Annotated in this window: 66 protein-coding genes and 1 riboswitch; of the genes, 43 read left to right on the top strand and 23 right to left on the bottom strand. The window is 44.8% G+C overall.

Features of this window, described 5'->3' with window-relative positions; genetic code table 11:
* Window positions 1-474 precede the first annotated feature (474 nt).
* From rpsJ to rplQ, 28 genes are all read left to right on the top strand, one after another.
* Window positions 475-786: a 30S ribosomal protein S10 gene (gene rpsJ, locus BCU75_RS06295; protein ID WP_004736761.1), complete on the top strand. Its 312-nt coding sequence runs from the start codon at window positions 475-477 to the stop codon at window positions 784-786.
* 14 nt (window positions 787-800) lie between these two features.
* Entirely contained in the window at window positions 801-1,430 is a 630-nt protein-coding gene (gene rplC, locus BCU75_RS06300) for a 50S ribosomal protein L3 (protein WP_004736763.1), read from the top strand.
* Window positions 1,431-1,446: 16 nt separating this feature from the next.
* Window positions 1,447-2,049, top strand: a complete 603-nt coding sequence (gene rplD, locus BCU75_RS06305) for a 50S ribosomal protein L4 (RefSeq protein ID WP_004736764.1) — start codon at window positions 1,447-1,449, stop codon at window positions 2,047-2,049.
* Window positions 2,046-2,348 (top strand): 50S ribosomal protein L23, encoded by a 303-nt coding sequence (gene rplW / locus BCU75_RS06310; RefSeq protein WP_004736765.1) that lies wholly within the window; start codon window positions 2,046-2,048, stop codon window positions 2,346-2,348. The genes rplD and rplW overlap by 4 nt, the downstream gene beginning before the upstream one ends.
* Before the next feature lie 14 nt (window positions 2,349-2,362).
* Window positions 2,363-3,187, top strand: coding sequence for a 50S ribosomal protein L2 (rplB, locus tag BCU75_RS06315; RefSeq protein WP_017076297.1), 825 nt, complete (start codon window positions 2,363-2,365; stop codon window positions 3,185-3,187).
* A 19-nt stretch (window positions 3,188-3,206) separates the two neighbouring features.
* A complete protein-coding gene (gene rpsS / locus BCU75_RS06320; RefSeq protein WP_004736729.1) occupies window positions 3,207-3,485 on the top strand; it encodes a 30S ribosomal protein S19 in 279 nt (92 codons plus the stop codon).
* Between the two features lie 10 nt (window positions 3,486-3,495).
* Entirely contained in the window at window positions 3,496-3,828 is a 333-nt protein-coding gene (gene rplV / locus BCU75_RS06325; RefSeq protein WP_004736732.1) for a 50S ribosomal protein L22, read from the top strand.
* 18 nt (window positions 3,829-3,846) lie between these two features.
* The gene (gene rpsC / locus BCU75_RS06330) at window positions 3,847-4,545 is read left to right on the top strand and encodes a 30S ribosomal protein S3 (RefSeq protein WP_004736734.1); all 699 of its coding nucleotides are present in this window, start codon (window positions 3,847-3,849) and stop codon (window positions 4,543-4,545) included.
* An 11-nt stretch (window positions 4,546-4,556) separates the two neighbouring features.
* Window positions 4,557-4,967, top strand: coding sequence for a 50S ribosomal protein L16 (rplP, locus tag BCU75_RS06335; protein WP_004736736.1), 411 nt, complete (start codon window positions 4,557-4,559; stop codon window positions 4,965-4,967).
* Window positions 4,967-5,158 carry a 50S ribosomal protein L29 gene (gene rpmC, locus BCU75_RS06340; protein WP_004736737.1) on the top strand — a complete coding sequence of 64 codons (192 nt, stop codon included), beginning with the start codon at window positions 4,967-4,969 and terminating at the stop codon, window positions 5,156-5,158. Before rplP ends, rpmC begins: the two co-directional genes overlap by 1 nt.
* The gene (gene rpsQ, locus BCU75_RS06345) at window positions 5,158-5,412 is read left to right on the top strand and encodes a 30S ribosomal protein S17 (protein ID WP_004736739.1); all 255 of its coding nucleotides are present in this window, start codon (window positions 5,158-5,160) and stop codon (window positions 5,410-5,412) included. Before rpmC ends, rpsQ begins: the two co-directional genes overlap by 1 nt.
* A 162-nt stretch (window positions 5,413-5,574) precedes the next feature.
* Window positions 5,575-5,946, top strand: coding sequence for a 50S ribosomal protein L14 (gene rplN / locus BCU75_RS06350; RefSeq protein WP_004736740.1), 372 nt, complete (start codon window positions 5,575-5,577; stop codon window positions 5,944-5,946).
* A gap of 11 nt (window positions 5,947-5,957) precedes the next feature.
* Window positions 5,958-6,275, top strand: coding sequence for a 50S ribosomal protein L24 (gene rplX / locus BCU75_RS06355; RefSeq protein ID WP_004736742.1), 318 nt, complete (start codon window positions 5,958-5,960; stop codon window positions 6,273-6,275).
* Between the two features lie 24 nt (window positions 6,276-6,299).
* The gene (gene rplE / locus BCU75_RS06360) at window positions 6,300-6,839 is read left to right on the top strand and encodes a 50S ribosomal protein L5 (protein WP_004736744.1); all 540 of its coding nucleotides are present in this window, start codon (window positions 6,300-6,302) and stop codon (window positions 6,837-6,839) included.
* Window positions 6,840-6,855: 16 nt separating this feature from the next.
* A complete protein-coding gene (gene rpsN, locus BCU75_RS06365; RefSeq protein ID WP_004736747.1) occupies window positions 6,856-7,161 on the top strand; it encodes a 30S ribosomal protein S14 in 306 nt (101 codons plus the stop codon).
* 29 nt (window positions 7,162-7,190) lie between these two features.
* On the top strand, window positions 7,191-7,583 hold the full coding sequence (gene rpsH, locus BCU75_RS06370; protein WP_004736749.1) for a 30S ribosomal protein S8: 393 nt from the start codon (window positions 7,191-7,193) through the stop codon (window positions 7,581-7,583).
* Window positions 7,584-7,593: 10 nt separating this feature from the next.
* Window positions 7,594-8,127, top strand: coding sequence for a 50S ribosomal protein L6 (gene rplF, locus BCU75_RS06375; RefSeq protein WP_004736750.1), 534 nt, complete (start codon window positions 7,594-7,596; stop codon window positions 8,125-8,127).
* A 9-nt stretch (window positions 8,128-8,136) separates the two neighbouring features.
* Window positions 8,137-8,490 (top strand): 50S ribosomal protein L18, encoded by a 354-nt coding sequence (gene rplR / locus BCU75_RS06380; protein ID WP_004736752.1) that lies wholly within the window; start codon window positions 8,137-8,139, stop codon window positions 8,488-8,490.
* A 14-nt stretch (window positions 8,491-8,504) separates the two neighbouring features.
* Window positions 8,505-9,005, top strand: coding sequence for a 30S ribosomal protein S5 (gene rpsE / locus BCU75_RS06385; protein WP_004736754.1), 501 nt, complete (start codon window positions 8,505-8,507; stop codon window positions 9,003-9,005).
* Between the two features lie 7 nt (window positions 9,006-9,012).
* Complete coding sequence (rpmD, locus tag BCU75_RS06390; RefSeq protein WP_004736756.1) at window positions 9,013-9,189, top strand: 50S ribosomal protein L30; 177 nt, start codon at window positions 9,013-9,015, stop codon at window positions 9,187-9,189.
* 5 nt (window positions 9,190-9,194) lie between these two features.
* Window positions 9,195-9,629: a 50S ribosomal protein L15 gene (gene rplO, locus BCU75_RS06395; protein WP_004736758.1), complete on the top strand. Its 435-nt coding sequence runs from the start codon at window positions 9,195-9,197 to the stop codon at window positions 9,627-9,629.
* Window positions 9,630-9,649: 20 nt separating this feature from the next.
* Window positions 9,650-10,984, top strand: coding sequence for a preprotein translocase subunit SecY (gene secY, locus BCU75_RS06400; RefSeq protein WP_004736759.1), 1,335 nt, complete (start codon window positions 9,650-9,652; stop codon window positions 10,982-10,984).
* Window positions 10,985-11,025: 41 nt separating this feature from the next.
* Window positions 11,026-11,139: a 50S ribosomal protein L36 gene (gene rpmJ, locus BCU75_RS06405; protein WP_000868186.1), complete on the top strand. Its 114-nt coding sequence runs from the start codon at window positions 11,026-11,028 to the stop codon at window positions 11,137-11,139.
* Window positions 11,140-11,288: 149 nt separating this feature from the next.
* Window positions 11,289-11,645 (top strand): 30S ribosomal protein S13, encoded by a 357-nt coding sequence (rpsM, locus tag BCU75_RS06410; RefSeq protein ID WP_004738779.1) that lies wholly within the window; start codon window positions 11,289-11,291, stop codon window positions 11,643-11,645.
* A gap of 19 nt (window positions 11,646-11,664) precedes the next feature.
* On the top strand, window positions 11,665-12,054 hold the full coding sequence (gene rpsK, locus BCU75_RS06415) for a 30S ribosomal protein S11 (RefSeq protein WP_004738778.1): 390 nt from the start codon (window positions 11,665-11,667) through the stop codon (window positions 12,052-12,054).
* A gap of 31 nt (window positions 12,055-12,085) precedes the next feature.
* Window positions 12,086-12,706 carry a 30S ribosomal protein S4 gene (gene rpsD, locus BCU75_RS06420; RefSeq protein WP_004729814.1) on the top strand — a complete coding sequence of 207 codons (621 nt, stop codon included), beginning with the start codon at window positions 12,086-12,088 and terminating at the stop codon, window positions 12,704-12,706.
* A 22-nt stretch (window positions 12,707-12,728) separates the two neighbouring features.
* Window positions 12,729-13,721, top strand: a complete 993-nt coding sequence (locus BCU75_RS06425) for a DNA-directed RNA polymerase subunit alpha (protein ID WP_004729813.1) — start codon at window positions 12,729-12,731, stop codon at window positions 13,719-13,721.
* Between the two features lie 24 nt (window positions 13,722-13,745).
* Window positions 13,746-14,126, top strand: coding sequence for a 50S ribosomal protein L17 (gene rplQ, locus BCU75_RS06430; RefSeq protein WP_004729812.1), 381 nt, complete (start codon window positions 13,746-13,748; stop codon window positions 14,124-14,126).
* Window positions 14,127-14,415: 289 nt separating this feature from the next.
* On the opposite strand, the gene BCU75_RS06435 is transcribed toward rplQ, so the two are convergent.
* Together BCU75_RS06435 and BCU75_RS06440 are read right to left on the bottom strand one after the other, a co-directional pair.
* Entirely contained in the window at window positions 14,416-14,910 is a 495-nt protein-coding gene (locus tag BCU75_RS06435) for a DUF2780 domain-containing protein (RefSeq protein WP_102473285.1), read from the bottom strand.
* Between the two features lie 134 nt (window positions 14,911-15,044).
* Entirely contained in the window at window positions 15,045-15,665 is a 621-nt protein-coding gene (locus BCU75_RS06440; protein WP_017107729.1) for an FKBP-type peptidyl-prolyl cis-trans isomerase, read from the bottom strand.
* A gap of 213 nt (window positions 15,666-15,878) precedes the next feature.
* On the opposite strand from BCU75_RS06440, the gene BCU75_RS06445 reads away from it, so the two are divergent.
* Window positions 15,879-16,463: a LysM-like peptidoglycan-binding domain-containing protein gene (locus BCU75_RS06445; protein ID WP_102473286.1), complete on the top strand. Its 585-nt coding sequence runs from the start codon at window positions 15,879-15,881 to the stop codon at window positions 16,461-16,463.
* 59 nt (window positions 16,464-16,522) lie between these two features.
* Here BCU75_RS06445 and BCU75_RS06450 read toward each other — a convergent pair whose 3' ends face one another.
* From BCU75_RS06450 to BCU75_RS06500, 11 genes are all read right to left on the bottom strand, one after another.
* Entirely contained in the window at window positions 16,523-17,371 is an 849-nt protein-coding gene (locus tag BCU75_RS06450) for a DMT family transporter (RefSeq protein WP_102473287.1), read from the bottom strand.
* Entirely contained in the window at window positions 17,371-17,823 is a 453-nt protein-coding gene (locus tag BCU75_RS06455) for a GNAT family N-acetyltransferase (protein WP_102473288.1), read from the bottom strand. Before BCU75_RS06455 ends, BCU75_RS06450 begins: the two co-directional genes overlap by 1 nt.
* Before the next feature lie 57 nt (window positions 17,824-17,880).
* Entirely contained in the window at window positions 17,881-18,447 is a 567-nt protein-coding gene (locus BCU75_RS06460; RefSeq protein ID WP_004735262.1) for a Crp/Fnr family transcriptional regulator, read from the bottom strand.
* A 71-nt stretch (window positions 18,448-18,518) separates the two neighbouring features.
* Window positions 18,519-20,273: a lysophospholipid acyltransferase family protein gene (locus BCU75_RS06465; protein ID WP_102473289.1), complete on the bottom strand. Its 1,755-nt coding sequence runs from the start codon at window positions 20,271-20,273 to the stop codon at window positions 18,519-18,521.
* A 12-nt stretch (window positions 20,274-20,285) separates the two neighbouring features.
* A complete protein-coding gene (locus tag BCU75_RS06470; protein ID WP_102464331.1) occupies window positions 20,286-20,729 on the bottom strand; it encodes a hypothetical protein in 444 nt (147 codons plus the stop codon).
* A gap of 10 nt (window positions 20,730-20,739) precedes the next feature.
* On the bottom strand, window positions 20,740-21,177 hold the full coding sequence (locus BCU75_RS06475; protein ID WP_102473290.1) for a YHS domain-containing (seleno)protein: 438 nt from the start codon (window positions 21,175-21,177) through the stop codon (window positions 20,740-20,742).
* 12 nt (window positions 21,178-21,189) lie between these two features.
* Entirely contained in the window at window positions 21,190-21,939 is a 750-nt protein-coding gene (locus BCU75_RS06480) for an NRDE family protein (RefSeq protein WP_102473291.1), read from the bottom strand.
* A 2-nt stretch (window positions 21,940-21,941) separates the two neighbouring features.
* A complete protein-coding gene (locus BCU75_RS06485; RefSeq protein ID WP_102473292.1) occupies window positions 21,942-22,484 on the bottom strand; it encodes a hypothetical protein in 543 nt (180 codons plus the stop codon).
* Between the two features lie 19 nt (window positions 22,485-22,503).
* Window positions 22,504-23,637, bottom strand: coding sequence for an ATP-grasp domain-containing protein (locus BCU75_RS06490; protein ID WP_102473293.1), 1,134 nt, complete (start codon window positions 23,635-23,637; stop codon window positions 22,504-22,506).
* On the bottom strand, window positions 23,634-24,221 hold the full coding sequence (locus tag BCU75_RS06495) for a DedA family protein (RefSeq protein ID WP_102473294.1): 588 nt from the start codon (window positions 24,219-24,221) through the stop codon (window positions 23,634-23,636). The genes BCU75_RS06490 and BCU75_RS06495 overlap by 4 nt, the downstream gene beginning before the upstream one ends.
* 283 nt (window positions 24,222-24,504) lie before the next feature.
* Window positions 24,505-26,481: a bifunctional 2',3'-cyclic-nucleotide 2'-phosphodiesterase/3'-nucleotidase gene (locus BCU75_RS06500; protein WP_102473295.1), complete on the bottom strand. Its 1,977-nt coding sequence runs from the start codon at window positions 26,479-26,481 to the stop codon at window positions 24,505-24,507.
* A 413-nt stretch (window positions 26,482-26,894) separates the two neighbouring features.
* Between BCU75_RS06500 and cysD the strand changes: the two genes are divergently transcribed.
* From cysD to cysC, 4 genes are all read left to right on the top strand, one after another.
* On the top strand, window positions 26,895-27,839 hold the full coding sequence (gene cysD / locus BCU75_RS06505; protein WP_277868901.1) for a sulfate adenylyltransferase subunit CysD: 945 nt from the start codon (window positions 26,895-26,897) through the stop codon (window positions 27,837-27,839).
* A gap of 18 nt (window positions 27,840-27,857) precedes the next feature.
* The gene (gene cysN / locus BCU75_RS06510; protein ID WP_017083766.1) at window positions 27,858-29,288 is read left to right on the top strand and encodes a sulfate adenylyltransferase subunit CysN; all 1,431 of its coding nucleotides are present in this window, start codon (window positions 27,858-27,860) and stop codon (window positions 29,286-29,288) included.
* Between the two features lie 65 nt (window positions 29,289-29,353).
* Window positions 29,354-31,078, top strand: coding sequence for an SLC13 family permease (locus tag BCU75_RS06515; RefSeq protein ID WP_017080873.1), 1,725 nt, complete (start codon window positions 29,354-29,356; stop codon window positions 31,076-31,078).
* Between the two features lie 24 nt (window positions 31,079-31,102).
* Window positions 31,103-31,723 carry an adenylyl-sulfate kinase gene (gene cysC, locus BCU75_RS06520; protein ID WP_019825496.1) on the top strand — a complete coding sequence of 207 codons (621 nt, stop codon included), beginning with the start codon at window positions 31,103-31,105 and terminating at the stop codon, window positions 31,721-31,723.
* A gap of 159 nt (window positions 31,724-31,882) precedes the next feature.
* On the opposite strand, the gene BCU75_RS06525 is transcribed toward cysC, so the two are convergent.
* The 7 genes from BCU75_RS06525 to BCU75_RS06555 form a co-directional block, all read right to left on the bottom strand.
* Entirely contained in the window at window positions 31,883-32,791 is a 909-nt protein-coding gene (locus BCU75_RS06525) for a TIGR03899 family protein (protein ID WP_102473297.1), read from the bottom strand.
* A 431-nt stretch (window positions 32,792-33,222) separates the two neighbouring features.
* Entirely contained in the window at window positions 33,223-33,738 is a 516-nt protein-coding gene (locus BCU75_RS06530) for a DUF3299 domain-containing protein (RefSeq protein ID WP_076678343.1), read from the bottom strand.
* A 14-nt stretch (window positions 33,739-33,752) separates the two neighbouring features.
* Entirely contained in the window at window positions 33,753-35,012 is a 1,260-nt protein-coding gene (locus BCU75_RS06535; protein WP_102473298.1) for an ABC transporter permease, read from the bottom strand.
* Window positions 35,009-35,725 (bottom strand): ABC transporter ATP-binding protein, encoded by a 717-nt coding sequence (locus BCU75_RS06540; protein WP_076678345.1) that lies wholly within the window; start codon window positions 35,723-35,725, stop codon window positions 35,009-35,011. The genes BCU75_RS06535 and BCU75_RS06540 overlap by 4 nt, the downstream gene beginning before the upstream one ends.
* Before the next feature lie 139 nt (window positions 35,726-35,864).
* Window positions 35,865-36,602, bottom strand: a complete 738-nt coding sequence (zrgA, locus tag BCU75_RS06545) for a zinc uptake protein ZrgA (RefSeq protein WP_102473299.1) — start codon at window positions 36,600-36,602, stop codon at window positions 35,865-35,867.
* 41 nt (window positions 36,603-36,643) lie between these two features.
* Window positions 36,644-36,934 carry a DUF2607 family protein gene (locus BCU75_RS06550; protein WP_102466658.1) on the bottom strand — a complete coding sequence of 97 codons (291 nt, stop codon included), beginning with the start codon at window positions 36,932-36,934 and terminating at the stop codon, window positions 36,644-36,646.
* Between the two features lie 90 nt (window positions 36,935-37,024).
* Window positions 37,025-37,576 carry a YtfJ family protein gene (locus tag BCU75_RS06555; protein ID WP_076675886.1) on the bottom strand — a complete coding sequence of 184 codons (552 nt, stop codon included), beginning with the start codon at window positions 37,574-37,576 and terminating at the stop codon, window positions 37,025-37,027.
* A gap of 252 nt (window positions 37,577-37,828) precedes the next feature.
* On the opposite strand from BCU75_RS06555, the gene BCU75_RS06560 reads away from it, so the two are divergent.
* Entirely contained in the window at window positions 37,829-38,029 is a 201-nt protein-coding gene (locus tag BCU75_RS06560; protein WP_004735283.1) for a DUF1107 family protein, read from the top strand.
* A 111-nt stretch (window positions 38,030-38,140) separates the two neighbouring features.
* Here the strand turns inward: BCU75_RS06560 and msrA are convergent, their stop codons facing one another.
* Window positions 38,141-38,770, bottom strand: a complete 630-nt coding sequence (gene msrA / locus BCU75_RS06565; protein WP_102473300.1) for a peptide-methionine (S)-S-oxide reductase MsrA — start codon at window positions 38,768-38,770, stop codon at window positions 38,141-38,143.
* A gap of 195 nt (window positions 38,771-38,965) precedes the next feature.
* Between msrA and tamA the strand changes: the two genes are divergently transcribed.
* From tamA to BCU75_RS06580, 3 genes are all read left to right on the top strand, one after another.
* On the top strand, window positions 38,966-40,678 hold the full coding sequence (gene tamA, locus BCU75_RS06570; protein ID WP_102473301.1) for an autotransporter assembly complex protein TamA: 1,713 nt from the start codon (window positions 38,966-38,968) through the stop codon (window positions 40,676-40,678).
* Window positions 40,675-44,433, top strand: a complete 3,759-nt coding sequence (tamB, locus tag BCU75_RS06575) for an autotransporter assembly complex protein TamB (RefSeq protein ID WP_102473302.1) — start codon at window positions 40,675-40,677, stop codon at window positions 44,431-44,433. Before tamA ends, tamB begins: the two co-directional genes overlap by 4 nt.
* 94 nt (window positions 44,434-44,527) lie before the next feature.
* Window positions 44,528-44,881, top strand: coding sequence for a gamma-glutamylcyclotransferase family protein (locus BCU75_RS06580; RefSeq protein WP_076675881.1), 354 nt, complete (start codon window positions 44,528-44,530; stop codon window positions 44,879-44,881).
* Window positions 44,882-44,971: 90 nt separating this feature from the next.
* On the opposite strand, the gene fbp is transcribed toward BCU75_RS06580, so the two are convergent.
* Complete coding sequence (gene fbp / locus BCU75_RS06585) at window positions 44,972-45,982, bottom strand: class 1 fructose-bisphosphatase (protein ID WP_065207457.1); 1,011 nt, start codon at window positions 45,980-45,982, stop codon at window positions 44,972-44,974.
* Between the two features lie 270 nt (window positions 45,983-46,252).
* Between fbp and mpl the strand changes: the two genes are divergently transcribed.
* The 5 genes from mpl (at window position 46,253) to thiQ (ending at window position 51,896) form a co-directional block, all read left to right on the top strand.
* On the top strand, window positions 46,253-47,611 hold the full coding sequence (gene mpl / locus BCU75_RS06590) for a UDP-N-acetylmuramate:L-alanyl-gamma-D-glutamyl-meso-diaminopimelate ligase (protein ID WP_102473303.1): 1,359 nt from the start codon (window positions 46,253-46,255) through the stop codon (window positions 47,609-47,611).
* A 38-nt stretch (window positions 47,612-47,649) separates the two neighbouring features.
* Window positions 47,650-48,273, top strand: a complete 624-nt coding sequence (locus tag BCU75_RS06595; RefSeq protein WP_016787846.1) for a flavin prenyltransferase UbiX — start codon at window positions 47,650-47,652, stop codon at window positions 48,271-48,273.
* A gap of 43 nt (window positions 48,274-48,316) precedes the next feature.
* Window positions 48,317-48,436: riboswitch (TPP riboswitch) on the top strand.
* A 53-nt stretch (window positions 48,437-48,489) separates the two neighbouring features.
* On the top strand, window positions 48,490-49,482 hold the full coding sequence (gene thiB, locus BCU75_RS06600; RefSeq protein ID WP_102473304.1) for a thiamine ABC transporter substrate binding subunit: 993 nt from the start codon (window positions 48,490-48,492) through the stop codon (window positions 49,480-49,482).
* A 96-nt stretch (window positions 49,483-49,578) separates the two neighbouring features.
* The gene (gene thiP, locus BCU75_RS06605) at window positions 49,579-51,192 is read left to right on the top strand and encodes a thiamine/thiamine pyrophosphate ABC transporter permease ThiP (RefSeq protein ID WP_198593401.1); all 1,614 of its coding nucleotides are present in this window, start codon (window positions 49,579-49,581) and stop codon (window positions 51,190-51,192) included.
* The gene (gene thiQ, locus BCU75_RS06610; protein ID WP_102473305.1) at window positions 51,192-51,896 is read left to right on the top strand and encodes a thiamine ABC transporter ATP-binding protein; all 705 of its coding nucleotides are present in this window, start codon (window positions 51,192-51,194) and stop codon (window positions 51,894-51,896) included. Before thiP ends, thiQ begins: the two co-directional genes overlap by 1 nt.
* A gap of 113 nt (window positions 51,897-52,009) precedes the next feature.
* On the opposite strand, the gene yjgA is transcribed toward thiQ, so the two are convergent.
* A complete protein-coding gene (gene yjgA, locus BCU75_RS06615; RefSeq protein ID WP_017083748.1) occupies window positions 52,010-52,534 on the bottom strand; it encodes a ribosome biogenesis factor YjgA in 525 nt (174 codons plus the stop codon).
* A 118-nt stretch (window positions 52,535-52,652) separates the two neighbouring features.
* On the opposite strand from yjgA, the gene pmbA reads away from it, so the two are divergent.
* A complete protein-coding gene (pmbA, locus tag BCU75_RS06620) occupies window positions 52,653-53,996 on the top strand; it encodes a metalloprotease PmbA (protein ID WP_102444453.1) in 1,344 nt (447 codons plus the stop codon).
* Window positions 53,997-54,065 lie beyond the last annotated feature (69 nt).

Consider the following 54,065-nt stretch of genomic DNA (forward strand, 5'->3'; position numbering starts at 1 on the left):
TGGTGTTGTAGCTAAAATCTTCGCTTAATAGCATTTAGATTTTTGCACACTCTTCATTAGAAGAGTACGCATCTGAAAAGGGAAGCTTCGGCTTCCCTTTTGTTATTTATAGAGAAACATTCTTTTACTGCGCGATACTCCACACCTCTCAAAGTCCCTTTTTCAATATATTCCGATTATTTTCCCAGCACTACTTGCATACTAAAGTGTGATCTGTATAATGCATCGCACTGGCTAACGCCGGTTTGTGAACCAATGAGCACTGAGGAGTAGGTCTTACCTAGTAATGTATACTCAGCTTATGTTCGCGGTTAATAAAAATAGTAAACTTCGTGTTTACTTCAAAAGTTAACTGACAATGCGTCCTGATTTTGGATGCTACGGTTTCACATAAATCAATCGGCATTCTCTCGTTATTTCGAGCTTGAGTGGCGATATTGTTTGTGTAATTATTAATAATTGGAGCTCTGTCTCATGCAGAACCAACGTATTCGTATCCGCCTTAAAGCGTTTGATTACAAGCTAATCGATGCTTCAACTGCGGAAATCGTTGAAACAGCAAAACGTACTGGCGCACAGGTTCGTGGTCCTATTCCACTTCCTACTCGTAAAGAGCGTTTCACTGTTCTTACCTCTCCACACGTCAACAAAGATGCACGTGACCAGTACGAAATTCGTACTCACAAGCGTTTGATCGACATCGTTGAGCCAACAGATAAAACTGTTGATGCTCTAATGCGTCTTGATCTTGCAGCTGGCGTTGATGTTCAAATCAGCCTAGGTTAAGGGAGATAAGAATAATGATTGGTCTAGTCGGACGTAAAGTGGGTATGACCCGCGTATTTACTGAAGAAGGCGTTTCTATCCCAGTAACTGTTGTTGAGGTTGAAGCGAACCGTATTTCTCAAGTTAAAACTCTTGAGACAGACGGCTACGCAGCAATCCAAGTAACTACTGGTGCTAAGAAAGCTAACCGTGTAACTAAACCTGAAGCTGGTCACTTCGCGAAAGCGGGTGTAGAAGCAGGTCGCGGTCTTTGGGAATTCCGTTTAGAAAACGGCGAAGAGTTTGAAGTTGGCGCTGAGCTAAACGTAGAACTTTTCAACGAAATTAAAAAAGTAGACGTTACTGGTACATCTAAAGGTAAAGGCTTCCAAGGCGCTATCAAGCGTTGGAATTTCTCTACTCAAGATATGACTCACGGTAACTCTTTGTCTCACCGCGCACCGGGTTCAATTGGCCAATGTCAAACTCCAGGCCGCGTGTTTAAAGGCAAGAAAATGGCAGGTCACATGGGAGCTGAGCGTGTAACGACTCAAAACCTAGAGATCGTACGTGTTGACGCTGAGCGCAATCTACTCCTTATTAAAGGTGCAGTACCAGGCTCAACAGGCGGTAACGTGATCGTAAAACCTGCTGTTAAAGCATAACGTCTAGGAGTAAGTAATGGAATTGATGGTTAAAGGTGCTGATGCACTAACTGTTTCCGAGACTACTTTCGGACGTGACTTTAACGAAGCTCTAGTACACCAAGTAGTTGTTGCATATGCAGCAGGTGCTCGTCAAGGTACTCGTGCTCAAAAGACTCGTTCTGAAGTATCAGGCGGCGGTGCTAAGCCATGGCGCCAAAAAGGTACTGGCCGTGCACGTGCTGGTACAATTCGTAGCCCAATCTGGCGTACAGGTGGTGTTACTTTTGCTGCGAAACCACAAGATCACAGCCAAAAAGTAAACAAAAAAATGTACCGCGGTGCTATGAAGAGCATTCTGTCTGAGTTGATTCGTCAAGAGCGTCTAATCGTTGTTGATAACTTCTCTGTAGAAGCACCAAAAACAAAAGAACTTGTAGCTAAGCTTAAAGAGCTTGAGCTAAACGACGTTCTGATTGTGACTGGCGAAGTAGATGAAAATCTATTCTTAGCTGCTCGTAACCTATACAAAGTAGATGCACGTGATGTTGCTGGTGTTGATCCAGTATCACTAATCGCTTTCGACAAGGTTCTGATGACTGCTGACGCAGTTAAGCAAGTTGAGGAGATGCTAGCATGATCACTGAAGAGCGTATCTTAAAAGTTCTACGTGCTCCGCACATCTCTGAAAAAGCAACTATGGCAGCTGAGAAAGCGAACACTATCGTTTTCAAAGTAGCTAAAGATGCAACTAAGAAAGAGATCAAAGCAGCTGTAGAAAAGCTATTTGAAGTTGAAGTTAAGTCTGTAAATACTCTTGTATTAAAGGGTAAGACCAAACGTCAAGGTATGCGTGAAGGCCGTCGTTCAGACGTTAAGAAAGCCTACGTTACTTTGAAAGAAGGTCAAGATCTTGACTTCGTTGGCGGCGCGGAATAACAGGAGTAGTAAAAATGGCTATTGTTAAATGTAAGCCGACTTCCCCTGGTCGTCGTCACGTCGTTAAAGTTGTTAACGCTGACCTGCACAAGGGTAAGCCATACGCACCACTTTTAGAGAAAAACTCTAAAAACGGTGGTCGTAACAACAACGGTCGTATTACAGTACGTCACATCGGTGGTGGTCATAAGCACCATTACCGTCTGATTGACTTCAAACGTACTAAAGATGGCATCCCAGCGAAAGTTGAGCGTCTAGAATACGATCCAAACCGTAGTGCTAACATCGCTCTAGTTCTGTACGCAGACGGTGAGCGTCGTTACATCATTGCACCTAAAGGTGTTAACGCAGGCGACCAGATTCAATCTGGCGTAGATGCTGCAATCAAAGCAGGTAACACTCTGCCGATGCGCAACATCCCAGTAGGTTCTACTGTACACTGTGTTGAACTTAAGCCTGGTAAAGGTGCACAACTAGCTCGTTCGGCTGGTGCTTATGCTCAAATCATCGCTCGCGATGGTGCATACGTAACTATCCGTCTACGTTCTGGTGAAATGCGCAAAGTACTTTCTGAAGGTCGTGCAACGATCGGTGAAGTTGGTAACTCTGAGCATATGCTACGTGAACTTGGTAAAGCTGGTGCTTCACGCTGGCGCGGCGTACGTCCAACCGTACGTGGTGTAGTAATGAACCCGGTGGATCACCCACATGGTGGTGGTGAAGGCCGCACATCTGGTGGTCGTCACCCAGTATCTCCTTGGGGCGTTCCTACTAAGGGCTTCAAGACTCGTAAGAATAAGCGCACTGACAAGTACATCGTACGTCGTCGCACTAAATAATTTATAAAGAGGAATCGCCATGCCACGTTCTCTCAAGAAAGGTCCTTTTATTGACCTACACTTGCTGAAGAAGGTAGAGAAAGCGGTGGAAAGCGGAGACAAAAAGCCTATTAAGACTTGGTCCCGTCGCTCAATGATCATCCCAACAATGATTGGTTTGACCATCGCTGTCCATAATGGTCGTCAGCACGTCCCTGTTTTCGTTACCGAAGAAATGATCGGTCACAAACTAGGCGAATTTGCACCAACTCGTACTTATCGCGGTCATGCTGCAGATAAGAAAGCTAAGAAGAAATAAGGAGTAGATGATGGAAGCTTTAGCTAAACATAACTTTGCTCGTATTTCTCCACAGAAAGCTCGCTTAGTTGCAGACCAAATTCGCGGTAAGTCGGTAGACCAGGCTCTAGAAATTCTAACTTTCAGCAACAAAAAAGCTGCTGTTTTAGTTAAGAAAGTTCTTGAGTCAGCTATCGCTAACGCGGAACATAACGAAGGTGCAGATATCGACGATCTAAATGTCGCTAAAATCTTCGTAGATGAGGGCCCTATCATGAAGCGTATTATGCCTCGTGCTAAAGGCCGTGCGGATCGTATCTTGAAGCGTTCAAGCCACATCACTATTGTTGTAGCAGATCGCTAAAGACTAGGAGAGTAAGCAATGGGTCAGAAAGTACATCCTAATGGTATTCGTCTTGGCATCGTCAAGCCTTGGAATGCTACATGGTTTGCTAATACCAACGAATTCGCTGACAACCTAGACGGCGACTTCAAGGTACGTCAGTTCCTTACCAAGGAACTACAAAAAGCATCATTATCTCGTATCGTTATCGAGCGTCCAGCGAAGAGCATCCGTGTGACTATTCACACAGCTCGTCCTGGCGTTGTTATCGGTAAGAAAGGTGAAGACGTAGAGAAGCTACGCGCAGCTGTAGCTAAAATCGCAGGTGTACCAGCGCAAATTAACATCGCTGAAGTACGTAAGCCTGAGCTAGATGGTCAGCTTGTAGCTGATAGCATCGCGTCTCAACTAGAGCGTCGTGTTATGTTCCGTCGTGCAATGAAGCGTGCGGTACAAAATGCTATGCGTCTAGGCGCTAAAGGCATCAAAGTACAAGTAGGCGGCCGTCTTGGCGGTGCTGAAATCGCACGTTCAGAGTGGTACCGTGAAGGCCGTGTGCCTCTACACACTCTACGTGCAGACATTGATTACGCAACTTCTTCGGCTCACACTCAATACGGTGTGATCGGCATTAAAGTTTGGATCTTCAAAGGTGAGATTCTAGGCGGTATGCCAGCTGCTAACGCAGTAGAGCCAAAAGGCGATAAGCCTAAGAAGCAGCGTAAAGGCCGTAAGTAAGGAGTCGAACGATGCTACAACCAAAACGTACTAAGTTCCGCAAGGTTATGACTGGTCGTAACCGTGGTCTAGCTAAAGGTACTGAAGTAAGCTTCGGCGAATTCGGTCTTAAAGCTGTTGGCCGTGGTCGTCTGACTGCACGTCAAATCGAAGCGGCACGTCGTGCTATGACACGTCACATTAAGCGTCAAGGTCAAATCTGGATCCGTGTTTTCCCAGACAAACCAATTACTGAAAAGCCTCTTGAAGTTCGTCAAGGTAAAGGTAAAGGTTCAGTTGCGTACTGGGTTGCTCAAATCCAACCAGGCAAAGTTATGTACGAGATGAATGGCGTACCTGAAGAGTTGGCACGTGAAGCGTTCCGCCTAGCGGCGCGTAAACTGCCTGTTAAAACTACTTTTGTAACTAAGCAGGTGATGTGATGAAAGCACAAGATCTACGCGAAAAGAACGTTGAAGAGCTTAACGCTGAGCTATTGAATTTGCTACGTGAACAGTTCAACTTGCGCATGCAAGCTGCAACTGGTCAACTTCAGCAAACTCATACTCTAAAAGCTGTACGCCGTGACATCGCACGTGTGAAAACTGTTTTGACTGAAAAGGCAGGCGCATAATGAGCGAAACTAACCGCATCCAGCAAGGCCGTGTAGTAAGTGACAAGATGGACAAGTCTATCGTTGTTGCTATTGAGCGTACTGTAAAACACCCAATTTACGGTAAGTTCATCAAACGCACGACTAAAGTACACGCACACGACGAAGACAACACTTGTGGCCTAGGCGACAAAGTTGAAATCGCTGAGTGTCGTCCTCTGTCTAAGACTAAGTCTTGGACATTGGTTAAAGTTCTAGAAAAAGCGAAGATTTAATCTTTGTGATTCTATAACTTATAAGCGGCTCCAAATTATTTTTTGGAGCCGCTTGTTTTTTGTCTACCCAATTTAAAAAAAGGGTGGTACAATTCGCGTCCCTTTTAAAGAGGCAGCCCGACCCGAGAGGGTCTAGTTTTAATATTTAGCGGAGCACTAACAATGATCCAGATGCAAAGTACACTTGACGCAGCAGATAACTCTGGCGCGCGCAAGGTAATGTGTATTAAGGTTCTGGGTGGCTCTCACCGCCGTTATGCACATATCGGTGACGTCATCAAGGTTACAGTGAAGGAAGCGATTCCTCGCGGTAAAGTAAAGAAAGGTGATGTTCTGAAGGCGGTAGTAGTGCGCACCCGTAAAGGCGTTCGTCGCCCAGACGGTTCTGTCATTCGCTTCGACAGTAATGCTTGTGTATTGTTAAATGACACTACTGAGCAACCAGTCGGCACACGTATCTTTGGTCCTGTGACTCGTGAACTTCGTAACGCGAAATTCATGAAGATTGTATCACTTGCACCTGAAGTTCTGTAAGGAGCGGCAACATGGCAGCTAAAATCCGTCGTAATGACGAAGTAATCATTCTTGCTGGTAAAGATAAAGGCAAGAAAGGTAAAGTAACTAAGGTTCTGACAACTGGTAAAGTTGTTGTTGAAGGCATCAATCTTGTTAAAAAACACCAAAAGCCGGTTCCGGCTCTAGGTCAACAAGGTGGCATCGTTGAACAAGAAGCAGCTATTGATGCTTCTAACGTTGCAGTCTTTAACGCGGCTACTGGTAAAGCAGACCGTATCGGTTTCCGTATCGAAGATGGCAAGAAAGTTCGTTTCTTCAAATCTAACGGCGAAACTGTTTCTAACTAATTAGAAGTAATTTGGAGTTCTACTATGGCGAAACTGCATGATTACTACAAGTCGTCTGTAGTCGCTGAGCTTACCAAAGAGTTCAGCTACACAAGCGTCATGCAAGTCCCTAGGATTGAGAAAATCACCCTAAACATGGGCGTTGGTGAAGCAATCAACGATAAGAAACTGCTAGAAAACGCAGCATCTGATATGGCAACGATCTCTGGTCAAAAGCCTCTTATCACGAAAGCGCGTAAATCTGTAGCTGGTTTCAAAATTCGTGAAGGCTACCCAATTGGTTGTAAAGTAACCTTGCGTGGTGAGCGCATGTGGGAATTTTTAGAGCGTTTAATCTCTATCGCACTTCCACGTGTACGTGATTTCCGTGGTGTTAGCGCTAAGTCTTTTGACGGACGCGGTAACTACAGCATGGGCGTTCGCGAGCAAATCATCTTTCCGGAAATCGACTACGATAAAGTCGATCGTGTCCGCGGTCTTGATATTACTATCACGACATCTGCGGGATCCGATGAGGAAGGCCGAGCTCTGCTGGCTGCCTTTAACTTCCCATTCCGTAAGTAAGGGTAGGGTTACTGTTATGGCTAAACAATCAATGAAAGCACGTGAAGCTAAACGTGCAAAACTAGTAGTTAAGTTCGCTGAAAAGCGTTCTGCGCTAAAAGTTATCATTAGCGATGTAAACGCATCTGAAGAAGATCGTTGGAATGCGGTTCTTAAACTGCAATCTCTTCCACGTGATTCAAGTGCATCACGTCAGCGCAACCGTTGCAACCAAACTGGTCGTCCACACGGTTACCTACGTAAATTCGGTCTAAGCCGCATTAAGGTTCGTGAAGCTTGCATGAAAGGCGAGATTCCGGGTCTTCGTAAGGCTAGCTGGTAATTGCCACTTAATCATTTGGAGTAAATCTTATGAGCATGCAAGATCCGATTTCGGATATGCTGACCCGAGTTCGTAACGGTCAGGCAGCAAATAAAGTTGCTGTAAAAATGCCTTCTTCAAAGCTTAAAGTTGCAATTGCTGCATTACTTAAAGCTGAAGGTTACATCGTAGACTTCGCTGTTGACAGCGAAGTAAAACCTGAGCTAGAAGTTACTCTTAAGTACTTCCAAGCTAAACCTGTAATCGAGCAAATCAAGCGTGTATCACGTCCTGGTCTAAGAGTTTATAAAAATAAAGACTCTTTACCTACAGTGATGGGTGGTCTTGGTATTGCAGTTGTTTCTACTTCCAAGGGTCTGATGTCTGACCGTGCTGCTCGCAAAGCAGGTCTTGGCGGTGAAATCATCTGTTACGTAGCTTAAGGAGTAGATTATGTCTCGTGTTGCTAAAGCACCTGTCGCTATTCCAGCTGGCGTAGAGGTGAAACTAAACGGCCAAGAAGTTACTGTAAAAGGTAGCAAAGGTGAGCTTACTCGCGTTCTTAACAGCGCCGTAGTTATTGCACAGGAAGAAAACAACCTAACTTTCGGTCCGAAAGAAGGTGTTACTAACGCATGGGCACAGGCTGGTACAGCTCGCGCTCTAGTTAATAACATGGTTGTGGGTGTTACTCAGGGCTTCGTTAAGAAGTTAACTCTTAAAGGTGTTGGTTACCGTGCTGCTATCAAAGGCAACTCTGTAGGTCTAACACTAGGCTTTTCTCACCCAGTAGAGCACGCTCTACCTGAAGGTATTAAAGCTGAGTGCCCTAGCCAAACTGAGATCATTATTACTGGTTGCGATAAGCAAGTAGTAGGTCAAGTTGCGGCTGACATTCGTTCTTACCGTGCTCCTGAACCTTATAAAGGTAAAGGTGTTCGTTACGCAGATGAAAATGTGCGTACTAAAGAAGCTAAGAAGAAGTAAGGTATCACTATGGATAAGAAAGCATCTCGCATCCGTCGTGCTACACGTGCACGTCGTAAGATTGCAGAACTTGGCGCAACTCGCTTGGTAGTACACCGTACTCCTCGCCATGTTTACGCTCAAGTTATCTCGGCAAACGGCTCTGAGGTTATCGCAGCTGCTTCTACTGTAGAAAAAGCGATCCGTGAGCAAGTTAAGAACACTAGTAACGTTGATGCAGCTAAAGCAGTTGGTAAAGCTGTTGCTGAGCGCGCTCTTGAAAAAGGCGTAGCTACAGTTGCATTTGATCGTTCTGGTTTCCAATACCACGGTCGAGTAGCGGCGCTAGCAGATTCTGCTCGCGAAGCTGGTCTGAAATTCTAAGGTAGGGTTGGAAGATGGCTAAAGAACAACAACAAGCTAATGATTTGCAAGAAAAGCTGATCGCTGTTAACCGTGTATCTAAGACGGTTAAAGGTGGTCGAATCATGAGCTTCACTGCACTAACAGTAGTTGGTGACGGTAATGGTCGCGTAGGTTTCGGTTACGGCAAAGCTCGTGAAGTACCTGCTGCGATTCAAAAAGCAATGGAAAAAGCGCGTCGTAACATGGTTACTGTTGCGCTTAACGAAGGCACTCTTCACCACCCGGTGAAAGGTCGTCATTCGGGCTCTAAAGTTTACATGCAGCCAGCTGCTGAAGGTACAGGTGTTATTGCCGGTGGTGCAATGCGTGCCGTACTTGAAGTTGCAGGCGTACATAACGTACTTTCTAAAGCATACGGTTCAACGAACCCTATCAACGTTGTTCGCGCAACGATTGGTGCTCTAGTAGACGTTAAGTCACCAGAAATGGTTGCTGCTAAACGTGGTCTAACTGTTGAATCTATTTCGGAGTAAGAACACGATGGCAACTATTAAAGTAACTCAAACTAAAAGCTCAATTGGTCGCCTACCTAAGCACAAAGCGTGTCTTAAAGGTCTAGGTCTTCGTCGCATCAACCATACAGTAGAACTTGAAGATACACCGTGCGTACGCGGTATGATCAACAAGGTTTACTACATGGTTAAGATTGAGGAGTAATCAGAATGCGTTTGAATACTCTATCACCGGCTGCTGGCTCTAAACCTTCTAAGAAGCGTGTAGGTCGTGGTATCGGTTCTGGCCTTGGTAAAACAGGTGGCCGCGGTCACAAAGGTCAAAAGTCACGTTCTGGCGGCTCTGTTCGTCCAGGTTTTGAAGGCGGTCAAATGCCTCTAAAACAACGTCTACCTAAATTCGGTTTCACTTCTCGTAAGAGTCTAGTGTCTGCTGAAGTTCGTCTAGCTGAGCTAGCGAAAGTAACAGGTGACGTAGTTGATCTTAACAGCCTTAAAGCTGCTAACGTTATCACTAAGAACATCGAGTTTGTTAAGATCGTTCTTTCTGGTGACCTAAGTAAAGCTGTGACTGTTAAAGGTCTACGCGTGACTAAAGGCGCTAAAGCTGCAATCGAAGCTGCAGGCGGTAAAATCGAGGAATAATCTCGAGGAACGAGGTACAGATGGCTAAGAAACCAGGAAAAGATTTTCGTAGTGCTCAGAGCGGCTTAAGTGAACTAAAGTCGCGCTTATTATTCGTAATTGGTGCACTTTTAGTATTCCGAGCCGGCTCTTTTGTGCCGATCCCTGGTATTGACGCAGCTGTACTTGCCGATTTGTTCGATCAGCAAAAAGGTACCATCGTAGAAATGTTTAACATGTTCTCCGGTGGTGCTCTTGAGCGTGCATCTATATTAGCATTGGGTATCATGCCGTACATTTCGGCATCGATCGTAGTCCAATTGCTAACTGTAGTTCATCCAGCGTTAGCGGAACTCAAGAAAGAGGGTGAAGCAGGCCGTCGTAAGATAAGCCAATATACACGCTACGGCACGCTTGTACTTGCAACATTCCAAGCTATTGGTATCGCAACAGGCTTACCAAACATGGTCGACAATCTGGTTGTTATCAACCAAACCATGTTTACGCTTATTGCTACCGTGAGTTTAGTAACTGGTACCATGTTTTTGATGTGGTTAGGTGAACAAATCACTGAGCGAGGAATTGGTAATGGTATTTCCATTCTGATTTTTGCAGGTATTGTTGCTGGATTGCCTTCTGCAATCGGTCAAACAATCGAGCAAGCGCGTCAAGGTGAATTGCATGTGCTTCTTCTGTTGTTTATCGCGGTATTGTCTTTTGCTGTAATTTACTTCGTGGTTTTCATGGAGCGTGGTCAACGTCGTATCGTCGTTAACTATGCGAAGCGTCAACAAGGTCGTAAAGTGTTTGCAGCACAAAGTTCTCATTTGCCACTTAAGATTAATATGGCAGGTGTTATACCAGCGATATTTGCATCAAGTATTATTTTGTTCCCAGGAACATTAGCGCAATGGTTTGGTCAAAATGGTGAAAGCAGCGCGTTCGGTTGGTTAACTGACGTGTCATTAGCTCTTAGCCCAGGTCAACCGTTGTATGTAATGCTTTATGCAGCAGCTATAATCTTCTTCTGTTTCTTCTATACAGCGTTGGTGTTTAACCCACGTGAAACAGCTGATAACTTGAAGAAGTCTGGTGCATTCGTACCCGGTATCCGCCCAGGTGAGCAGACAGCGAAATATATCGATAAAGTGATGACTAGACTAACCCTTGCAGGCGCTCTATACATTACTTTTATATGTCTGATTCCTGAGTTCATGATGGTCGCGTGGAACGTTCGTTTCTACTTTGGCGGCACTTCCCTACTAATCGTAGTGGTTGTTATCATGGATTTCATGGCACAGGTACAGACTCATCTGATGTCACAACAGTATGATTCTGTGTTAAAGAAAGCGAATCTGAAAGGTTACGGCCGTTAATTCGGTAGTAATTATTTCGATTCCATTTACGGAGTTTAGCAATGAAAGTTCGTGCTTCCGTTAAAAAAATCTGCCGTAACTGTAAAGTTATCAAGCGTAACGGTGTCGTTCGCGTGATTTGCAGTGAGCCAAAGCATAAGCAACGCCAAGGCTAATCAGCAGAAATTTTTACTTGAAATACTAGGTAGAGTCGAGTATATTCCTCGGCCTACCTTTTGCGTGCAAAAGAAGTAGTATGCCGCAGCGTATCCATAACGGGCTTTGCTGCGGATAATTCTTTTATGAACCCCCTTAGGAGTGAATAATGGCCCGTATAGCCGGCATTAACATTCCTGATCATAAGCATTCTGTAATTGCACTTACTGCAATCTACGGTATTGGCAAAACTCGCTCTCAAGCTATTCTAGCTGAAGTGGGTATTGCTGAAGATGCTAAGATCAGTGAACTAACTGAAGAGCAGATCGATCAACTGCGTGATGGTGTAGCTAAATACACTGTAGAAGGTGATCTACGTCGTGAAGTATCGATGAACATCAAGCGTCTTATGGACCTTGGCTGTTACCGCGGTCTTCGTCATCGTCGCAGTCTACCACTACGTGGACAGCGTACTAAAACCAACGCTCGCACCCGTAAGGGTCCGCGCAAGCCGATCAAGAAATAGTCGGATAAGGTAGAGTACAATGGCAAAACAACCAACTCGCGCGCGTAAGCGCGTACGCAAGCAAGTAGCTGATGGCGTAGCGCACATTCATGCTTCTTTCAACAACACAATCGTAACTATCACTGACCGCCAAGGCAACGCTCTTGCATGGGCTACAGCAGGTGGTTCAGGTTTCCGTGGTTCTCGTAAATCTACTCCGTTCGCAGCACAAGTTGCAGCTGAGCGTTGTGGTGAAATGGCTAAAGAATATGGCCTAAAGAACTTGGAAGTTATGGTTAAGGGTCCAGGTCCAGGTCGCGAATCTACTGTTCGTGCACTGAACGCTGCTGGTTTCCGTATCACTAACATTGTTGATGCGACACCAATCCCTCATAACGGTTGTCGTCCACCTAAGAAACGTCGCGTTTAAGTTTCGTTTCTAGGAATATTGGAGAAAGATCATGGCAAGATATTTGGGTCCTAAGCTGAAGCTTAGCCGTCGCGAAGGTACTGACTTATTCCTTAAGTCTGGTGTCCGTGCGATCGATACCAAGTGTAAAATTGATAACGCACCAGGTGTACACGGCGCTCGTCGCGGTCGTCTATCTGAGTATGGCGTTCAGCTTCGTGAGAAGCAAAAAGTTCGTCGTATCTACGGCGTTCTAGAAAAACAATTCCGCAACTACTACAAAGAAGCTGCACGTCTTAAAGGCAACACAGGTGCAAACCTGCTTCAGCTTCTTGAAGGTCGTCTTGATAACGTAGTTTACCGTATGGGCTTTGGCGCTACTCGTGCTGAATCTCGTCAACTAGTTAGCCACAAGTCTGTTCTAGTTAACGGTAAAGTTGTAAACGTTCCTTCTTTCAAAGTAGCGGCAAACGACGTTGTTTCTATCCGCGAGAAAGCTAAACAGCAATCTCGTATTAAAGCGGCTCTAGAAGTTGCTGAACAACGTGAAAAGCCAACTTGGATTGAAGTAGATGCTAGCAAAATGGAAGGTACATTCAAGCGTATGCCTGAGCGTTCTGACCTATCAGCTGACATCAATGAACACTTGATCGTCGAACTTTACTCTAAGTAAGGTTAAAAAAAGAGAGGACACAATGCAGGGTTCTGTAACAGAATTTCTTAAGCCGCGTCTTGTTGACATTGAACAGATCAATACGACACACGCGAAAGTAACTCTTGAGCCATTAGAGCGCGGTTTCGGCCACACTCTAGGTAATGCTCTTCGCCGCATTCTTCTATCTTCTATGCCGGGTTGTGCCGTAACAGAAGTTGAAATTGAAGGTGTGCTACACGAATACAGCACTAAAGAAGGCGTTCAGGAAGATATCCTGGAAATCCTTCTAAACCTTAAAGGTTTAGCTGTACGCGTTGCTGAAGGCAAAGATGAAGTGTTTATTACACTGAACAAATCAGGCTCAGGCCCTGTTGTTGCAGGTGACATCACCCACGATGGTGATGTAGAGATCGCTAACCCTGAGCACGTAATTTGTCACCTAACGGATGACAATGCTGAGATCGCTATGCGTATCAAAGTAGAACGTGGTCGTGGTTACGTTCCAGCTTCAGCTCGTATCCATACTGAAGAAGATGAGCGTCCTATCGGTCGTCTATTAGTTGACGCTACTTACAGCCCGGTTGATAAAATCGCCTATGCTGTAGAAGCGGCACGTGTAGAACAACGTACCGATTTAGATAAGCTTGTTATCGATATGGAAACGAACGGTACTCTAGAACCTGAGGAAGCAATCCGTCGTGCAGCTACTATTTTAGCTGAACAACTGGATGCGTTCGTAGATCTTCGTGATGTACGTGTACCTGAGGAGAAGGAAGAGAAGCCAGAATTCGATCCTATCCTACTACGTCCTGTAGACGATCTTGAACTAACAGTTCGCTCTGCTAACTGTTTGAAAGCAGAAGCGATTCACTACATCGGTGATCTTGTACAGCGCACTGAGGTTGAGCTACTTAAAACGCCAAACCTTGGTAAGAAATCTCTTACAGAGATTAAAGATGTGCTTGCTTCACGTGGTCTTTCTCTAGGCATGCGCCTAGAAAACTGGCCACCAGCGTCAATCGCTGAAGATTAATCGAAAAGTTAGAAGGATTAGGTCATGCGCCATCGTAAAAGTGGTCGTCAACTCAACCGCAACAGCAGTCATCGCAAAGCGATGTTCAGCAACATGGCTAGCTCTCTTGTTCGTCACGAAGTTATTAAAACTACCGTGCCTAAAGCAAAAGAACTACGTCGCGTAATTGAGCCATTGATTACCCTAGCTAAGACAGACAGTGTTGCTAACCGTCGTCTTGCATTTGCTCGCACTCGTGATAACGAAGTTGTGGCAAAACTATTTAATGAACTAGGCCCGCGTTTCGCGGCTCGCCAAGGTGGTTACACTCGCATTCTTAAATGTGGTTTCCGTACTGGTGATAAAGCTCCAATGGCTTACATTGAGCTTGTAGACCGCCCAGCTGCTGAAGAAGCTGCTGAGTAATCTAGACTAGATTCTTAATACAAAAAGCCGAGCATTAGCTCGGCTTTTTTTGTTTTTGTCGATCGAAAAATTGCACCACGATATTTGGCATTTTTACTTGCCTGAACTGCTCTATTTTTAAAAATATCATCATATCTCATATCTCATATCTCATATCTCATATCTCATATCTCATATCTCATATCTCTAATATCTTTTCTTCCACGCACAAAAAAGAGCACCGAAGTGCTCTTACAATATTCTTCAACTAATCGCTAATCGCTAATCGCTAATCGTTTATCGCGATGACCTACTGCCAAATGGCTGCAAGTGAATCCATCAATCCACTCGTTGCACCTTGTGATTGAAGTGCTTGAAGAATGATTGGTGCAAATGTCGTAACCATTGACGAATCCATACCTAACCCAGCAAATGCACTTTCAACGGCACCTTGCGAGCTTAATACTGACGATAGACCAGTAGACTCAAGCGTCGACATGCCAGGAATGAGTGATGCGAGTTCTTTGTTGTCTGCTGAGCCAAGTGAATTTTGTGCAAGCGCCAACATTGAACCGATACCGCCAATTGCTTGATCGCTGGTAACAGATGCTTGATCAGCAACGGTATCAGCAAGTGGTGTTGTTTCGTTTTGTTGAGACCACATATTCACTGCTGCCATCAGGGCAGTTTGCGATAGTTGGGAATAGTTGGTATCTGATGTTGAACCGGTTTGTTCAGAGTTGCTAGTGTTAGCGCAAGAGACTACAGCAAGGCTGCTGAGCATAGTAATGAGTATCTTCTTCATTATTCTTCCTTAAGTAATAAAGTAATCGACCTATTCACTATAAACGAAAAACGGCGATGTAGTCACATCGCCGTTGGATTATTTTAATTTTATTTGCCTATAGTTTTTTGTTTTACTAAAGGTTTTTATAAAAATTAAAGAATAGCTAGAAGTTCTACTTCAAATACTAGAGCAGCAAATGGTGGGATTGCAGCACCTGCGCCACGCTCACCGTATGCTAGATCTTGAGGGATGTATAGCTTCCACTTAGAGCCAACAGGCATCATCTGTAGAGCTTGTACCCAACCTTGAATCACGCCAGTTACTGGGAATTCAGCAGGTTGACCGCGAGATACAGAGCTGTCAAAAACAGTACCGTCAGTTAGTTCGCCGTGGTAGTGAACACGTACTTGCTTGTCTGCAGTAGGGATTTCGCCAGTACCTTCAGTTAGTACTTCGTACTGAAGACCAGACTCAAGAACAGTTACTTCTGAACGAAGAGCGTTGTCAGATAGGAAAGCTTCGCCGTCAGCTGCTGCAGCTTTAGCTAGTTCTTGACGTGCAGCTTCACCACGAGTGTGTAGCTCTTGTAGTGCGTTGTTGATTTCGTCAACTTCGATAGCTGGCATGTCACCAACTAGAGCTGTTGCGATACCAGCAGCGATTGCGTCAACGTTTAGGCCTTCAAGACCAGAACCAGCAAGTTGTTGGCCCATTTGCAGACCGATACCGTAGCTAGCTTTTTGCTCTACAGTTTCAAATTTTACTTCAGACATGAAAAGTCACTCTTTTTGTCAGTACGAAAAGGGTAAGAATACCAGTATTAGCAGCCTGAATAAACGGCTAGCCTCTGATCACTTACGCTTTACCGTGTCCAAATCACAGCTATGTCAATTTTCTCGCTTTGGTCTCTGTTGTAGCGGAAAGATCTATACTGTTGGTACTTTGGTTTTTATACTGTAGTTATTCAATGTATAGGACGCAGTGGCATGAATCGTCGTCAAAAGAAAAAACAGAAAGTAGACCACTTAGCAGAGTTTAAGGATCGACTGAATCAGGTCAAAGCTAAATTTAGCTCGATCGATACCAAGAAAATGAAAACCTCAACAGTGCAAACTTGGGGAGCATTGCCGAAATTACACCAGAGATTGTTGATGGTGATTTCGCCGATCGTATTGATCTTACTTTTTGTGCCGCTACCAGAACCTAAAGTAGACGCAACCCCAGCAACATCGCGCGTTGAGCTTGAGATAAACACCGTTGGTTTAAGCGAACAGCAAAATGCCAAGAGCAGTTCATCAGAACCGAGTAACAACAACTGGCAGGAGTATCTTGTAAAGCAAGGGGATACGTTAGCGCAGGTTTTTCGAAATAACGACTTACCGTTGTCTGACTTGAACGCGCTAGTGCGTATTGAAGGGGCAGACAAACCACTTAGTCAGATTCGTAAAGGCCAGCTGGTTCGATTCAAACTCGCCGAGACCGGGAAACTAGACATTCTTCAGCTAGAGAAAGGCAACACTTCGGTGATGTTTTTCCGATTGTCAGATGGTGGCTTTGGCCGTAGTAAGTAGCTCAATTCTGAGCCTGCGTTAAAGCGTTGCGCCAGATACAGATAGTCGATAGAAAAGAGCTAATGATTAGCTCTTTTTTTTGGTCGCTTGAAAGGGGCTAGCGGTAAGATGATGAGCATAATTCCGATAAAGGTTAATGTATCTGGAATCTCGTCGAACCATACCGCACCAATAATCGCGACAAAAACTAGCCCCGAATATTCTGCCAATGCTATTTGGCTTGAGTGTGCTTTCTGATAGGCCGCAACCGCAAGTCCGTTATAGCTTAAGATTAGCGTCGCACTTAATGCTATGTATCCCAAATGTTCCACCGACACCGGCTGCCAGTATAAGAAACACAGTACTAATGAGGCTGGAATAGAGAATAAGGTTGTCCACCACAGGGTAGTGACCACCGTTTGTTCACTAGGAAGCTTCCTTACTAATACATTAAATAGTGCGAGAGTAAGGGCTGTACCTAACGCAAACAATGCTGCCCAATGAAATTGCGATGGCCTCAAGACAATCAGTGCGCCAATGAAGCCGATAGTGGTTGCTATCACCTTACCCAGTGCGGGTTGCTCTTTGAGTAGAAACATCGATAAAGGCAGCATCAACAGGGGGGCGACGTAAAATACGGCGTTGGCGGTGGCCAAAGATAAATGAGTAATCGCGACAACCATGCATCCACTGCCGATTAGGATCAGTTGTCCGCGTATGATGGTCACTTTAGCTTGCTGTAAGCGTCGTTGTTCCTTTTTCTGCTGTAGCCACAAAGGGGTGATGATGAGCAGAGATATCAACTGTCGGAAAAAAATATACTGTAAGGGCGGTACTTCGCCATTCAATAGTTTTACCGCTACATCGGAAAGCGAGGCAAACAAGTTACCTGCAACCAACAATAGAATACCGACAGTGATATTCGTCATTACTTTTCTAATCTCATGTCTACATGCGGAATATCGTCTTCCAGATACATCTCAGAGATAGTTTCGAACCCGTGGCTCGCATAGAAGTTTTCTAGGTGTTGTTGCGCGCCAATATCAATGGTTTTGCTAGGCCAAAGAGCCTCACAGCGTGTTAATGCTTCTTTGATCAATTGATGACCCAAGCCCTCACCTCTTGCTGATTGTTTGGTCGCTACTCGGCCGATGCTGGTGTTGTCGTAAGAGGTGCCGGGTGGTAACAAGCGAGCACATGCCACTAATTCTTCGTCTGCATAGCCAAGCAGGTGCTCAACTCCTGCGAGTGTATCTTTACCGTCGAGCTCTGGATAAGGGCAAGTTTGTTCAACTACAAATACATCGATTCGTAATTTAAGTAATTCATAAAGCTGATGTGTTGAAAGTTCAGAGAAAGGAATTGAGTGCCAAGTGATCATGTTTACATCCAGAGGTTATCGATCCACTGAATGTACTATGTGCGATGATTATTGGCATTAACTATTGTTAATTCGACCTTTAATTCTGCTCAGACTGATCGCGGTGATACCTAGGTAAGCCGCAATTTGATTGTCGTTCAAACGCTGCTCAAGGTCGGGGTAATGTTCGCAGAACAGTTGGTAGCGCTGCTCTGGGGTATAAAGCAACATAAAGCGTTCTTTGTTTTCTTTGTGCATGAGCTGAGTTTCTAACAGCTTTAAATACAAAGGGTTATTTGATGCTCGCCACTCGATAACCGCGTTCATTGGCAGTTCTAACATTGTGATGGGTGTGAGCGTTTCTAGTAGGTAAGGAGAGGCTTGGTTCTTTATCAAACTCTCAAAGCCGATGATCCAGTCTTGTTCCCAGTAGAACTCTTTGCTGTATTGCTTGCCGTCATTAGTGAGATAACAAGCGTGGCACAAGCCTTCAAGTACAAAGTAGATCGAACTTGCCATCTCACCTTGATTGATCAGGATGTGTCGGGTTGGCAGCTCAAGTGGCTTCGCGACAGCTAATAGAGATTCGATCTGACTTTCAGAGAAGTCAAAGCTTTGTAGTTGTTCGATAAAAGAGGTGTGCATGAAAATAACCTAACCCAAATAAGTGTCGAAATCATCGCACTTATTTGAGTATAGGTACAGAGCAGGCTAAATCAGCGTCGACTGTGTTGCTCTAGATAATCTTGAGCGAGGTCTCTGCCCATGTATTTACCTAGGGTTTTCAATGGTACTTTATTAAGGTTAACCACAATCAAACCATCCAGAGCATCATTAAATGATGGATCTACGTTAAAGCATACTAACTTGCCGTTCATGCCTAGGTATTGGCGGAGTAGTACTGGCAGGCCTTTTCCTTGCTCCATACGTGCTAGCACTTTAGAGAGCAGAGGGACACTCGCCAATGACGATAGCAGGTGATTCTGCCAGAACACATTATTACTAGTATTGAGCGGTGACGAAGGAGAAACCAAGTTCGCCTTTTGTTCATCGTAATGGTGTATGGATAGGGTAGTTGCTATCAACAGACGCGCATTGTGGCTGTAATCATTACTGATACTGACAGGGCCGAATAGATGTGTGTATTGGGGGTGACGGTACACAAAGGCTGCGATTCCTTTCCATAATAGCAACAGTGAGTTAAGGCTCTTTTGATAAGGTTTACTCACTACGGAGCGCCCAAGTTCAATACTGTTATCTAGGGTATCGATGAACTCTTGATTGTAGTTAAACAGACTGCGGGAATAGAGCTTATCAAGCCCGTGTTCTGCTATTAACTTGTCGACCATACCAAGTCGGTATGCGCCCACTAATTCGGCCTTGGTTTTATTCCATACAAACAGTTGATGGTAGTAAAGGTCATACTCATCTAAATCACAGGCAAGCCCGCTGCCTTCACCGACCTCTCTAAAGCTTTCTTCTCTAACTCGACCAATTTCGCGCATTAAGTTAGGAATAGATTGGCTTGGCGTACAGTAGACCTCGAAGTCCCCTTGCTCAAGTAACTTCATCTCTTCAGGAAGAGAATCGACCTCTATTGCCAACACTTCTGGTGGAATAGGCGCAATCACTTGGGTGTCAAAAGAGGGCGCGTGGATTGGCGTATTCGGGCTCTCTTGTTGACTCATAAGGTAAGTATTGAGTCGTAAATAGTTCACTATATCCATCTCTTTTTCAAACGACTTGATTTCCGAATACGGAATCGATGAGCCAATAGAGATAGAGATAGTTGTCGCTCGTTTATTAAGAAGTTCACGCCCAAGTAGAGCCGTTCTCAGCAGTGGATGAACTCGTCCGGCTTGGTAGAAAAGCTCGCTGTTTTTACCATTGATGAAGATAGGAACCGTAGTTGCCTGATGACGCTTAACGAACTTGGCAACCGATTTGCTCCATTCTATATCTGTCAATGTTTTGGCCCCTTTACGATAGCTTGATACTTCGCCAGCAGGGAACACAATCAATAGTCCACCATCAGCCAAATGACGATTGGCATCTCTAATGGCTTTGGCATTGGTTCGTTTCGATTCTTTACTATTAAAGACATCGACTCCGATGAAAAGATCATCCAGTTCAGGCAGTCGCTTGAGCAACTCATTCGCCAACACCTTCACATCTTTTCTTACCGATCCTACGAGATCAGCTAGGATCACGCCTTCAATTGCGCCAAGCGGGTGGTTGGCAACAATCACCACCGGTCCTTCTTCAGGGATATTATCAGTGGCGCCTGCTGAAACGGAATAGTCGATATTCAATGCTGACAGGGTGTGATGCATGAATTCAAAGCTAGATAACTCATCAGGTCTATTTTGATAGAGTTTATCTAGCTTAGATAGCCCAGTTGCCCACTCGACAACAGACTCACCTAAACCAAAAGGCGTGTAACGTGGTAAACGAAAAGGACTATCAATCATAATATAGCTGCCTTATTGACTAAAGTTGTGTAGGAAACCGTCTTGATTCTTGAAATCTTTAACACTTAAAAATGCACCGCATAACCAGACTAGGCATGCCATGCCAAATAATAATCCGCCGTCATAACCGACAATTTCACCTGCCGCATTAAACTCAGGCATTTGGACACCTAATGGCGTAAACAAGTGGAAGAATATCGCACCACTCATAATCCCCATGCTCATGATGGCACCCAAGCCATGCCAACGAGTGAATAGCAAAATGGCAGCAATGAGTTCAGCGAATCCAATCAAGTAGCCGCCAAACGAGCCGAACCAATTTAAGCCCGACCATGTCGCCAAAGTGCCAAAGATATGCTCAGTTTCGTATGAGCCTGTGAACTTAAAAAACAGCGACTGAATGAATACGAAAGCGATAAATGCCGCAGGGATATGTTTAGCTGGAGTGAATGTCATGGTTATTCCCTTATTTGATCAGTTGCGGCCAAACAGTGTCGGCTTTCTGAATATGTTGTGCTCGGTCTTGTTCCCAACGCTGCTTAATCTCTTGGTCATAGTTGAGGTAAAGCTTGTTATCAACAATTGTCCATTGATTCGGGTCACCGGGTGCAAAGTCACTTTTTGCTGAAACAGCCCAAGCGCAATAGCCACCATATTGAGGTGCATATTTTTCAGGATTATTAACAAATAAAGTCAGATTCTTTTCAGAAGAGAAATACCAGTCCGCGCCTTTGTACTCTGTGCTGAATTTTTTATTGCCTTCAACGGGTTCACCTGAAGTGAAATAAGCCACAGTGTCGTAGCCATCGAGCGCCTTGCTGCTAAAGAATCCGGTGTAGATTTCGTCTGCAGCAAATACGTACGGGCTAACAAGTAGCATGACCATGGTTAATAGTTTTCTCATGATGGACTCCATCTATAGATTGATTGCGGGTGATAAATCGAAAGTAAAGCGCAGTTGATTTATCTGGCATGGCTTAATTGGTTCACAAGGCGAGCCGGGTGCATAAAACATCGAGGCTTGTCCATGTAGATTGTGTAAGTGCGTAAAGCTCACCGTGTGTGCGTCCTCACGATGCATACAGGTTGCTAAGTGAGGCTGTTCACTGTGATGGTGAGAATGGAACTTAAGTAAGTTCTGTTGATTCTTACCGGTTTCCATAAGCTGGTCATACTTAGCTTGTCGGTAGGCTTGCACTCGCTCTAAATCAACACCGGATGAGAACAGCGGAGAATCGGTTTCGACTATTTGTTGTTGAATACCATTCCACATGTAGGCGATAACCAAACCATGGTGTTGAGTTAAGTTCGGCGCGAAAGCCAGCAAGGTAAATGGGGCAAAAGAGTGCAGCTCGAGCTTATGAAAAGCTTCAGAGAGCTGGCTGATGTTACGACTCGATGATAGATTCTTGAGTAACAAACCACGGCTGACTAAAAGGCCATCGGGTACGATGCCTTGATAGTTGTTGAGGAGGCATAGCGAAAGCCCGAACTCATTAATGCTTATCCAGCTACCACCGCCAGTTGGGTCGAGTGGCATGATGATATCGACACCGTTGACTCGATATTGTTTAGGTGGCATTGCCAGTGCTCGTGTCTTTTGTTCATCACGATTAAAAAAGACCTGATAACCGTTTTCTTCAAGCAGCCAAGATACTGAACACATGATTATTGCTCCCTCAGATAACTGCTGGTGGTTGGGGCATAACCAAAGGTATTGCAGGTTTCGATGTCTAAGAAAGTGGTGATCACCTTGATCATCGCGTAATGATGATTGGCATGCAGGGCAGCAAAAGTGACTTCTCGTTCTAACGTAGAAGGCAGGCTGGCGAATACCTGGGTGTCCATTGAGACCTCAGTTTCGATCATGATAGGTGCTTCCAGATCCCGACGGTCTAATCGTTCAAGCCAGTTGATCACATAATGGATCTCTTTTACTGCGATTGAGCGGTCGTATTCGACAGGGTGACCACGACGACGAGTGTTGTAATCAACAGTCGTATTCTCTTTTAAAATCAAGGCGTGAAAAAGATCGAGCGTATGACGAGTATGTTCACCAATAGAGCTTGTAACGTGCGGCTTTGCTCGTGTTAGATAATCGCTGTCAGATATCGCTAACAAAAACTCTAGACCTTGATTCAATATCTCTACCGCTCCTGTGATACTTGGAGAGAAAGAAGTGAGGGCGCTTGGTTGGGCTATGGGGTTCATTCATGGTCCTCGTGCAAAGTTAGTCGGTGGTTGGATATTGTTGAACAAGACGTCGCTCTTCTTGCCACGCAGCGAATAAGCTCTTGAAAGAGGGAGTCTTATGGCCTCGTTGTTTTTGTTGAGCGCCAATATCAAAAAGAATGCGGTATTGCAGAAGTAGCGTAGAAAATATCTCTCGCAGCGGTGTGTTGCGATCCCAGATATGTCCAGCCTCACTGCTCGCGCCATTGACTTCAAGAATAGTGAAGTCCTCGCCGTTCATTAGGCTGTGCATATCCTTAAACTTGACGTCGAGTCGGCCAAAATGAAAACCATCGAAGTCATCGAATATCTCATCTAAACGTTCAGTTAAAGCCTGAGTAATGTATTGATTGCCATCTCGGAAGATACAACCACGGCTATGGCTACCTGCGAACGCGAGTTGGAACTCTTCACCTTCTGCGAGCACTTGCTCTAATTTATCTTGATGCCTTGGCAGATACAGGTGGCTGAGCTGCCCAGCACGCGGGCTATTTTCAATTAACTGCTTGAGTGTCGATTTGCCATCCCCCATCACCATTGGCGCATATTTGAGTGTGATCGAGATGATCTCGCCTTGCTTTTTATTTGGGTAGCGAACATAGAAAACACCCGCTTCGGCTTGATAAGGCGCCTTTTCTTGCAATAGAAAGCGAGCATTATTTGGGAAAGATTCAACATACTGCTCAAGTTGCTTTTGTGTGTTGATCAGCTTAACGCCAACACCCCGACAACCAAGATCCGGTTTAGCCACAATCGGGAAATCGAGATCCGACTGTATGAGTGCGCTGTGCGCATCTTCGGCTTGTTTCTTACTGCTAAGATCCGTTTTGGTTAAGGTGATAAACGGAGAGATCCAACGCTGACTCGATGATCCGGCAAGGCTCAGTATCTCGTGTTTTGATTCGCCTACCATGCCGCTTAACTTGATGCTCGGGTTGGCGATGAGCGGCAGCGCCCAATCAAAGTGCCGTAACCCTTGCATCAGGCTTTGAATCACCACTGGTGTGTAGAAGAACCAAGTTGGAAGAAACTCATAAGGAGAGACACTGCGCACGGTATCTTTTTCAAGCAAGGGCATGCCTGCATTGATTTGATGTGCTGGAATGATGCGAATATCTTGCGGTGAACTCATGATAATCCTCTAGAGTAGGTTCTATTCATTAATCGATTACCGATAAACAGCAAAGCGATGGCACACGGGATAACGATCCATTGATATTCAGAGGCTTGCAGCCACGCTGATGTCCCTAAATAGTAGATGGCAGAGAAGACAATGCCAGTCCAGATCGCGGTGGCACTGATGACAGCAAACAAGAAAGTAGACAGTGGGATGGCGAAAAAGCCACTCAAGGTAAACCCGACGGTGCGAAGCCCTGGAATAAAGCGGATAACAAAAAGGCTGCTGAATGCGTTCTGACGTAATTTGGTACGAAGCGAACGAAAGTACTTATTAGTGAGGGCTTTGTAACGAACGCCTCGGAAATAACGTCCTGATTTACCTAGGTAATAGAGACCGAGATCACCTGTGGCAATACCGATGAAAATAGCAAGCAGCGCATATTGAGGGAGTATTAAGCCTTGTGTGGCTAAACCTGCCGCCGTAACAATCGCCAAGTCTTCAAGCAGGTAAGAAAGCGCGATGATGCCAAGCATCAGCCATAACAGCGATTCCTCTCCTGAATGTAACCATGCTTGAATACTCTCGACGGTGCTCATCAAATGTCCTTATCTATCCTATAGATGAATGGCTTATTGGCCATTCATTGAGTGTAGTAAATTAAATAGACAGGAGGAGCAGAGAAAAACTTACAGGTGATGGCTGATTTTTGTGTGGGTTGAATTTAGTTGATGGTTTGATGTGGACGGTTGAGGTGCCGAATATGCGGGAATTTACGATGAGAAAAGTAGAGCGGTGGATTCGATTTCTAAATAAAAAAGAAAAAGGCTGAGTCGTTAAACTCAGCCTTTCTGGACGTTAACTATGGATTACTTGAGCAATCTATTTAGTTAGGTCAATCTGGTAAACAGCAAAACCAACATCGTCAGTCGCAACACGTTTCATCGGGTATTGACCCTTCTCTTTGATGAACTCTGCTGCTTTGTCGCTTGGAGATGTTTCAAAGCGGATATCTAGCTTGTTATCCGTTTTGATTGGTGCAAATGACCAATTGTTATCCGCGCTTGGGCTCACTTGACCTTGCTCTTTGCTTACGCGAGAGATGTAGTTTGCAAGAACAGTACGGTTCTCATCTGGTGCATCAAATGCGATGAAGTCTTCACCTGTGCCTGGGAATTTAGCGCTGTATGCACGGTAGTTGTTGGTTGCGATCAGGAAGTCTTGCTTCATGTCGATTGGCTTACCTTGGTAAGTTAGACCAACAATACGCTGTGAATCAGGGTTAACCACTTTACAGTTCGCATCGTATTTCGCAGGTTGAGTTACGTCGATTTGGTAATCAACACCATCGATAACATCGAAGTTGTAAGTACGGAAGTTATCCCACTCGATCAACTGTTGTGGTGCTGTTGAGTTAACATCCACTTGGTTAAACTGACCAGCAGAACACTCAAGCCACTCTTTTACTTCGTGACCTGTTACTTTCATCGCAACGAGCGTGTTCGGGTAAAGGTATAAGTCAGCTGCGTTACGGAAGGTTAGTTGACCCGATTCAACCTCAGTGAAGTTAGCAGGGTCATTCTTACGGCCGCCCGCTTTAAATGGTGCAGCAGCAGAAAGTACTGGCGTACCATCTAGGTCAGGGTCACCTTGGATGAACTGCTCAACGTAATCTTTCTGTGCAAGGTTAACTATTTGAACGGTTGGATCGTCTTGTACTAGAGACAGGAAGCTGTACATCACGTCGTCTGCTTTACCAATCGGTTGGTTAACAAACTCACGAGTACCTGCATGGTCTTTTTCTAGTGCCGTTACGATGCTTTCATCAGCTGCGGCAAGAGATTTTTTCTCGATCTTGTCGTAGATAGGGCGAGCTTCTGATTGGCCTTTAACGACTTCCCACTTACCGTCTTTTTGTGCAAGTGTTAGATCCATAACACCAACGTGGCTACCCCAACGACCTGGCATTACTGCCGCAACGCCGTTCATTGTGCCAGTTTCGTTGTCGATGCCTTGAATGTCATCAAAACCTTTACCTGGGAACACTGCGTGAGAGTGGCCGAATGCGATCGCATCGATGCCGTCTACTTCAGATAGGTAAAAAGTAGAGTTCTCTTCGCCATTTTTGTACGGGTCAGTTGATACGCCTGAGTGAGGGATAGCAACGATAACTTCAGCGCCTTCCGCTTTCATTTGAGGCACTAACTCGTTAGCTGTCTCAATGATGTCACGGGCGATCACTTTGCCTTCAAGATTCTTCTTATCCCACGTCATGATTTGTGGTGGAACAAAACCGATGTAGCCGACTTTTACTTCATGCTTTACGCCAGCAGTATCTTCGAACGTGTGTGTCTTGATGATGTAAGGCGTGAAGTAGTGTTCTTTGGTTTCTGCGTCGTAAACGTTAGCACTGATGTATGGGAAATCAGCGTCGTTGATAGACTCTTCTAGGAACTCAAGGCCGTAGTTGAATTCGTGGTTACCTAGGTTTGCAGCGTCGTAGCTTAGTTGATTCATTGCTTTATACGCAGGGTGAACTTCGCCCGCTTCGATGCCTTTGTCTGCCATGTAGTCACCCATTGGGCTACCTTGCAGCAAGTCACCGTTATCAACTAATACGCTGTTGGTTACTTCGCTTTGAGCTTCTTTTACTAGAGTTGCAGTACGTGCTAAGCCAATTTTTTTCGATGGCTTGTCTTTGTAGTAGTCGTAATCCATTAGGTTGGTATGGATATCCGTCGTTTCTACGACACGTAATTTAATCACTTCATCGGTATCTGGTGTTGTTGTGCAGCCTGCTAAAGTCAAACCAAGACCCGCAAGTACAGCCAATGACAAAGGTTTCATTGCAACTTTCATTTTGTAGCTCCAAAGTGGATAGTAGAAAATTCGTTGCGTAATGTAACAAAACCCAATGAAACAATGATTACAACGAATGTTAATTCGTGACTTAGATCGATTACTTTATGGTGTTCTGCAAGGCGCCTCCCAAAGCTGCTCAATCAATGCTCAATTGATATCGATAATATTAGTCCATTCATTTCACCTTCTTATCGATAAATTTAATCCCTTATCAGCTTTTCGAATAAAAAATGAAATTTTAGAATTTCCAGTAATATGAGAGGCTCGTCATAATGCCTATATCAAGGACGTATCAGGCAGATGAATAGCAAGGATAGCTCAAACGAAGCTTCTGTTTTCTTCTAGTGCCAATACTCCCATTCACTCAAGTGGATGAGTTAAATCCCTTGCTTGGCAAGACCAAGTAATGAATTGCTCGTAACGCGAGCCTTAAAGGAAGCACTGAAATGGACCAAGAACGTTTAACCCACCTAAAACAGCTCGAAGCGGAAAGTATTCATATTATCCGTGAAGTAGCGGCTGAGTTTGACAACCCAGTGATGATGTACTCCATCGGAAAAGATTCTTCTGTGATGCTTCATTTAGCTCGCAAAGCGTTTTATCCAGGCAAGATTCCATTCCCACTATTGCATGTAGATACGGATTGGAAATTCCGCGAGATGATTGAGTTTCGTGACCGTACGGCTAAAAAGTACGGCTTCGACCTTTTAGTACATAAGAACCCAGAAGGTATTGAGATGGGTTGTAGCCCATTTGTACATGGTTCTTCGAAGCACACTGACATCATGAAAACACAGGGCCTTAAGCAGGCGTTAAACAAGTATGGGTTCGATGCGGCTTTTGGTGGTGCTCGTCGCGATGAAGAAAAATCTCGTGCGAAAGAACGTGTTTATTCTTTCCGCGATAAGAACCATACGTGGGATCCAAAAAACCAGCGCCCAGAGCTTTGGCACACCTATAACGGTCAGGTTAATAAGGGCGAAAGCATTCGTGTATTCCCGCTATCTAACTGGACTGAGCTCGATATCTGGCAATACATCTACCTAGAGAGCATCGATATTGTTCCACTTTACCTTTCAGACAAACGCCCTGTGGTTGAGCGTGATGGCATGCTGATCATGGTTGATGATGACCGTATGGAGCTGCAAGAAGGTGAAGTGATTGAAGAGAAAAGCGTTCGTTTTCGTACTTTAGGCTGTTACCCATTAACCGGAGCGGTTGAATCTAAGGCGAATACGCTAACAGGCATTATTGAAGAGATGCTGGTGGCGACGTCTAGTGAGCGTCAAGGTCGAGCGATTGACCATGATCAGTCGGGCTCTATGGAGCTGAAAAAGCGCCAAGGTTATTTCTAAGAATCTAAGGAAAGAAAAATGAATAGTGCAGTAGAAGCCGAATTGGCTGAACTAGGGATTGAAGGTTATCTAAGTCAGCATCAGCATAAATCTATGCTTAGATTTTTAACTTGTGGCTCGGTAGATGACGGTAAAAGCACCTTAATCGGTCGCTTGCTCCATGATACAAAACAGATTTATGAAGATCAGCTAGCAGCGGTTCACTCTGATAGCCAACGAGTGGGTACCACGGGTGAGAAGCCCGATTTAGCACTGCTTGTTGATGGCCTGCAGGCTGAGCGTGAGCAAGGGATCACGATTGATGTGGCTTACCGCTACTTCTCGACTCAAAAACGTAAATTCATTATTGCTGATACTCCTGGGCATGAGCAGTACACGCGTAACATGGCAACCGGCGCTTCAACGTGTGATCTGGCTGTGATCTTGATTGATGCTCGTAAGGGCGTGCTGGATCAAACACGTCGTCACTCGTTTATTTCTAACCTACTTGGTTTGAAGCATTTCATCGTTGCAGTCAACAAAATGGATCTCGTCGAGTACTCGCAAGATCGTTTTGAGGAGATTCGCGATCAGTACCTAGAGTTTGCTGAAAACCTAGAGGGCGAAACTAACATTCAGATTTTGCCAGTTTCGGCACTTGAAGGCATTAACGTTGCTGCGCCAAGTAAAGAGCTTGCATGGTTCGAAGGTCCGTCTCTATTAGAAGTGTTAGAGAACGTCGACATTGACCAAAAACGTTCTGCGGGCGAATTCCGTTTCCCTGTGCAGTACGTCAATCGTCCTAACTTAGATTTCCGTGGCTTTGCCGGCACAGTGGCTTCTGGTCGTGTCAGCGTGGGTGATGAAATCAAGGCGTTGCCTTCAGGTAAAACCTCTAAGGTGGCAAGCATTGTGACCTTTGATGGTGAACTTGAATCAGCGCAAGCGGGTTTGGCAGTAACGCTGACTCTAGAAGATGAAATCGATATCAGCCGTGGTGATTTGATTGTGTTGGAAAACGCGCAAATTGAATCCACTAACCACGTATTGGCAGACATCGTGTGGATGACAGAGCAACCACTGCAACCGGGTAAAGCTTACGACATCAAAATCGCAGGCAAGAAAACCGTCGGTCAGGTTGAAACGGTTCGTCACCAATATGACATCAACAACTTGTCGACTTACGCAGTTGATGAGTTACCACTGAATGGTATTGGCTTGTGTGAATGGTCATTGAACGAGACTGTCGCGTTGGATAAATACCGTGAGAGTGCTGATACCGGTGGTTTCATCGTTATCGACCGCCTGACAAACGTGACGGTGGGTGCTGGTTTGATTCGAGACCGTTTGGACTCTGTTGAACAGCAAGTCGGTAACTTCTCTGCATTTGAACTTGAGTTCAACGCATTGGTACGCAAGCACTTCCCTCATTGGGATGCCAAAGATCTAAGCCAATTACTTAAGTCATAAACGATTAAGTAACAGCTTATTGAATCAGGCGGAAACCCATCGTTTCCGCCATAAAGGACGGGTATATGTGGCAACAAGGATTTGTATTAGCGATTTTGCTCGGCATCATTACTTGCCTGCTCGTTACCCGTATTAAGCCAAGCTTTATCTTTGCTGGCGCGGCGTTTATTGCTTTTATGGCTGGCATGATCGATTTGTCGAGCCTAGCCAATAACTTCACTAACTCCTCACTACTGACTTTAATTCTTCTGATCCTCGCTTCAAGTGCGTTGGAGAAAACTCGCTTAATCAGCTGGGTTAGCCGTAATATCTCTGAAGGTAGGCTCGGTACGGTGGTTGCGAAGTTGGGTATTTCCACAGCGTTACTTTCATCTTTTACCAACAATACCGCGGTGGTTGTTTCTTTGATCGGTGCGATCAAACGTAATCAACAACATGCGCCATCTAAACTGCTTATCCCTTTGTCATACGCTGCCATCTTAGGTGGAACCCTGACATTGATCGGCACCTCAACCAACTTGATCATTAATAGTTTTGTTGAAGATGCAGGACTGCCGAGCTTAAACTTTTTCACACCAACGTTGATCGGTTTAGCGGTTTTGGTGGGCGGAGTGTTGATCCTTATTCCGCTGAGTTACTTCCTACCAAGCTACGATGACGGATCTCAGGACGATCTACCTTACTTTCTCGAGGCGCGAGTTGAGCCGGGTTCTCCTTTAGTTGGCCGCAGCGTTAGCGAGAATAACCTCAGAGCATTGAGAAAACTGTTCTTGGCGGAAGTGATTCGAGACGGTAAAACAACCGCGTCTATAGACCCTGACTTCATACTTCAAGCTCGTGATCGACTGCTGTTTTGTGGTGATGTCGAGAGTGTTGCAACACTGCAAGAAATCCAAGGACTAACCCTGTTTGGTCAGCATCACCTGAACGGCCAGAGCTTTGTTGAGGTCGTAGTCAGTTCATCGGCAAGCTTCTGTAATAAAACCCTCAAAACTAGCCAGTTTAGAGATCGCTTCGATGCGGTTGTGGTTGCTATTCGTCGTGGTCATGAGCGCCTTGAAGGTGGCCTTGGAAACATCACACTAACCGCTGGCGATACCTTGATTTTGGTTCCAGGAAAACGTTTTGAAGAACAACGTCAACAACACAATAAAGAGTTTGTGTTGATGAACGACCTAGACTCAAGCGCCAAGCTTGATGCCGATAAGTCGACGTTTGTGTTGCTCGGTTTTGCCAGTGTGATTGGGTTATCGCTCGCTGATGTAGTCCCTATTATTAAAGGGCTGGCGGGATTTTTATTATTGCTGGTGGCATTTGGTGTAGTGCAACTTGGTGAGCTTCGCCGCCGCTTCCCCGTCGATATTGTCGTGATCGTTGGTTCGGCACTCTCTATTGCTCAACTGATGATTTCATCTGGGTTGTCTGAGCGAATGGGGTTGATGTTTATGGAGGCCTTTAATGGCTGGGGCGTATTTGGAGCGCTAGTCGCGACCTATTTCATGACGCTGGTCCTGACTGAGTTGGTGACCAACAATGCGGCAGCGGCACTCTCATTCCCCATTGGCTACAGTATGGCCGTGGGCTATGGCGTCGATCCAATGCCGTTTATTATGGCGGTTCTGTTTGGTGCCAGTGCCAGTTTTATTTCGCCATACGGCTACCAAACCAACTTACTTGTTTATAGCGTAGGTAATTACCACCTTACGGATTATCTGCGCATCGGCATCCCAATCTCGATTGTTTATTCGGGTTTGGTGCTGACCCTAATTCCTTATTTTTTCCCATTTTAATGCTGTTTATTTAAAGGACTAATTATGACCGCAGTACTCAAACCAAAAGATGAGAATGTTGTGTGGCATCAACACTCGATTGATAAAACATTCCGCTCTGATCTGAAATCACAAAAGCCAGCCGTGCTCTGGTTCACTGGATTATCTGGTTCTGGGAAGTCTACAGTCGCTGGAGCATTAGAAAATCGCTTAGCACAGCTTGGTTACCATACTTACTTATTGGATGGCGACAATGTACGTCACGGATTATGTAGCGATCTTGGTTTCTCTGAGCAAGACCGTAGAGAGAACATCCGTCGTATCGGTGAACTCGCTAAGTTAATGGCAGATGCAGGCTTAATTGTGTTGTCTGCTTTTATTTCCCCACATCAAGCAGAAAGACAGTTAGTGCGAGACTTATTACCCGAAGGCGAGTTTTTAGAAGTGTTTGTGAACACACCACTCGAGGTTTGTGAGCAGCGTGACCCTAAAGGTTTGTATAAGAAAGCGCGTGCTGGAGAGATCCCGAACTTCACTGGTATTAGTTCAGCTTACGAAGCGCCTCAGAATCCTGAGATTAATTTACCCGCAGGTGAGAAGACACTCGATGAATTGGTCGAACTGTGTATTGATGCGTTGGAGAAGCGAAACATTTTAGCCAATTGAGATCGTTGGTATGACTAAAGCTGCTTACTTACTGCTTACTCACGACTAATAAGTACTGCAGCCTTGGTTTACCGAGACAAGAAACCTACCTCTAGATTCTCTTTATTCATCTCAATACACTTCACTTTTACACCGTCTGTTTTTTGCACCTTCGAGTGTCTAGACGGTGTAATTTACGCTGCTTTTCACTTCTGTCTGAACCGTGAACTTCTGGCTCAATAGCGCTATCAGTTGGTCGTAATATTGCGTGTTTGGCTTGTTACCAAGCAAGGTGCACAGCTCATTGCCTGTTGGGCTGAATCGGTAGTAAACCAGCTTGACCCCTTTTGAGATAGGTGCCAGTGACATGCTCTTACCTTGATAGATTAGGTGCAAGGCTGGGTCGAAATCAATCTCACCAGACTCTAACTCAGTCCCCAAAATAATACCCAGTTCAATCAGGTGTAATAGGCTTGAGTAGGGCAGATTGTGTCCACCAAGGTTGATGGTGTTGGTGATGTCCCTTTTGCCAAAGCTGAAGATTCCAGCATGGGATTTAAAGCCGAGTAACAGTTTTCTGCTGTTATCACTACCAAAGCTACAACCCAGTGACGCGGCTCTTTGCAGGGTGAGCGCTTCTTTTGGTGTCATGTCTTTTAAGATCTGCAGCGCCTTCATCGACGTCGAGCCTGGGTTGGTGACTTCTCGTTTCAGTACTTGAGCCCATAGCCTCTGCATCGATGTATTGTGGATCTCTTGTGCCATATCGAAGAAACGGTATAGCCAGTCCTGATCAGGGTCTCCAGCCGCTTCATCCTTACATGAAGAGTGTGCTAACTTTAGAATCTGTTCTAGGTTCTTTTGGCGAAGCTCTCTACGTTTTTTCTCTCGTAATAGTGCCCGTTCGATAAGCGTGCTCTCAGCTTTATCGTTGGGTTTTGCACTATGACTGATTAAGGAATCGAGGCCGAAGCTTTGTGCGATGTGAAGCATTCTGCTTGCGCTGTCGGCAATATGAGGCTTTTTCTCATGCTTGTGTTGTGTATCGCTAGCATGCTCAATGATCACTGGCTGTTTGGTTTCTGACATAAGAGTACCGTTAGGAGACGACTCAATACCAATCGTAGTAAATAATTGCTCACCCTAGCTTGTTAAAACGCTATTTCTGAACACTTACTTATTGTGATTGGTATAACTGTCTAAAATGTAACTCTTTATTTTATTTGTGGCTAGATTTTGCGTGCAGAGTTGAAGGTTTCAACAAAATTTTACTTTTGCTAATGATAATAAAATGTTAAATTTGTTGTAATTCTCAAGGAGGAGTTATGAATCAAGTCAATGATAACAAGCTGAAGAAACAGCTTAGTATAGGGTTATTACTCGCTACTTATGTTGCTGTTCTAGCGTACTTGTCTAATTACATCGCGTAATTCAGAATAAAACAATCGTTATTAAACTGTTATTGAATGATCTCACTCGCTCAGTGACGGCAGCTCATCCTTGAGCCACCCTTCTAATGACTACATGTCGTCATATTCTTCAATCGCAGTACCTTCAATAAGATAACCGGTTTGAGCCAGGTCATGGCTTATTGACTCAGTTTTCAGCGTACCGACTAAATAGATCACATCCCACAACTGCTGTATTGGTGCACCTTTAGGGAACTTCACGTAGATAATTTGGTTCGGTGGCGGTGGTGGCACGTGGATACATGCGCCAAAGTACGGTACCAGCAGAAACTCAGTGATCATGTTCTCATCACCTTCCAATGGAATCACAAAGCCAGGAATCTTGACTGTGCTGCCATTCAACTCTGGGCGAACAGCGCCAAGTGTTGATTGTTGAGGTTTGTCCATACTGTCGTGGTTAACCATCGGCATGCCAAATGAGTCGAGTTGTGCTCGCTCTGACTCTGGAATCAAGTCAATCCAATCGAGTGTTAATACCGATTCGTCAGTCTGAGTGGTTTCAGCGTGAGCTGTGCTGATAAATGGGAATAAAAGTAGCCCAAATATCAGCAGGAATTTGCGTTGCATCGTAGGTTCCTATTTTAGATTCGAATAGTCATGCCATCAGACAATGACTGACGGTAAGCCCTGAAAGCGGGAATAAAGCCGATAATGATTCCGGCAACCTGAACCAACATAAGCAGTTTCCACTCATGAGGTGTGATTGCGGATATCGATATGTTGATACCATAGCTTTGTTGCACAATAGGAGCAACCACTGCAATCAAAGCAAACAACACGGCAACACCTAATGTAATGCCAAGGAAGGTCAGTGCACTGGCTTCACTGATCAGCAAACCAAACACATGACGAGGTCTTGCACCCATCGCGCGCAGAATGGCCATCTCTCGACGCCTTTCTTGTAAGCTAGTGAGTAGGCTACTGAGCATGCCCAATAATCCCGCGACCACAACAAACCCTGAAACAATCAGTAGTGCTTGTTCTGACACTGCCATCATTCCCCACAATTCGTGAAGCGCAATGCCCGGCATAATTGCACTCAAAGGTTCTTGGCGGTAGGTGTTGATTTCTCGTTGCAGTGCAAAGGTTTGGATCTTCGATTTAAGGCCAACCATCATCGCGGTAATCTGTTTAGGTTGGAAATCACGTTGCTTTAGTGCTTCAGCATTCGGCGTGTGTCCTAGATTGGCTCCAGATTCCCAGCCAACGTGAATCGCTTCAATAGCCTCTAATGAAACATGCACGGTTTTATCCACCGGCGTTCCGGTTGGCGCGAGTATTCCGACAATCGTAAAGGGCAGGTTATCGTGACGACTGAAGGCCACATCACTGATTCCGTGTGCAAGAATGATGTGGTCACCGATTTTGTAATCTAACTTCTTCGCGACATCGGCACCAATTACCACATCAAATAACTGATTAAACTCTTTACCTTGCTGAAAAGTAAGTGGTTGCTTACTTCCATAGCGGTAATTTTCAAAGTAGCTATGGTTAGTCCCCATTACACGGAAGCCTTTGTGTGAATCACCCAATGAGATTGGGATCGCCCACTTTACAGCGTTGTGCTGGCTAAATTCTTCGTAGCTTTTCCAGTCGATGTTGTTGGTCGCATTACCGATTCGAAATACCGAATAAAGCAGCAGGTTTACCTGACCAGAGCGGCCACCGACGATAAGGTCAGTACCTGAAATCGTATTGGCAAAGCTGCTTTTTGCTTCGGTTCTTACACGTTCTACACCGAGTAATAGAATGACTGACACCGCCACGGTGAGAATAGTGAGAATGGCCGTGGCTTTGCGGTTGAGTACGCTTTTTAAGGCTAAGTGAGTAATTACTTTCATACGACGACCTTAGCTTGGTTAACGGTTTTTAAATCTATGGTTCGAGTGAACAGTTTTTCTAATGTTGGATCGTGACTGACAAAGATCAGGGTAGAACCAGCCTGATTCGCTTGTTCTAACAACAGTTCGATAAAGGCTTCTCGATTGTCATGATCCAAGGCTGAGGTCGGTTCGTCGGCAATAATGATCTTTGGTTGGCCAATTAGAGCACGAGCTGCCGCGACACGTTGTTGTTGGCCAATACTCAACTCCGTAACGGGTTTATCCATTAGAGCTTGAGGCAGTTTTAGTCGTAGCAATAGATCTTGTGCGGTGGCTTGCAGGCTGTTTTGACTTTCAGTGACTTGTTGTTTGCGAATTGTTGAGAACTGACAAGGAAGCGTCACGTTGTCGATCACTGACAGGTAAGGAAGCAGGTTAAATTGTTGGAATATGTAACCAATATGATCGGCTCTGAATTTGTCTCTTTGACGAGGAGTTAGCTGAGTGAGGTCTTGGCCTAAGATAGAGACTTCACCTTGATCTGCTTGGTTAATTCCGGTCAGCAGCCCTAATAATGTCGATTTTCCGCAACCACTGGGACCTTTAATGAAAAGGTGCTCCTGGGTTTGGATGTGCAGTGAAGGGATCTCTAGAGTTGGGGATAGCTCAGGCTTCCAACGAAAGCTGATATTTTCGAGTTTGACGACAAGTGATGAACTGTCAGAAGACATATTAGCTCCAATAATTAAAGCGGTGTATCTACTGGACAGTTATTAGAATAATAAATTCCCAGAGCACACCGATTTGTGCAACCAAGTAAGTGAATACTTACTTGGCTGCTTATCTACGTTTAATTCAATCTAATACTGATTAGAATCGAAAACTAATACGATCTGCGTTGAGCTCTTCTTGAATTTGAGCGCTGTCAGTTAGCAGGTTCACAGTCATTGATTTTGTGTTGCTGAACTTAGAGAACCATTGAGTGCTTACCGTATCTAGCTTCGCAATGTCTGAACATTGGTAATGATACTCAACCGTGAATTCACCGTGGCCACCTTCTGAATGGTCATGGCCTTCGTGGTCATCATGATCGTGTTCAGCGTGGTCATGGCCTTCGTGGTCATCATGATCGTGCTCAGCATGGTCATCGCCTTTGTGGTCGTCATGATCGTGTTCAGCATGGTCATGGCCTTTGTGGTCATCATGATCGTGCTCAGCATGGTCATGGCCTTCGTGGTCATCATGTTCGCCTTCAGCGTGGTCATGGCCTTCATGGTCATCATGATCGTCTTCTAGGGTGTTAGTCACTGACTTGAACTTCAGCGTACAGCTTGCATTGTTGAAACCAAATAGCTCTTCTGGCTTGTTCAGTTGCGCGATAGCTTGCTCAAACACTTTCTTTTGCTCGGCAGTTTCTGGAGCATGTTCAAAGCCAACCACATCAGCGCCGGGAGCTGTTACTTCAACAAGCAGTTCTTGTCCATCTTGAGCGATGTTCACTTCAACTTTACCGTGCACGTGTGCTTCGTGAGAGCGGAATTCTTCGTTAGCTAGAACATTCGTTGAGACAGTCATGCCGATAACAACGGCTAAAATAGTAGGTTTCATGTTTTTTTCCTGAATAAAGGTTAATTAAAAAGTAGTGGTAATTAAGCGATATTTACAGGAGGTGAACGTGCTAAATAAGCGAAATACAGGCGCTGCAACGAAATTACTGACTCTGTGATCGCGGCAGTAAATTCTGAATGGAACTCTGGAACCTGTGGAAGTGAGTGCGCAGTAATGAACTGATTTATCGAAAACAGCTCACAGTGATGCGAAGTGTGGTGATCGGGGTCAATATCCACCATATGTGTTGCAGCTAACACGCTTAACATGAGCATCAGCCCAAGCAAAAAGCCTGTTTTGCGTTTCACATTGTTAGGTGTGTTTTGCCACATGAGGATGATTAACCACAGAATTAAAAAAGGATACTGTTATAATATAACAATATCCTTAGGTCAGGTCTCGAAAAAGAAGTGATTATCTGATTAAAGGCTCGCTTTAATTAATTCAATAACTTGCGTGACTTCTGATTCGTTGAGAGCGCCTTCTTTAACAAACAATATTTTACCTTGTTTGTCTTGAACGATAATCGCTGAGCTTTCTTCTGCTAAAGCCCACGATGACGCGACGGCCCCGTCTTCATCTAGCACCATCGAAGACCATGGAAATTCTTCTTTACTGCTTTCGGCAGACGATTTCACAAAAGAACCTGTACCCCAGATAGCATCATCTTGGTTGATGATGGTGGTGGTTTGGTAGCTGTCTTCTGAGAACTTAGATGCTGTAATGGCTGCCATCAGTGGTGCGTTGAGCTCTTTAGAGCTGCTACGGCCAGCGATAGCTTGAACGACACGAACTTTACCTAGGAGATTGTTGGTTGCCCAAGCTTGATATCCGGTTTTTCCGTCGTTTAGTACGATTTCACCATAGTTGCTAACATCGACAGTAGGCAGAGTTTCACCTACAGATAGGTTGTGAGCATTGGCGAAGAGTGGAGAGGCTGCGGCTAAAAAAGCCAGTAGAGTTTTGTTTTTCATTATATTTTTGTTCCGCTTATTGGTTTGCACTGGAAGTATAATATGAAATTTGAAAAATGCCTCTTTAACTTTTTTATCGTACGACGTAGAAATAAGTTGCAGGCTTGTTACCAAAAGGTATAATGCATCAATATCGAGATGAACAATAGATTACCTTGCTGTTTGCTAAAGGATTTAGCAATTATATGTGCTTTGAACAAGGCGATGTTCAGGCTGCTAACTGTAGTACTCAAATGGAATTGAGGTTGTATTATGTTAAGAAAATTTTCTACTTATCGTCCACACCAAGTGGCGCGTTTCGTTAAAGTCCTGTTCAAAGGCCAGTTTGCTATTGAAGGTATCGGAGAGTTTCGCTTCGACCAAGGCAAAGTGCTTCTTCCTGAAGTTTCAGACAAACAAAAGCTCACCATTTTTAAAGAAGTTAACGGCACGATTGCTGCATTGCCGGTGTAGCTGAGCTTTATCGAGCTGTCTTGCATCAAATAGATTTATAGTGAAAAAGGGCTTCCTAATTGGAAGCCCTTTTTTAATGGGTGATGTTCTAATTGGTATGCCTAACACGCATTATTGCGGAGGGAAGCACACACCCGTACCGCCCAACCCACAGTAACCGTTAGGGTTTTTTGCTAGGTATTGTTGGTGGTAGGTTTCCGCGAAAAAATATTTTTCAGCAGGTAGAACTTCCGTCGTGATCTCGTTGCCTAATGATTCAGTCATTGCTCGTTGATATTCACATTTAGAGTGCTCAGCGATAGCTTGTTGCTGTTCGCTAAAAGTGTATATCGCAGAACGGTACTGAGTTCCTAAATCGTTGCCTTGGCGCATTCCTTGAGTTGGGTTATGGCGCTCCCAAAAGGTCTCAAGTATTCGAGATAAAGACGTTTGTTCGCTATCAAAAATGACACGAACGACCTCGGTATGGCCGGTTTGCCCGCTACATACTTGCTCATAAGTGGGATTGGCCGTGTATCCACCAGCGTAACCAACGGATGTGGAAATAACACCATCAAGCTGCCAAAACAAACGTTCAGCTCCCCAGAAACATCCCATACCAAGTAGGACTTCTTGTTGGGAACCTGTAGGAGCATCGAGCAAGTCAGTTTGATTGACAAAATGGCGCTCATTGATTTGAATTGGGGTAGCATTTCCTGGTAATGCGCTTGCTGCGGAAACCAGTTGTTGTTTGTTTAGCATGTTGTATTCCTTTTCGCATACGTCGACCGCGTTAGTTAATATTAGATCTAGGTTAATATTGTCTGTTGGTTCATATGAACTAAGTCTTTAAATTAGACCGTGTTATTCCAAGATTTATTACAGACTCAATGTCTTTTTAGCGGTATTATTTCTTTTCATTTATTAACGTATTGATAACTTCTTCACCAATTAAGCATGATAAGAAAAACTTTACCAGTTCTGATTGGCACTCTATTGTCATCGACGCTCGCTTTCGCTGATGTTTCCCTTGAAATTGAAGGGCTTAATGGGGCGCTTGAGGATAATGTTGATGCTTATCTGAGTGCGATTCCTGAAGAAGAGTATTCGGTTTCATTAAGGTTCCAATCCCGCTTGGAATCTATGATAAAAGAAGCTCTGAATGCGTTAGGCTATTACCATCCTCATATCACATTTACTCACTCCGAAGATGATGCTGAAATGACCGTTATGGTTGAGCTAGGAGAGCCTATTGTTGTTTATACTTCAGATATCGTTCTGACTGGTGAAGCCAAAGATGATCCAGACTTTTTGGCCTTGATCGCTAAGAGCAAGCTGTCTAAAGGTTCGATTCTTAATCATGGCAGTTATGATTCTTTGAAATCATCGATTCGCAACCTTGGGTTAGCGAAAGGCTACTTCGATGGGGCGTATGATCTTAGCAAGCTAGAAGTCGCTCCTGAATTAAACCGCGCTTATGTCCGCCTTCATTACAACAGTGGTATACGCTATCACTTTGGCGCGACCACAGTGACGGGCAGTCAAATTGAAGATGACAAAGTTCAATCTCTCAAACCATTTAAAGATGGCGAACCATACTCAATTACCAAAGTTGGCGAATACAACCAAAATCTTTCTAATACTGATTGGTTCTCTTCTGTATTTGTTGAACCCGATTTAAGTCAATTGGGCGAAGGCCGCGAAATCCCGATGAAGGTTAGCCTTGCTCCACAAGCACGAAATCAAATCGAAACGGGTATCGGTGTCTCTACTGACCTTGGCGTTAAAGGTACCCTCAAATGGAAGAAACCTTGGGTTAATTCATTAGGGCACAGCTTCAACAGTAGCTTGTCGATATCCAAACCTGAGCAGACGATTACAGCGGCTTATAAAATCCCATTGGATGACGTGCTTAATGACTACTATCAAATTAAGTACGGTATGAAGAACTTGGATAACCGAGATACTAAAAGCTTGGAGTCAAACTTAGCTCTAGAAAGATATTGGCGTCTGGATAATGGCTGGCAACGAACTGTGTTTATTCGATACTTAGTCGAAAACTATGAACAAGGTTTGCAAGATGACTTAGCGCAATTCGTATTGCCGGGTATCTCTTTCTCGCGAACTCGAACGCGCGGTGGCTCGATGCCGATGTGGGGTGACAAACAAACCATCATGGTTGAAGCGGGCGATGACACCTTATTGTCTGAAACTAAAGTGGTGCGTTTTCAAGGGCAAACGGCATGGATTCGCAGCATCGGTAACAATCACCGTGGTTTAACTCGCCTTCAATTCGGTGGTAACTTTGCCGATGAATTCGATAAGTTGTCTCCCTCGCTTAGGTTCTTTGCTGGTGGTGATAACAGTATCCGTGGTTATGGTTATGAGTCGATCTCTCCTCGTGATGAAAGTGGCGCCTTAACGGGGGCGAAATTCATTGCAACCAGCTCATTTGAATACCAGTACCGTTTGGTTGGAAACTGGTGGGGTGCTGCATTTTACGATATTGGTGATGCATTTAATGACAAGCCAGAGTGGAAGCACGGCACCGGTGTCGGGGTGCGTTGGGCATCGCCTGTAGGACCCGTCAGTTTAGACTTTGCGTGGGGGCTAGATACTGATCCTGGTGATGAATTTCAATTGCACTTCAGTTTAGGGCCTGAATTATGATCAAAGTGATTGGGAAGTGCGTCAAGTGGACGTCGATATCTTTGACATCGATTTTATTGCTATTGATTGCCCTTTTGGGGTTTGTGTTATTCACCAATCCAGGATTAAACACAGTGTTGTGGGGAGCTGAAAAAGCACTACCACAACTTAAAGTGGAAAGCACCCAAGGGGCTCTGTTCCCAAGCTTTACGCTTAATAATGTGCAATTTAAAGATGACAGCTTGCATATCGACACCAAGGTTAAAAAGCTGAACTTGGCGATTAATCCTCGTTGTTTACTCGACCCTAAGTTGTGTGTCGACCGCTTAGCGATTCAAGGTTTGGATTTCGCATTTACTGAATTACCGCCAACCTCTACAGAAGAAGCAGAACCGACTCCGCCCGTGACATCGGTGAAAACACCACTACCAATAGTGATCAATCGTATCGCTTTATCTGATATTAAGCTGAATGTCTTAGGGCATGAAATCGAATGGGGTTTGTTCTCAACGGCTCTGAGTATGCAGGGGGAAACGCTAACGGTATCGCCAACCTTGTTCAATGACCTAAAAGTTAAGCTCGCTGAATCGACAGAAGAACCGCAAACAGAAACGGTAGAACCAGAGGCTGACACTAAAATGGCTATCGAGTTACCTGAAGTCTTAATTCCTTTGCAGGTTGTACTTGAGCGTTTTGACCTAAACCGTTTCACCTTAGAACAAGAAACCCCAATTGTAGTGAACCACCTTGGGTTAGAAGCTCGAGCAGGTAAACATACGGTTGATGTTTCAACTCTAGAACTCGATATGCCACAAGTAAGTGCGAATCTAGCGACGAAGGTTGAGCTTAAAGGTGGCTATCCGTTAGATCTTTATTTAGATGCTTTGGTGAAAGAAACCGACCTCGCTGGTCAGAAGTTATCGCTGAAAGCACAAGGCAGCGTGGCTAAGTTAAGCCTAGATTCTCAGTTTTCTGAGCTAATTGAGGCAAAGTTGTCTGGTGATATTCAACCCTTAGAGCCGAATCTGCCATTTGACCTTCTTTTAGAGGGCGGACAAGCGCAGTGGCCTCTTACCGGAAACAGCGATTACCAAGCGACAATTGAGCAGTTCAAAGCTGATGGCTCACTAGATGGTTTCAATGTTCTACTTAAAGGCGAGGCCGATGGTAAGGAAATTCCAGCGTTAGCCATCGACCTGCAAGGCAAAGGTACTACAGAACAGATTGAACTTGAACGCTTGAAACTGAATACCTTGGGTGGCGAACTAAATGGTGTAGTCAAAGCGAACTGGAAGAAGCTCGTTAATTGGCAAGCTGATGTAACACTTAAAGATATTCAACCGGGTCTACAGTGGCCAGAAGCCGAGGGTAACATTAGCGGAAGTATCGTCACCTCGGGTGAGTTGACGGAAGCAGGTGGTTGGGCGATTGAACTGCCTAAGCTCGATATCGAAGGGGTCTTGCGAGAATACCCTCTGGATATTGAAGGGCAGTTGTCAGCGTCAGATCGCAGCGCGAGCGGTGAACCAAAGCTGAAAACCAGCGGTTTGAGCTTGGCTCATGGTGTTAACTCGATTAAGGCACAAGGGCAACTTGATAAGCAATGGGACATGGGCGTTGAGATCTTCTTCCCTGAGCTCGCAAAAAGTACTCCTGAGTTGAAAGGTAGAGTGATCGGTAGCATCCAACTGAGCGGCCCAACGAAAGAGCCTGAGGTCGATCTTGCTTTAAATGTTGATAAGGTCGATTGGAATAACGAGGCTACACTGGAATCTTTGTCGCTCAATGGCTCTGTGGTTCCACTACCATTGCCTGAAGCTCAAGCCGATCTTGTACTAAAAGCTAAGAACTTAACCTACCAAGAACAAAGCGTGGAAAGTATTGACCTTACAGTGAGTGGTGGCGAGAAGAAACACACAGTGACACTTGATGTGATATCCGACATCGTGTCTACAAGCTTAGCTATTTCCGGTGAGTTGATTCAAAAGCCTTCTCTTATTTGGGATGGGTCGTTAGACAGAGTCAAAATTATCACTCAGCAAGGTCCTTGGGTGTTAGATCAACCTGTCGCGATTAAGGCGGATGTTGACAAGCAGTTTGCTGATGTACAAGCGCACTGTTGGAAACAATCTAGTTCGAGTGTGTGTTTGGATGAAGACGTTCGTGTCGGAAAGTCGGGTGAGGCCAAGCTAGCCATCAACCAATTCGATTTCGAGCTGATTAAAGCCTTTGTGCCTAAAGAGACACAATTACAGGGCTTGGTTAATGCGACCGCTCATGCTAAGTGGTCTGAACAAGGTGAACCAGAAGTTACGGTAAGTGTTGATATGCCGAAGGGGCAGGTTGTTCAACAAGTTGGTGAGCCAATCACACTGGGTTGGGAAAGCGTTGTATTGAATGCACAGCTGAAAGACAACAAACTGGATGCCGATTTTAAGCTGGATGTTTCCGATAATGGTGACCTATCTGGCACTGTGTCGTTACCTGACATTCTCGCTGAGGACAAATTGGTTGATGCGGCACTTAAGCTGACGACGTTCCATCTGGATTTCTTACAACCAATTCTCGGTGAATACAGCATGCTGAAGGCTGACCTTGAGAGTGATTTAAAAGTGCAAGGTTCTCTGATGCACCCTCAAGTCTTCGGTCAATTCTCAGTTGATGGGATTCAAGTAAAGGGGGATGTAACGCCTGTTGATGTTAAAGATGGTCGTATTGATCTCGACTTTGATGGTTATAGTGCGAAGCTTGATGCGAATGTCGAAACGCCGGATGGTCATCTTGATATCGAGGGTTCTGGCGATTGGCAGGATCTTCAAGCGTGGCGTTCGAATGTCCGAATCTTTGCAGACGAGCTGTTGGTTGATGTTCCCCCTATGGTCAAGGTTAAAGTTGTCCCCGACATGACCATTGATGTGACCCCTAAACTAGCCAAGATTACGGGTGATATTAAACTGCCTTGGGGGCGAATTCTGGTCGAAGACCTGCCTCCTTCAGCTGTCGGCGTTTCTTCTGATCAGGTGATTTTAAACAAAGACCTCGAACCCGAGACGGAGTCGACGATCCCATTTGATGTTGTGACCAATATAAATATTTCGATTGGAGATGACTTTAAACTCTCTGCCTTCGGCCTTGAAGGTGATTTGGTCGGTAAGCTTAACGTGGCTCAAAAAGATCAAGGTCCATTTATTACAGGTGAAGTGAACATCGTCGATGGTACTTATCAATCATTCGGACAAGACTTGTTGATCGAAGAAGGTAAGATTCTAATGAATGGTCCTCCGGATCAGCCATACGTAGCGATCAATGCAATACGTAACCCTGATAATACTCAGGATGATGTGACCGCGGGTATTCGAGTGACAGGCCCTGCCACAGAGCCGACCATCGAGATCTATTCTGACCCTGCGATGCCTCAAGCAAATGCGCTGTCTTATATTTTGCGTGGCCAAGATATTGATGGTGAGTCGAGCGGTTCGATGACAACCACCTTAATTGGCTTGAGCTTGGCGAAGAGCGGTAAGGTTGTCGGCGAAATTGGCGAAGCATTTGGTGTGCAAGATTTACAACTGGATACCGCAGGATCGGGGGATGACTCTCAAGTTACGGTCAGTGGCTACATTCTGCCTGGTTTACAGGTGAAGTATGGCGTGGGTATCTTCAACTCGTTGGGTGAGTTTACCGTTCGCTATCGATTGATGCAGGATCTCTATGTTGAAGCTGTGTCTGGTCTAGATAGTGCTGTGGATCTTCTCTATCAATTTGAGTTTGAGTAAAGTAGTTTGAATTTTAATAGAGCTATCTGAGTTCGAGTAGATAACTTTTCAGCCATTCATTGAAGTACAAATATAAACGGCTTGTGGAGGGTTTATGCAGCATCTTGTGTTCGTCTATGGCACGTTGAGACAAGGCCAGTCCAATCACCTCTATTTGAAGAGTTGTGAGTTGTTGGGACGCTTTGATACACCAGAGTCGTTTGCCCTTTTTGATTTAGGTGCCTATCCGGCGATGATTTCTGGAAAGAAAAGTGTCGCAGGTGAGGTCTATATCATTAACGACGAAGTTTTAGAGTCGCTCGATCGGCTAGAAGATGTTCCTGTTGAGTATCGTCGCGAGCAAATAGAGACTATATTTGGATTAGCATGGGTATATTTATATCAGCTTGATCTAACAGCTAATAAAGAAATACTTTCGGGTGACTGGTGTAAGCGGAATAACTGTTAACCGCTATATATCTTTGAGTTATCAACTAAAAAGCCAGCATATAAATGCTGGCTTTTTTAATGACGTTATTTTGAGAAATAAACGAGAGGGTTAGTCTCGGTTAAGCTCAAGGAACTCTTCTACTTTGCGAACCATGTCTGTTGAGCCAACAAAGAAAGGTACACGTTGGTGTAACTCAGTTGGTTTGATATCCATGATACGTTGAGCACCGTCTGAAGCGATACCACCAGCTTGTTCCATAAGGAAAGCTATTGGGTTGCACTCGTAAAGCAAACGCAGCTTACCTTGAGGGTGGCTTTGTGTACTTGGGTATAAGTAGATGCCGCCTTTCAGCAGGTTACGGTGGAAATCTGATACTAGAGAACCAATGTAACGAGAGGTGTATGGGCGGTTATCACTCGGCTCATCTTCTTGGCAGTACTTGATGTACTTTTTAACACCCGTAGGGAAGCGGAAGTAGTTACCTTCGTTGATCGAGTAGATCTTACCTTCATCTGGGATCATCATGTTTTCATGAGATAGACAGAAAGTGCCCAGAGATGGGTCGTAGGTGAAACCATTGACGCCAGCGCCTGTTGTGTAAACAAGCATGGTTGAAGAACCGTAAATTACGTAACCCGCGGCGACTTGCTTGTGTCCAGGTTGAAGGAAATCTTCTTGTGTTGGCGGAGTACCAATAGGTGATACTCGACGATAGATAGAGAAGATTGTACCAACCGATACATTCACATCGATGTTTGAAGACCCATCAAGTGGATCCATCAATACGACGTATTTTGCGTTTTTGTTGAGCTCTTTATTGAAGGCAACGGCTTCGTCTTCTTCTTCACTCGCAACACCACAAACTTGGTCTCGGGCTTCAAGTGCAGCTTTAAACTTGTCGTTCGCGTATAGGTCTAGCTTTTGTTGCTCTTCACCTTGAACGTTGTCTGTACCAACAGCGCCAGTAATGTCGACAAGACCTGCTTTGTTAATTTCGCGGTTAACAATTTTTGCAGCAAGACGAATTGATGACAAAAGGGATGATAGATCACCGCTTGCATGGGGGAAGTCATTTTGTTTTGCAACAATGAATTCACCAAGGGTGCGCATCTCAGACATGTTATTTCCTTAAACTTCTCTGAATATTAGGGGGGATTTGAGCACTGTAGAACTAGCCTCTTATATGGGCTTTATTCATCTAGACGCTTACCTAAATTCTAAAGGTTAGATCTTTTTAATGGTAATGAACTAAGCGACACAGATCTCACTTACTATGTCGACTAAATTTGTTTTGCATTGTGACTCGCTTTTAATCGCCATTTAATGATAATGAGTGCAAGTAGTTTGATTTAGACATGGCTCATTTAGCCAAGCGTTTGGAAGCAATGTATGCATATTCATATCTTAGGAATTTGTGGCACCTTCATGGGTGGTGCTGCGGTATTGGCTCGTCAATTAGGTCACAAGGTTACCGGTAGTGACGCGAATGTTTATCCTCCAATGAGCACCTTGTTGGAGTCTCAGGGGATTGAGATTATTGAAGGGTTCGACCCGAGCCAATTAGAACCAAGACCTGACTTAGTGGTCATTGGCAATGCGATGAGCCGTGGTAACCCGTGTGTTGAATATGTATTGGATAACAACCTTAGATACACATCAGGGCCGCAGTGGTTGCAAGAGTTCTTACTGCATGACCGTTGGGTTCTGGCGGTATCGGGAACGCATGGCAAGACAACAACATCAAGCATGCTGGCTTGGATCCTTGAAGATTGCGGTTATGCGCCGGGCTTTTTAGTTGGCGGTGTGTTGGGTAACTTTGGTATTTCTGCTCGCCTTGGCGAAAGCATGTTCTTTGTGGTTGAAGCCGACGAATACGACAGTGCTTTTTTCGATAAACGATCTAAGTTCGTTCATTACCATCCAAGAACCTTGGTGATGAATAATCTTGAGTACGATCATGCGGATATTTTTGACGATCTTGAAGCGATCAAGCGACAGTTCCATCATTTGGTTCGTACTGTGCCAAGTAATGGACGAATTTTTTCACCGAAGCAAGATTCGGCGATTGAAGACGTATTGTCTCGTGGATGCTGGAGTGAGACTGAATCGAGTGGTGAGCTTGGTGATTGGGATGCGAAGAAGTTAATTAAAGACGGCTCTAAATTTGAGGTTTACTTCCAAGGCGAATGTGTTGGAAGCGTAGACTGGGATTTGGTTGGCGATCATAACGTCAACAATGCTTTGATGGCGATTGCGGCGGCAAGACATGTTGGCGTGACGCCTGATTTAGGGTGTGAATCGCTAGCGACGTTCATTAATACCAAGCGTCGCTTAGAGTTTAAAGGTGAAGTAGCAGGCGTTTCTGTCTATGACGATTTTGCTCATCATCCTACAGCGATTGAACTTACACTGGGCGGTTTACGTAATAAGGTCGATGCAAAGAAAATTATTGCTGTTTTAGAGCCTCGCTCTGCCACCATGAAGCGTGGTGTGCATAAAGAAACCTTAGCTGATTCGCTCAAACAGGCGGACTCTACCTACTTATTCCAACCGGATAACATTGATTGGTCGGTTCAAGATGTCGCAGACTCTTGTCACCAACCTGCACACGTGAGTGATGACATGGATGCATTCGTTGCTAAAATTGTCTCAGAAGCACAAGCTGGCGACCAAATCTTGGTGATGAGTAATGGTGGCTTTGGTGGTATTCACCAGAAACTGTTGGATGGATTGGCACTCAAAGGTTAACGACATCCACGACCTTATATTTTGAAGTAATTGAGAACATGACAAAACACGATAAAGCTATAACCCTCGCTTTCACTGGTGCATCAGGTGCGCCTTATGGCCTGCGTTTACTTGAATGCTTATTGGCGGCAGATTATCAGGTGTATTTACTGATATCGTCGGCAGCGCGAGTGGTGTTGGCGACAGAGCATGAACTTAAGTTACCTGCAGGGCCAGATGCAGCGAAACAAGCTCTGGTTAAACATCTTGGGTGTGACCCCGAAAAGCTGGTGGTGTGTGGCAAAGATGATTGGTTCTCACCGGTTGCCTCTGGTTCTGCAGCACCGAAGCAGATGGTGGTGTGTCCATGTTCTGCGGGAAGCTTAGCTTCAATTGCTCATGGCCTATCAGATAACCTGATTGAGCGAGCAGCAGACGTGGTGATGAAAGAGCGAGGCCAGCTGCTATTGGTGGTTCGTGAGACGCCATTTTCTACGTTGCATCTAGAGAATATGCACAAACTCTCGACCATGGGCGTGACGATTATGCCTGCAGCTCCGGGTTTTTATCATCAACCTAAGTCGATTGAAGACCTGGTCGATTTTATGGTGGCACGTATTCTGGATCATCTTGGTATTGAACAAGGTTTAGTGCCACGTTGGGGCTACGATCAACGTAATTGATCCAAACTTGATAGCTTATTGTTAAAAATCAAATTACAATTCTGAACACTCATCGGGGAGCGAACCATTCAAATAATGAATGCGAGCTGAGATCAAGCAAGTGCTTGGGACCCGTAAACCTGAACCAGATAATGCTGGCGTAGGAATTGAGTTAGGAACAACTTCTACCGTTCTCCTCCCTCAAACCTGTGCCGCTCAGACCATGGAGAGCGTCCAGTGAAATTCACATTAACAACTCTTGCTGTTACTACAGCCATCTCTTTTTCTGCCTTTGCTGCAGACAATACCCTAACGGTTTATACCTATGACTCTTTTGCTGCGGATTGGGGCCCTCGTCCTGCCGTTGAAAAAGCATTTGAAGAAAAGTGTGGCTGCGATGTGAACTTTGTCGCGCTAGAAGATGGCGTATCTATTCTGAACCGCTTACGTCTTGAAGGTGGTAACAGCAAAGCTGATATCGTGTTAGGCCTAGATAACAATCTGATGGCTGAAGCGAAAGCGACGGGATTATTAGCTAAGCACAATGTTGATACGTCATCAGTGACACTTCCGAATGGTTGGAGTGACAGTACTTTTGTCCCTTATGATTTTGGCTACTTTGCATTTATCTATAACAAAGAGAAACTAGCAAACCCACCTAAGAGCTTGAAAGAACTGGTTGAGCAGCGTGACGACCTCAAGGTTATCTACCAAGACCCACGTACATCAACGCCGGGTCAAGGCATGATGCTATGGATGAAGTCAGTATACGGTGATGAAGCGACAGCAGCTTGGAAGAAGCTCGCTCAGAAAACGGTTACTGTGACTAAAGGTTGGTCTGAAGCTTACTCTATGTTCTTAAAGGGTGAGTCGAACTTAGTCTTGTCTTACACGACTTCTCCGGCTTACCACATCATTGCAGAAAGTGATTCTAAGTACGCAGCAGCAAGCTTTGAAGAAGGTCATTACACTCAAGTGGAAGTGGCAGCGAAAGTTAAAGGCAGCAAGAACGAGAAACTTGCCGATGAGTTTATGGCGTTTATCTTAAGTGATGAATTTCAATCTGCGATGCCAACGGGCAACTGGATGTACCCAGTGACGGATATCGAGCTACCAAAAGGGTTTGAGCAGTTAACAGTACCGCATAAAGCTCTGAGTTTTACACCTGAAGAAATCGCCGCTAAGCGTAAGCCATGGATTCGTGAATGGCAGAGTGCACTTACTTTTTAAAAGATTAGTTTCCTAAAAGTCAGCTTTCTAACTTTCTGTATTTAAAGGTTCGTTCGATATTAATTGAGTGAACCATTTACGGTAAAAAATCAATTTATGATAAAGAAAACACCTAAGGTCGGGATCTGGGTTGCGATACTCATTACCGCCTTTGTGGTTTCAGCAGTTGGGGCATTGCTTAGCAATGCCCCTTCTCTTGATATCAGCCAAGTATGGTCCGATCCTTACTATTGGCATGTAACGAAGTTCAGTTTTTATCAAGCGACACTCTCAACTGTGCTGAGTGTTGGCTTTGCTATACCTATTGCTCATGCTTTGTGTCGCAGGCAATTTTTTGGGCGAGCTCTGTTGTTAAGGCTGTTCGCGTCGACCTTGGTTCTGCCTGTGTTAGTCGGTGTGTTTGGTTTGCTTGCAATTTATGGCAACAGTGGTTGGTTAGCTAAATTTTTGGTTAACTTCGACATTGAATTACCATTCTCGATTTATGGTTTGAATGGTATTTTGCTGGCGCACGTTTTCTTTAATCTGCCTTATGCTAGCCGTTTACTTTTACAAGCTTTGGATACCGTGCCTGCCGAGCAACACAAGCTGTGTGCGCATTTGGGCATGAGCCATTGGAATAAATTCAAATGGGTTGAATGGCCTCGTTTAAGGCAGCAATTACCACATGTTTGTGGTTTAGTTTTCATGTTGTGCTTCACCAGCTTTGCTACCGTAATGGCTCTTGGTGGAGGCCCGAAATCGACCACTATTGAACTAGCCATCTATCAAGCGATTAAATTCGACTTTGACTTACAGGTTGGTGCCTTGCTCGCGATATGGCAAATGCTGCTGTGTGGAGTGCTCGCGGTGAGTATTCAGCGCCTGTCGAAACCTATTTCAGTGACGGCCAGTCAGTTGTCGGAAGAGAAATATTTGGTTAAGGACTGCTGGTGGTCAAAAGCTTGGGATAGCTTTTGGATCATAGTAGTCTCAATGCTAGTATTGCCGCCATTAGCCATGGTTATCGTCAGTGGTATTAACTCACAAGTACTAACTGTGCTCAGCAGCGAACCGTTTTGGGCTGCGCTAATGACCTCAGTTAAAGTTGCGTCCTTAGCAAGTGTTATTGCCGTCGGTATTGGTATTGCGATACTCCTGACCAGCCGTGCATGGCGTTTGCAGAACAAGAACTTTAGAGCTGATAAAATCGAGCTGATTGGTACCATTATCTTAGTGACACCTGGATTAGTGATCAGTACAGGTATCTTCTTATTACTGCGTTCATTTACCGATGTATTTAGCTTAGCTTTCTTTATTGTGATTGCAGTAAATAGCTTGATGGCACTGCCTTATGTGATAAAAACCTTAGCCCAACCTATGCTGCATTTATCTCAACAATATCAATACGTGTGTGCAAGCTTGGGAATGACAGGTTTCACACGTTTTAGGCTGGTGGAGTGGCGCGCATTACGTAAACCAATGGCGCAAGCCTTCTCTATTAGTTTCATGCTGGCGATGGGTGACTTAAGTGCTATTGCCTTGTTTGGTAGCCAAGATTTTAGAACCCTGCCTTTGTATCTATTCCAATTGTTAGGCAGCTATCAAATGGAAGCTGCAGCGGTGGTTTCGGTGAGTTTACTGCTGCTGAGTGTGGGCAGTTTTAGCTTAATAGAATTTTTATTTACTCGAAGCTCAAAGCCCGATGCTAAAGAGTTAAGGAACCGATGATGTTAGTGATGAAAAAGGTGGACTACCACTATCACCGAGAGTTGTTTCGCTTTGATTTTCAAGCTGAGCAGGGCAACATTGTTGCGTTGATGGGGCCGAGTGGTGCTGGTAAATCAACACTGTTGGCGCTGGTTGCTGGGTTCATTGAGCCTACATCGGGTGAGATATCAGTGGCAGGGCAATCGCTTATTGGTAAAGAAGCGCACCAACGCCCATTGGCTATGCTGTTCCAAGAACATAATTTGTTTGCTCATCTCACCGTACGTGAAAATATTGGTTTAGGGCTGCATCCAGGATTAAAGCTTACGGCAACCCAAAAGCTCAAAGTTGAGCAAGCTGCCGCACAAGTAGGTGTTGCAGAGTATTTAGATAGATTGCCTGAGCATTTATCGGGTGGCCAGCGCCAACGTGTCGCGTTAGCCCGTTGTTTTGTTCAGCCTCATGATATCTGGTTGCTTGATGAACCTTTCTCTGCGCTTGATCCTTTGCTGCGCGAGGAGATGCTTAACTTAGTGAAGCGATTAGCGGCAGAGCGAAATATTACGGTATTGATGGTGACTCATCATTTAGGTGATGCACGCAGTATCGCGAATAAGTTTATTTTTGTGGCGCTAGGTAAGGTGTTGGTTGAAGACTCGATAGAGGTACTCACGGCTGATCACCCACAGCAAGAATTAAGCTCGTTTGTTAAAGCGGGTGAGTGACGACTGAATACTTCTTGATATTGAATACTTCTTGATATTGAAAGCGTGGAATACAAAAAGACCTAGCATGTGCTAGGTCTTTTAATATCTTTCTGAGTAAAGGGAGGCGAAGATTAGTCGCCTTGCTTTAGCTCTTTTAAGATTTGGAAGATCTCGCGAGAAGACTTCGCTGGCTTGTTCGCTGATTTCTCTTTGTTAGCTTGGCGAGCTAGCTGACGAAGACGTTGACGGTCTGCTTCAGGGTACATTTCCATAACGTCAGAAATGGCAGCATCGCCTTCTGCAACAACGCGGTCACGCAGTTGTTCTAGTTTGTGCAGTTCAACTGTTGCTTGAGAGTGTTTGTTGCGAATTTTATCTAAAGCCGCTTGAATTGGCTCTGGATCTACATTGCGCATTACTTTACCAATGTATTGAAGCTGACGGCGCTTTGCTTCGTTCTTAAAGCGCTGTGCATCTTTAATCGCTTGTGCCAAATCTTCAGACAAAGGAAACTTATCAAGAATAGAAGGCTTTAGTTCAACAAGCTCTTCTCCCAGCTTTTGCAGGGCGTCCATGTCCGTTTTCATTTCAGTCTTACTTACCCAGATGATTTCTTCTTCTGGTTCCCATGGGGCTTTTTGGTTTTTGCGAGCCATCTTTTCTGCCTATGTCACTATCTCAAACGAATATATTGCCTATTTTAGCAAGAATCTTGGGGAGAAAGCGAAATTCTTGTTATCCTACGTAATATTGACCTAAAAAATTAGAATAGATATGGATGTAAAACAGCAAGTCGCCCAGCAAAGAGTTGAGCTAGAAGCCGCAGTAGCTAAAGCGTTGGATATGGCATCAGTGAGTGCAGACGCAGCTGAGGTCGCTATTACTAAGTCAACGGGTTTAAGTGTTTCAACACGTATGTGTGAAGTGGAAAACGTTGAATTTAATAGTGATGGTGCTCTAGGTATTACTGTTTACCGCGGCCAGAAAAAAGGCAGCGCATCTACATCTGATCTGAGTGAAAAGGCAATTGCTCAAACAGTAGCGGCTGCGCTTGATATCGCTCAGTACACTTCTGAAGACCCATTTGCAGGTCCTGCCGCAAAAGAATACATGGTAAAAGAAATTCCAGATTTGGATCTTTTCCACCCTGATGAACCAAACCCTGACTATGCCGCTGAAATTGCGATTGCTGCCGAAAGACAAGCACTCGCCTACAGCGATAAGATCAAGCAAAGTGATGGTGCAAGCTATGACAGTCATTATGGCGTTAAGGTTTATGGTAACAGCCATGGCTTACTAGCAAGCTACGCCTCAAGTCGCCATAGCACGAGCTGTTGTGTGATTGGACAAGGCGCTAATGGTGAAATGGAACGCGACTACAGCTACACCGTTGCACGTCATCGTGATGAGCTATGGGCGCCTGAGCGTGTTGGTCAAGAAGCGGCAGAAAAAACCATCAGCCGTTTAGATGCTAAAAAGCTACCAACAGGTCAATATCCAATTATGTTCGCGAACGATGTCGCTACAGGTCTAATTGGCCACCTTGTGATGGCAATTAGCGGTGGTAACCTTTACCGTAAGTCTTCGTTCTTACTGGATCATCTAGGTCAGAAAATCTTGCCAGATTGGTTCAATATCTCTGAGCGTCCCCATATCTTACGTGGTTTGGCTTCAAGCCCATTCGATAGTGAAGGTGTGTTCACTCAAGATCGTGAAATCATCACCGACGGTGTGTTAGCAACTTATCTGCTAACGAGCTACGCCGCACGTAAAATGGATATGACACCAACAGGTCATGCGGGTGGTATTCATAACTGGTTCGTTAAATCGACCGGTCAAAACTTTGAGCAAATGCTAAAAGAGCTAGGTACAGGCTTCCTAGTCACTGAAGTGATGGGCCAAGGCGTAAATACAGTAACGGGTGACTACTCTCGTGGCGCTGCAGGTTTCTGGGTCGAGAACGGCGAGATCCAATACCCAGTATCTGAAGTGACGATCGCGGGTAACCTAAAAGATATGTTCACTCAGATTGTAGCGGTAGGTAACGACGTTGAAACACGTTCGCAAATTCAAACCGGTTCTATCTTGCTTGAATCGATGAAAGTTGCGGGTGAGTAATTAGCTTTAGTTTAAATCTGAAGCTCAAACCTGAAGCTTAAATCTGACGTATTAAAAAGGGAGCCTTGA

Origin of the sequence: Vibrio splendidus (assembly GCF_002873455.1) — a bacterium.
GTDB classification, from domain to species: domain Bacteria; phylum Pseudomonadota; class Gammaproteobacteria; order Enterobacterales; family Vibrionaceae; genus Vibrio; species Vibrio splendidus_J.

Excerpts from the sequence above, each read along its gene's own strand:
- msrA (WP_102473300.1), bottom strand. The coding sequence starts at position 38,770 with ATGCTAAACAAACAACAACTGGTTTCCGCAGCAAGCGCATTACCAGGA.
- rpsK (WP_004738778.1), top strand. The coding sequence starts at position 11,665 with ATGGCAAAACAACCAACTCGCGCGCGTAAGCGCGTACGCAAGCAAGTA.
- rplE (WP_004736744.1), top strand. The coding sequence starts at position 6,300 with ATGGCGAAACTGCATGATTACTACAAGTCGTCTGTAGTCGCTGAGCTT.
- rplP (WP_004736736.1), top strand. The coding sequence starts at position 4,557 with ATGCTACAACCAAAACGTACTAAGTTCCGCAAGGTTATGACTGGTCGT.
- rpsC (WP_004736734.1), top strand. The coding sequence starts at position 3,847 with ATGGGTCAGAAAGTACATCCTAATGGTATTCGTCTTGGCATCGTCAAG.
- BCU75_RS06535 (WP_102473298.1), bottom strand. The coding sequence starts at position 35,012 with ATGAAAGTAATTACTCACTTAGCCTTAAAAAGCGTACTCAACCGCAAA.
- rplB (WP_017076297.1), top strand. The coding sequence starts at position 2,363 with ATGGCTATTGTTAAATGTAAGCCGACTTCCCCTGGTCGTCGTCACGTC.
- rpmC (WP_004736737.1), top strand. The coding sequence starts at position 4,967 with ATGAAAGCACAAGATCTACGCGAAAAGAACGTTGAAGAGCTTAACGCT.
- BCU75_RS06595 (WP_016787846.1), top strand. The coding sequence starts at position 47,650 with ATGACAAAACACGATAAAGCTATAACCCTCGCTTTCACTGGTGCATCA.
- BCU75_RS06455 (WP_102473288.1), bottom strand. The coding sequence starts at position 17,823 with ATGATCACTTGGCACTCAATTCCTTTCTCTGAACTTTCAACACATCAG.
- thiP (WP_198593401.1), top strand. The coding sequence starts at position 49,579 with ATGATAAAGAAAACACCTAAGGTCGGGATCTGGGTTGCGATACTCATT.
- rpmJ (WP_000868186.1), top strand. The coding sequence starts at position 11,026 with ATGAAAGTTCGTGCTTCCGTTAAAAAAATCTGCCGTAACTGTAAAGTT.
- rpsS (WP_004736729.1), top strand. The coding sequence starts at position 3,207 with ATGCCACGTTCTCTCAAGAAAGGTCCTTTTATTGACCTACACTTGCTG.
- BCU75_RS06495 (WP_102473294.1), bottom strand. The coding sequence starts at position 24,221 with ATGAGCACCGTCGAGAGTATTCAAGCATGGTTACATTCAGGAGAGGAA.
- BCU75_RS06490 (WP_102473293.1), bottom strand. The coding sequence starts at position 23,637 with ATGAGTTCACCGCAAGATATTCGCATCATTCCAGCACATCAAATCAAT.
- rpsN (WP_004736747.1), top strand. The coding sequence starts at position 6,856 with ATGGCTAAACAATCAATGAAAGCACGTGAAGCTAAACGTGCAAAACTA.
- BCU75_RS06460 (WP_004735262.1), bottom strand. The coding sequence starts at position 18,447 with ATGCACACCTCTTTTATCGAACAACTACAAAGCTTTGACTTCTCTGAA.
- rpsE (WP_004736754.1), top strand. The coding sequence starts at position 8,505 with ATGGCTAAAGAACAACAACAAGCTAATGATTTGCAAGAAAAGCTGATC.
- rplV (WP_004736732.1), top strand. The coding sequence starts at position 3,496 with ATGGAAGCTTTAGCTAAACATAACTTTGCTCGTATTTCTCCACAGAAA.
- pmbA (WP_102444453.1), top strand. The coding sequence starts at position 52,653 with ATGGATGTAAAACAGCAAGTCGCCCAGCAAAGAGTTGAGCTAGAAGCC.
- BCU75_RS06445 (WP_102473286.1), top strand. The coding sequence starts at position 15,879 with ATGAATCGTCGTCAAAAGAAAAAACAGAAAGTAGACCACTTAGCAGAG.
- rpsH (WP_004736749.1), top strand. The coding sequence starts at position 7,191 with ATGAGCATGCAAGATCCGATTTCGGATATGCTGACCCGAGTTCGTAAC.
- BCU75_RS06470 (WP_102464331.1), bottom strand. The coding sequence starts at position 20,729 with ATGACATTCACTCCAGCTAAACATATCCCTGCGGCATTTATCGCTTTC.
- BCU75_RS06500 (WP_102473295.1), bottom strand. The coding sequence starts at position 26,481 with ATGAAAGTTGCAATGAAACCTTTGTCATTGGCTGTACTTGCGGGTCTT.
- rplX (WP_004736742.1), top strand. The coding sequence starts at position 5,958 with ATGGCAGCTAAAATCCGTCGTAATGACGAAGTAATCATTCTTGCTGGT.
- BCU75_RS06480 (WP_102473291.1), bottom strand. The coding sequence starts at position 21,939 with ATGTGTTCAGTATCTTGGCTGCTTGAAGAAAACGGTTATCAGGTCTTT.
- zrgA (WP_102473299.1), bottom strand. The coding sequence starts at position 36,602 with ATGAAACCTACTATTTTAGCCGTTGTTATCGGCATGACTGTCTCAACG.
- BCU75_RS06530 (WP_076678343.1), bottom strand. The coding sequence starts at position 33,738 with ATGCAACGCAAATTCCTGCTGATATTTGGGCTACTTTTATTCCCATTT.
- BCU75_RS06580 (WP_076675881.1), top strand. The coding sequence starts at position 44,528 with ATGCAGCATCTTGTGTTCGTCTATGGCACGTTGAGACAAGGCCAGTCC.
- mpl (WP_102473303.1), top strand. The coding sequence starts at position 46,253 with ATGCATATTCATATCTTAGGAATTTGTGGCACCTTCATGGGTGGTGCT.
- tamB (WP_102473302.1), top strand. The coding sequence starts at position 40,675 with ATGATCAAAGTGATTGGGAAGTGCGTCAAGTGGACGTCGATATCTTTG.
- rplW (WP_004736765.1), top strand. The coding sequence starts at position 2,046 with ATGATCACTGAAGAGCGTATCTTAAAAGTTCTACGTGCTCCGCACATC.
- rplN (WP_004736740.1), top strand. The coding sequence starts at position 5,575 with ATGATCCAGATGCAAAGTACACTTGACGCAGCAGATAACTCTGGCGCG.
- BCU75_RS06425 (WP_004729813.1), top strand. The coding sequence starts at position 12,729 with ATGCAGGGTTCTGTAACAGAATTTCTTAAGCCGCGTCTTGTTGACATT.
- rplC (WP_004736763.1), top strand. The coding sequence starts at position 801 with ATGATTGGTCTAGTCGGACGTAAAGTGGGTATGACCCGCGTATTTACT.
- rplF (WP_004736750.1), top strand. The coding sequence starts at position 7,594 with ATGTCTCGTGTTGCTAAAGCACCTGTCGCTATTCCAGCTGGCGTAGAG.
- BCU75_RS06550 (WP_102466658.1), bottom strand. The coding sequence starts at position 36,934 with ATGTGGCAAAACACACCTAACAATGTGAAACGCAAAACAGGCTTTTTG.
- BCU75_RS06450 (WP_102473287.1), bottom strand. The coding sequence starts at position 17,371 with ATGACGAATATCACTGTCGGTATTCTATTGTTGGTTGCAGGTAACTTG.
- rpsD (WP_004729814.1), top strand. The coding sequence starts at position 12,086 with ATGGCAAGATATTTGGGTCCTAAGCTGAAGCTTAGCCGTCGCGAAGGT.
- cysN (WP_017083766.1), top strand. The coding sequence starts at position 27,858 with ATGAATAGTGCAGTAGAAGCCGAATTGGCTGAACTAGGGATTGAAGGT.
- rplD (WP_004736764.1), top strand. The coding sequence starts at position 1,447 with ATGGAATTGATGGTTAAAGGTGCTGATGCACTAACTGTTTCCGAGACT.
- rpmD (WP_004736756.1), top strand. The coding sequence starts at position 9,013 with ATGGCAACTATTAAAGTAACTCAAACTAAAAGCTCAATTGGTCGCCTA.
- BCU75_RS06540 (WP_076678345.1), bottom strand. The coding sequence starts at position 35,725 with ATGTCTTCTGACAGTTCATCACTTGTCGTCAAACTCGAAAATATCAGC.
- BCU75_RS06560 (WP_004735283.1), top strand. The coding sequence starts at position 37,829 with ATGTTAAGAAAATTTTCTACTTATCGTCCACACCAAGTGGCGCGTTTC.
- BCU75_RS06485 (WP_102473292.1), bottom strand. The coding sequence starts at position 22,484 with ATGAACCCCATAGCCCAACCAAGCGCCCTCACTTCTTTCTCTCCAAGT.
- fbp (WP_065207457.1), bottom strand. The coding sequence starts at position 45,982 with ATGTCTGAGATGCGCACCCTTGGTGAATTCATTGTTGCAAAACAAAAT.
- rpsJ (WP_004736761.1), top strand. The coding sequence starts at position 475 with ATGCAGAACCAACGTATTCGTATCCGCCTTAAAGCGTTTGATTACAAG.
- tamA (WP_102473301.1), top strand. The coding sequence starts at position 38,966 with ATGATAAGAAAAACTTTACCAGTTCTGATTGGCACTCTATTGTCATCG.
- cysC (WP_019825496.1), top strand. The coding sequence starts at position 31,103 with ATGACCGCAGTACTCAAACCAAAAGATGAGAATGTTGTGTGGCATCAA.
- BCU75_RS06515 (WP_017080873.1), top strand. The coding sequence starts at position 29,354 with ATGTGGCAACAAGGATTTGTATTAGCGATTTTGCTCGGCATCATTACT.
- BCU75_RS06525 (WP_102473297.1), bottom strand. The coding sequence starts at position 32,791 with ATGTCAGAAACCAAACAGCCAGTGATCATTGAGCATGCTAGCGATACA.
- BCU75_RS06465 (WP_102473289.1), bottom strand. The coding sequence starts at position 20,273 with ATGATTGATAGTCCTTTTCGTTTACCACGTTACACGCCTTTTGGTTTA.
- BCU75_RS06440 (WP_017107729.1), bottom strand. The coding sequence starts at position 15,665 with ATGTCTGAAGTAAAATTTGAAACTGTAGAGCAAAAAGCTAGCTACGGT.
- thiQ (WP_102473305.1), top strand. The coding sequence starts at position 51,192 with ATGTTAGTGATGAAAAAGGTGGACTACCACTATCACCGAGAGTTGTTT.
- rplQ (WP_004729812.1), top strand. The coding sequence starts at position 13,746 with ATGCGCCATCGTAAAAGTGGTCGTCAACTCAACCGCAACAGCAGTCAT.
- BCU75_RS06475 (WP_102473290.1), bottom strand. The coding sequence starts at position 21,177 with ATGAGAAAACTATTAACCATGGTCATGCTACTTGTTAGCCCGTACGTA.
- BCU75_RS06435 (WP_102473285.1), bottom strand. The coding sequence starts at position 14,910 with ATGAAGAAGATACTCATTACTATGCTCAGCAGCCTTGCTGTAGTCTCT.
- rplO (WP_004736758.1), top strand. The coding sequence starts at position 9,195 with ATGCGTTTGAATACTCTATCACCGGCTGCTGGCTCTAAACCTTCTAAG.
- rplR (WP_004736752.1), top strand. The coding sequence starts at position 8,137 with ATGGATAAGAAAGCATCTCGCATCCGTCGTGCTACACGTGCACGTCGT.
- yjgA (WP_017083748.1), bottom strand. The coding sequence starts at position 52,534 with ATGGCTCGCAAAAACCAAAAAGCCCCATGGGAACCAGAAGAAGAAATC.
- rpsM (WP_004738779.1), top strand. The coding sequence starts at position 11,289 with ATGGCCCGTATAGCCGGCATTAACATTCCTGATCATAAGCATTCTGTA.
- rpsQ (WP_004736739.1), top strand. The coding sequence starts at position 5,158 with ATGAGCGAAACTAACCGCATCCAGCAAGGCCGTGTAGTAAGTGACAAG.
- secY (WP_004736759.1), top strand. The coding sequence starts at position 9,650 with ATGGCTAAGAAACCAGGAAAAGATTTTCGTAGTGCTCAGAGCGGCTTA.
- BCU75_RS06555 (WP_076675886.1), bottom strand. The coding sequence starts at position 37,576 with ATGAAAAACAAAACTCTACTGGCTTTTTTAGCCGCAGCCTCTCCACTC.